Source organism: Pseudomonas sp. GW821-FHT05H12, assembly GCF_059419385.1.
Genome location: NZ_JBWKRS010000023.1, coordinates 47,605 through 104,285, shown reverse-complemented (window position 1 = coordinate 104,285; position 56,681 = coordinate 47,605). Strand labels below are relative to the sequence as shown.

The window sequence follows — 56,681 nt, the reverse complement described above, 5'->3', positions numbered from 1 at the left end:
GTATAGGAAATCGCCGGAGCGGGACTTTGTGCCTGGGTGCTGCTGGCAATCAGCAACAGCACGGCGCTGACGATAAGACGAAGTGACATGTATCCGGTCCCGATTCAATGCGTGCGCTTAAAATTTGCCGGTGATTCTACCGGGCCACACCCTCCAACAACATGAACGATATTCATGCAAATACTGTGCATGCTCTAAATCGGCACAGGTTTGCTATGATTCACGCCCTCCGAAATGCCTGACCAGAGTAGTCCCATGTCCGATCGTAGCGTTCGTCTGCAAGCCCTTCATCAAGCCCTCAAGGAACGTATCCTGATCCTCGACGGCGGTATGGGCACGATGATCCAGAGCTACAAGCTTGAGGAAAATGACTACCGTGGCAAACGCTTCGCCGACTGGCCGAGCGACGTCAAGGGTAACAACGACCTGCTGGTGATCACCCGTCCGGACGTGATCGGCGGCATCGAGAAAGCCTACCTGGATGCCGGCGCCGACATCCTCGAAACCAACACCTTCAACGCCACGCGCATTTCCATGGCCGACTACGGCATGGAAGAGCTGGCCTATGAGCTAAACGTAGAAGGCGCGCGCCTGGCGCGCAAGATCGCCGACGCGAAGACCGCAGAAAACCCGGCCAAGCCGCGTTTCGTTGCCGGCGTGCTCGGCCCGACCAGCCGCACCTGCTCGCTGTCGCCGGATGTGAACAACCCCGGCTACCGCAACGTGACCTTCGATGAACTGGTGGAGAACTACACCGAGGCCACCAAAGGCCTGATCGAAGGCGGCGCCGACCTGATCCTGATCGAGACCATTTTCGACACCCTCAACGCCAAGGCCGCGATCTTCGCCGTGCAGGGCGTGTTCGAAGAACTGGCTATCGAACTGCCGATCATGATCAGCGGCACCATCACCGACGCCTCCGGCCGCACCCTGTCGGGTCAGACCACCGAAGCGTTCTGGAACTCGGTGGCCCACGCCAAGCCGATTTCCGTCGGCCTGAACTGCGCCCTGGGTGCCAGCGAGCTGCGTCCGTACCTGGAAGAGTTGTCGAACAAGGCCAACACCCACGTCTCCGCGCACCCGAACGCCGGCCTGCCCAACGAGTTCGGCGAGTACGACGAACTGCCATCGCAAACCGCCAAGGTCATCGAAGAGTTTGCCCAGAGCGGCTTCCTCAACATCGTCGGCGGCTGCTGCGGCACCACGCCGGGCCATATCGAAGCCATCGCCAAGGCCGTGGCCGGCTATGCGCCACGTGTGATCCCGGACATTCCAAAGGCCTGCCGCCTGTCGGGCCTGGAGCCGTTCACCATTGATCGCAGCTCGTTGTTCGTCAACGTCGGCGAGCGTACCAACATCACCGGCTCGGCCAAGTTCGCCCGCCTGATCCGTGAAGACAACTACACCGAAGCCCTCGAAGTCGCACTGCAGCAGGTGGAAGCCGGCGCCCAGGTGATCGACATCAACATGGACGAAGGGATGCTCGATTCGAAGAAGGCCATGGTGACCTTCCTCAATCTGATCGCCGGCGAGCCGGACATCTCCCGCGTGCCGATCATGATCGACTCCTCCAAGTGGGACGTGATCGAAGCCGGCCTCAAGTGCATCCAGGGCAAGGGCATCGTCAACTCCATCAGCATGAAGGAAGGCGTGGAGCAGTTCATTCACCACGCCAAGCTGTGCAAGCGCTACGGCGCCGCCGTGGTGGTGATGGCGTTCGACGAAGCCGGCCAGGCCGACACCGAAGCGCGCAAGAAAGAGATCTGCAAACGCTCCTACGACATCCTGGTCAATGAAGTGGGCTTCCCACCGGAAGACATCATCTTCGACCCGAATATCTTCGCGGTCGCCACCGGTATCGAAGAGCACAACAACTACGCCGTCGACTTCATCAACGCGTGCGCCTACATCCGTGACGAACTGCCCTACGCACTGAGTTCCGGTGGCGTGTCCAACGTGTCGTTCTCGTTCCGTGGCAACAACCCGGTGCGTGAGGCGATCCACTCGGTGTTCCTGCTGTATGCGATCCGCAACGGCTTGACCATGGGTATCGTCAACGCCGGCCAACTGGAGATCTACGACCAGATCCCGGCCGAGCTGCGTGACGCCGTGGAAGACGTGGTGCTCAACCGCACGCCGGAAGGCACCGACGCCCTGCTCGCCATCGCCGACAAGTACAAGGGCGACGGCAGCGTCAAGGAAGCCGAGACCGAGGAATGGCGTGGCTGGGACGTGAACAAGCGCCTGGAGCACGCACTGGTCAAAGGCATCACCACCCACATCGTCGAAGACACCGAGGAATCGCGGCTGTCGTTCGCGCGCCCGATCGAAGTGATCGAAGGCCCGCTGATGTCCGGCATGAACATCGTCGGCGACCTGTTCGGCGCCGGCAAAATGTTCCTGCCCCAAGTGGTGAAGTCCGCCCGCGTAATGAAACAGGCCGTGGCCCACTTGATCCCGTTCATCGAGCTGGAAAAAGGCGACAAGCCAGAAGCCAAGGGCAAGATCCTGATGGCTACGGTCAAAGGCGACGTGCACGACATCGGCAAGAACATTGTCGGCGTGGTACTCGGTTGCAACGGCTATGACATCGTCGACCTGGGCGTGATGGTGCCGGCGGAGAAGATCCTGCAGGTGGCCAAGGAGCAGAAGTGCGACATTATCGGGCTGTCCGGCCTGATCACGCCGTCCCTGGACGAAATGGTGCACGTCGCCCGCGAGATGCAGCGCCAGGACTTCCACCTGCCGCTGATGATCGGGGGTGCCACCACCTCCAAGGCGCACACTGCGGTGAAGATCGAACCCAAGTACAGCAATGATGCGGTCGTCTACGTCACCGACGCCTCCCGCGCGGTGGGCGTGGCCACGCAGTTGCTGTCCAAGGAGCTGAAAGCCGGTTTTGTCGAACGCACCCGCGAGGAATACGTGGAAGTGCGCGAGCGCACCGCCAACCGCAGCGCCCGTACCGAACGCCTGAGCTACGCGGCGGCCGTCGCCAAGAAGCCACAGTTCGACTGGAACACCTACGCGCCGGTGGTACCGACCTTTACCGGTTCCAAGGTGCTGGACAATATCGACCTCAAGGTGCTGGCCGAATACATCGACTGGACGCCGTTCTTCATTTCCTGGGACCTGGCGGGCAAATTCCCACGCATCCTCGACGACGAAGTGGTCGGTGAAGCGGCCCGTGCGCTGTATGCCGACGCCCAGGAAATGCTCGCCAAGCTGATCGATGAAAAGCTCATCAGCGCCCGCGCAGTGTTCGGCTTCTGGCCAGCCAACCAGGTGCAGGACGACGACCTGGAAGTCTACGGCGAAGACGGCAAGCCCCTGGCGACCCTGCATCACCTGCGCCAGCAGATCATCAAGACCGACGGCAAGCCAAACTTCTCCCTGGCCGACTTCGTGGCCCCCAAGGACAGCGGCGTGACCGACTACGTGGGTGGGTTCATCACCACCGCCGGCATCGGCGCCGAAGAAGTGGCCAAGGCCTACCAGGATGCGGGCGACGACTACAACTCGATCATGGTCAAAGCCCTGGCCGACCGCCTGGCCGAGGCCTGCGCCGAGTGGCTGCACCAGCAAGTGCGTAAAGACTACTGGGGTTATGCCAAGGACGAAGCACTGGACAACGAAGCGCTGATCAAGGAGCAGTACAGCGGCATCCGCCCTGCCCCGGGCTACCCGGCGTGCCCGGACCACACTGAGAAAGGCACCTTGTTCCAGTTGCTCGATCCACAAGCACGGGAGATGGAAGCTGGCCGCAGCGGTGTGTTCCTCACCGAGCACTACGCCATGTTCCCGGCCGCCGCCGTCAGCGGTTGGTACTTCGCCCATCCGCAGGCGCAATACTTCGCCGTGGGCAAGATCGACAAGGACCAGGTCACCAGTTACACCGCGCGCAAAGGCCAGGACCTGGCCGTGACTGAGCGCTGGCTGGCGCCGAACCTGGGCTACGACAACTGATCTGACACAACACCAACCCTGTAGGAGCCGGCTTGCCGGCGATAGCGATCCGCCAGTTGAGAATGTATCGACTGACACATCGCCATCGCCGGCAAGCCGGCTCCTACAGGTCATGTGTGGGGTTGAGCTATGCTTTCCTTCAGGCTCCGTCTTGCGAGGGATGTATGGACGATCCAGTCAACAACAAGCCGCCTACCTTCTGGCAGATGCTCCACAGCGTCATGGCCGCCGCCTTTGGCGTGCAGAGCGGCAAGAATCGCGCCCGCGATTTCACCCACGGCAAGCCCAGCCACTTCGTGATCCTGGGCATCCTGTTCACGGTGGTGTTCGCGCTGACACTGTTTGGCATCGTCAAACTGGTGCTGCACCTGGCCGGGGTGTAAATCCAACCTGACTGTAGGAGCTGGCTTGCCAGCGATAGCATCACTGCGGTGTGGCTGACAACCGAGGTGAGGCTATCGCTGGCAAGCCAGCGCCTACAGGGGGCCGTCTCTATGGCTACTGGTGGCTGACCCAGAACACCGCGGTGCCCACCACCAGGATGATCAGGAACAGAATGGCCCAGGCATCAACGGTACTGTCGGGTTTACGGGCTTTTGTAGAATTGCTCATCGCATCGCCTCTTGTCGGTTTTGTAGGTGATTGCACTAAGACTCGACGACAGTAAAGTTGATGATTGCCCGCATGACAAATGTGGGTAATGCGATAACCGTTCTCAATAGGCTATTTGGTTATTTGCATATACTCAAACATCACTTTTGCGCATAAACGCAAACTGGTATCGTGCGCCGGCTCCGTTGGGAGTGCGCGGCCGTGCGCGCAGATTTGCCGAGAACAGGACCTATATGTACGTATACGACGAATACGATCAGCGCATCATCGAGGACCGCGTCAAGCAGTTCCGTGATCAGACCCGACGCTATCTGGCAGGTGAACTGAGCGAAGAAGAGTTCCGCCCTCTGCGCCTGCAAAATGGCCTTTATGTTCAGCGCTTTGCGCCGATGCTGCGAGTGGCCGTGCCCTATGGCCAGCTGACTTCGCGCCAGATGCGCATGATGGCCAAGATTGCCCGCGACTACGACAAAGGCTATGCCCACATCAGTACCCGCCAGAACGTACAGTTCAACTGGCCGGCGCTGGAAGATGTGCCGGACATCCTGGCTGAACTGGCCACCGTGCAGATGCACGCCATTCAGACCAGCGGTAACTGCCTGCGCAACGTGACCACCGACCAATTCGCCGGCGTTGCTGCCGACGAGCTGATCGACCCCCGCCCCTGGTGCGAAATCGTCCGTCAATGGACCACCTTCCACCCAGAATTCGCCTACCTGCCGCGCAAGTTCAAGATCGCCATCAATGGTTCGACCTCTGACCGTGCGGCCATCGAAGTCCACGATATCGGCCTGGAGCCGGTGTACAACGCAGCCGGTGAACTGGGCTTCCGCGTACTGGTCGGTGGCGGCCTCGGTCGTACCCCGGTGGTGGGCGCTTTCATCAACGAGTTCCTGCCGTGGCAGGACCTGTTGAGCTACCTCGACGCGATCCTGCGGGTCTACAACCGCTATGGCCGTCGTGACAACAAGTACAAGGCCCGGATCAAGATCCTGGTCAAGGCGCTGACCCCTGAGGTGTTTGCCCAGAAAGTCGACGCTGAAATGGAACACCTGCGCGGCGGCCAGACCACCCTGACCGAAGCCGAAGTACACCGTGTGGCCAAGCACTTCGTCGACCCTGAGTACAAGGCCCTGGCCAATCAGGACGCCGAGTTTGCAGCCCTCGATAAAGAGCACCCGGGTTTCGCCCGCTGGCGTGGCCGCAACACCCTGGCGCACAAGAAGCCGGGCTACGTGGCTGTGACCCTGTCGTTGAAGCCTACCGGTGTTGCCCCAGGCGATATCACCGACAAGCAGCTGGACGCCGTCGCCGACCTGGCCGACCGCTACAGCTTCGGCCAACTGCGCACCTCCCACGAGCAGAACATCATCCTCGCGGACGTTGAGCAGAGCCAACTGTTCACCCTGTGGGGCGAGCTGCGCGAAGGCGGTTTTGCCACGCCGAACATCGGCCTGCTGACCGACATCATCTGCTGCCCGGGCGGCGACTTCTGCTCCCTGGCCAACGCCAAGTCGATCCCGATTGCCGAGTCGATCCAGCGCCGTTTCGACGACCTGGACTACCTGTTCGACATCGGCGAGCTGGACCTGAACATCTCCGGTTGCATGAACGCCTGTGGTCACCACCACGTTGGCCACATCGGCATCCTGGGTGTGGACAAGAAAGGCGAAGAATTCTACCAAGTGTCCCTGGGTGGCAGCGCCAGCCGCGATGCGAGCCTGGGCAAGATCCTCGGCCCATCCTTCGCCCAGGAAGCCATGCCTGAGGTGATCGGCAAGCTGATCGACGTGTACATCGAACAGCGCACCGAAGATGAGCGTTTCATCGACACCTACCAGCGCATCGGCATCGACCTGTTCAAGGAGCGCGTCTATGCAGCGAATCATTAAGAACAACGAAGTCCTCGACGAAACCTGGCACCTGCTGCCCAAGGACGCGAGCTTCGACGGCATCTCCAACTGCGACGACCTGATCGTACCGTTGGCGTTGTGGCGCGAACACGGTCACGCCCTCAAGGCCCGCGACGGCGGCCTGGGTGTGTGGCTGGACGCCGATGAAGAAGCCGAAGAGATCGGCGCCGACGTGGAACACTTCCAGGTCATCGCCTTGAACTTCCCGGCCTTCACCGACGGGCGCAACTACTCCAACGCCCGCCTGCTGCGTGACCGCTACGGTTACAAGGGCGAGCTGCGGGCGATTGGCGACGTGCTGCGCGACCAGCTGTTCTACCTGCGCCGCTGCGGGTTCGATGCCTTCGCCTTGCGTGCCGACAAAGACCCGTACGAAGCGCTGGAAAGCCTCAAGGACTTCTCGGTGACGTACCAGGCCGCAACGGATGAACCGTTGCCGCTGTTCCGCCGCCGCTGAACCCTGGCGCACAAAAAAGCCCTGGCAATGCCGGGGCTTTTTTTATGCGTCGTTTTTGATGGCGGCCAGCACACGCTGCTGACCCATGGAACAGGGAGCGCCTTCGGGGTGCGCCCGTACGGTTTCGATCACGCCCAGCAATTGCGCCTTGTTGTGGGCCAATTGCGCTTGCATCTGTTCGATCTGCTGCACCTTGCGCTCCAGCGCGTCGATCAGTTCGTCGCGCTTGTGCTCGCCCGGGGCCGGCATCAAGGCCTTGAGCTCCTGCAAGGTGAACCCGGCCTTTTGCGCGCTCTGGATCAGTTGCAGGGTCTGTAACGCCTCGACAGCGTAGCGCCGGTAGCCATTGGCTTGGCGCCCCACCTGGCTGATCAGGCCTTCGGCTTCGTAAAAACGGATGCGCGATGCCGCCAAGCCACTCTGTTTTGCCAGCTCACCAATATTCATCGCCACGCCCTGCTTGACATTAAAGTTAACTTTAAGCTTAGCCTGAGGCCTCCCCCGCTCAGGAGTCAACCCATGTCACCCTTTGAAGCCTTGCAACTGCCCAACGGCCAAGTCCTCGCCAACCGCATCGCCAAGGCGGCGATGGAAGAGAACATGGCGGATGCCCGGCAGGCGCCCTCCCGCGAATTGAAGCAGCTGTACAAGGCCTGGGCCGACGGCGAACCGGGCTTGCTGCTGACCGGCAACGTGATGATCGACCGCCGCGCCATGACCGGCCCCGGCGGCGTCGCCCTGGAAGATGAACAGCACCTGGACAGCTTTCGCGAATGGGCCAACATCGCCCGCGCCAAGGGCGTGCACTTCTGGGTACAGCTCAACCACCCCGGCCGCCAGACCATGGCCAACCTGGGCCAGCAAGCCCTGGCGCCCTCGGCGGTCGCGCTGGACCTCGGTGGTTTTTCCAAGATGTTCGCCAAGCCCAAGGCCATGAGCGAAGACGATATCAACGACGTGATCCAGCGCTTCGCTACCAGCGCGCGCCTGGCCGAGAAAGCCGGCTTCACCGGCGTGCAGATCCATGCGGCCCACGGCTACCTGCTCAGCCAGTTCCTGTCGCCGTTGAGCAACCAGCGCACCGATCGCTGGGGCGGCAGCCTGGAGAACCGCGCACGCTTGCTGGTGGAGGTGATCACGGCCGTACGCGCCAGCGTCAGCCCCGGGTTTTGTGTAGCCGTGAAGCTCAACTCGGCAGACTTCCAGCGCGGTGGTTTCGACGCAGCGGATGCGCGGGCGGTGGTCGAGTTGCTCAACACCTTGCCGGTCGACCTGCTGGAGTTGTCCGGTGGCAGTTACGAAGCCCCCGCCATGCAGGGCGAAGCACGAGACGGCCGGACCCTGGCCCGTGAGGCGTACTTTCTGGAAATGGCCAGTGAGCTGGCCGCCATTGCCCATATGCCAGTGATGGTCACCGGCGGCATTCGCCGCTTGCCGGTGGTGCAGCAAGTGCTCGACAGTGGCATCGCCATGGCCGGCATCGCCACGGCACTGACCCTGGAACCCCAGTTGATCAAACACTGGCGTGAGGGGCGCGATCTCAACCCGCAATTGCAGCCGATCCGCTGGAAGCGCAAGCCACTGGCCTCCCTCGCCACCATGGCCGTGGTGCGCGAGCAACTGCGTCGCCTGAGCCGCGGGCGCCTGCCCAACCCGACCGTCGCGCCCCTGCTGGCCCTGGTCCGTGACCAGTGGTTTATCGCACGACGCACTCGCCAATACCGTGCGGCCATGACGCAATCTTCACAATAAGGGCGGAGCATTCGCCGTGATCGAACTGTCCTCTACTGATCAGCAGTTTTTAACCTCACTGACGATTGGAGTGCTTCATGGCGAAAATCAACTTGGCCCAGCAATTGGCAACCACCCTTGAACAGGCGGGCATCAAGCGCATCTGGGGCCTGACCGGCGACAGCCTGAACGGCCTGACCGACGCCCTGCGCACAATGGACAGCATCGAGTGGATGCACGTGCGCCACGAGGAAGTCGCGGCCTTCGCGGCCGGCGCCGAGGCGGCAGCCACCGGCGGATTGACGGTGTGCGCCGGCAGCTGCGGGCCGGGCAACCTGCACCTGATCAATGGCCTGTTCGACTGCCATCGTAACCACGTGCCGGTGCTGGCCATTGCGGCGCAGATCCCCTCCTCCGAGATCGGCCTGAACTACTTCCAGGAAACCCACCCCCAGGAACTGTTCAAAGAGTGCAGCCACTTTATCGAGCTGGTAACCAACCCCGCGCAGATGCCCCAGGTGCTGCACCGCGCCATGCGCTCGGCGATCCTCAACCGTGGCGTGGCCGTGGTGGTGATCCCCGGGGACATTTCGCTGCTGGAGGTCGAGGACACGCTCAAGCCCTGGCCTGCCCTGCACGCACCGCGCACCTTGCCGGCCGAACAGGACCTGCAACGCCTCACCGAGCTGCTCGACGGCAGCCAGAAAGTCACCCTGCTGTGCGGCAGCGGCTGTGCCGGCGCCCATGACCAGGTGGTGGCCTTGGCCGACGCTCTGGGCGCACCGGTGGTGCATGCCTTGCGCGGCAAGGAGCATGTGGAATGGGACAACCCGTTTGACGTGGGCATGACCGGCCTGATCGGCTTCAGTTCGGGTTACCACGCCATGCTCAACTGCGACACCTTGATCATGCTCGGCACCGACTTCCCCTACCGTCAGTTCTACCCCACCGACGCGAAGATCATTCAGGTCGACCGCAACCCACAGGCACTGGGGCGCCGTGCCACCCTGGACCTGGGCATCGCCGCCGATGTCGGAGAAACCATTGACGCGCTGTTGCCGCGCCTGACCCGCAAGACCGATCGCAGCTTCCTCGACACGTCCTTGAAGCACTACGAGAAAGCCCGCCAAGGCCTGGATGACCTGGCCCAGCCATCGAAAGCCAACCGCCCGATCCACCCGCAATACGTCGCGCGCTTGCTCAGCGAACTGGCCAGCGATGATGCGATTTTCACCGCTGACGTCGGCTCGCCCACCGTATGGGCCGCGCGCTATTTGAAGATGAACGGCAAGCGCCGCCTGATCGGCTCGTTCAACCATGGCTCCATGGCCAACGCCATGCCCCAGGCGATTGGCGCCCAAGCGGCGTTCCCCGGGCGGCAGGTGATTTCCCTGTCCGGTGACGGCGGGTTCGCTATGTTGATGGGGGATTTCATTTCGCTGGCACAGTTGAAACTGCCGGTCAAAGTCATCGTGTTCGATAACTCATCCCTGGGGTTTGTCGCCATGGAGATGAAAGCCGCCGGCTACCTGGACACCGGCACCGAGCTGAAAAACCCAGACTTTGCGGCCATGTCCAACGCCATGGGGATCCTGGGCATTCGCGTGGAGCAATCCGAAGACCTGGAACCGGCCCTGCGCCGCGCCCTGGCCCATAATGGCCCGGTGTTGGTGGATGTGGTGACGGCGACTCAGGAACTGGTGATGCCGCCGAGCATCAAGCTGGAACAGGCCAAGGGTTTCAGCCTGTACATGCTCAAGGCGGTGATGAGTGGCCGGGGCGATGAAGTGATCGAACTGGCGCGTACCAACTGGTTGCGCTGATCGTCAATAACGCCGGGCAGCGCCGTATTGGAGCACCACACGGGTGATCACTTCGACCAAGCGCGGGTCTGCGTCCGGCGCACTGAACAAGCGGAACTGGGCGTCGGGCAAAGCGGGCAAACCGTGTTCGGCACCCAGTACAGTCAGGCCCGGCCCAACCTGGCTACGCGCCATCGGAGCGATGGCAAACCCGGCTGACGCGGCGGCCTGCAGCGCAGCATAACTGCTGCACTGCAGGGCGGTGCGCTGGGCGATACCCGCCTGGGCCAGGCGTGAAAGCGCCGCCTCACGGTAGGGGCAAGGCTCGGGAAACAGCGCCAGCGGCAAAGGCGATGGCAGCGTCACCACGGGTTGCGCAGACCAGGCCCACACCAGAGGCTCCTGCCATAGCGCCAAACCCGGTTCGCCGGACTCGCACAACGACCCCACCACCACATCCAACTCGCCTTGCTTCATGCGCGTCAGCAACGTGCCGGGAATGCCGACTTGCACGCTGATGTGCATGCCGGGGTACGCGGCAGCGGCGTCCTGCAACTCACGCAACAAGCGTGCGTCGGCGAACTCTTCCGACACGCCGACCCTTAACTCACCTTCGAATGCTGAGCGCGTCAGGTCCGCCCAAGCATCCCGATTCAGCGCCAAGATGCCGCGCGCGTAGGCCATCAACCGCTCACCGTCCGGCGTCAAGTGTTGGGAGCGCGTTGTGCGTGTGAGCAAGGGTTTGCCGACTTGCTCCTCCAGCCGTCGCAAGTGCCCGCTGACGGCCGATTGGGTGAGGTGCAGGCGAGCGCCAGCGCGGCTGAAGCCACCTTCATCCACCACGGCGACAAAGGTTTTAAGCAATAACGTATCGAACATATTCCGCTCGGTGATCAATAGGCCCAATAAACTCAATTTATATTTCAATGAGCGGTATGTTGCAATGAGCGGGTCATCTTATTCCGAGGCTCACCATGACCACGCTCCTGCACGTCGAATGTTCACCGCGCAAACAGCGCTCTGCATCGTTGGAAATCGCTCGTCAATTTATCGCACGCTACCAGCACAACGCGCCGGATACGCAGGTGGTGACCCTGGACCTCTGGGCGCTGGAACTGCCCGAATTTGATGGGCCGGTGATGGATGCCAAATACGCCGGTATCAGAGGCACGCCCCTGAGTGAAGAGCAAGCCGTAGCCTGGGCGACGCTCAAGTCCCTGGCGGCCTACCTGCATCAGGCGGATGTGTGGGTGTTTTCGGTACCGCTGTGGAATTTCGCAGTGCCCTACAAGCTCAAGCACTTTATCGACGTGGTGTCGCAAAAGGATGTGCTGTTCGAATTCAGCCCCGAGCACGGTTTGCGTGGCTTGCTGCACAACAAGACGGCAGTGAACGTGTATGCGCGTGGCATGGATTTTTCTGCGCCGGACGCGCAGGCCATGGATTTCCAGAAACCTTATATGGAGGCTTGGCTCAGCTTTATCGGGGTGAGCGACGTGCACTCGCTGTACGTGGAAAAAACCATCCTGGGGCCGGAGGTCGATCAGGCGTCGCGCCAGCAGTCCACGGCGCTGGCACTGGCATTGGCCGATCAACTGACCTGATCGTTGTAGGAGCCGGCTTGCCGGCGATGGGCCCTAAAGCCTTGCGGTGATCACGAAACCGCCATCGCCGGCAAGCCGGCTCCTACGGGGTGAGGGGTGTCAGGCGGATTGTTTTTCTACCCATTTGCTGTAGGCGTCGATAAAGGCCTGCAGGAAGGGTTTGGTTTTTTCCGACAGCTTGCCGGCCTCATCGAACAGGCTGCCTGCACCGCCCAGGTAGGCTTCCGGTTGCTGCAGGCACGGCACGTCGAGGAATACCAGGGACTGGCGCAGATGGTGGTTGGCACCAAACCCGCCGATGGCGCCGGGCGACACACTGATGATCGCCCCCGGTTTGCCGCTCCAGGCACTTTTGCCGTAGGGGCGCGAACCGACGTCGATCGCATTCTTCAGTGGAGCAGGCACGGAACGGTTGTATTCCGGGGTCACGAACAACACCGCGTCGGATGAGCTCACCTGTTGGCGGAAAGTACTGTAGGCTGCCGGCGGCGTACCTTGGTCGATGTCCTCGTTGTAGAGCGGCAGATCGCCAATTTCCACAATGTTCAACTTCAGGTTGGCAGGGGCCAGTTTGGCCAAGGCCAGGGCGACCTTGCGGTTGATCGACTCTTTTCTCAAGCTGCCAACCAGGACGGCAATCGTGTAGACCTTGCTCATTGAGGTTTTCCCGACGTCTGACTAAAGGAGCTTTTAGTTATAGAGTCTTCACGGCGTGTTCACCAGCAGGTTTTGATATTCCTCCTGAACGTTACTGCGCGTACGCATGCGTAGGAAGCGTCTGAAATTTTCAACGAATAGTATTTTTTTACTATAGGTAAACTACCCCGCTCCATGACGGTCTACAGAACCGCAAATCGAGTGTTTATCTCCAGAGGTTCTAAACAGATGGCTGCAGTACTTGTCGGACAGTTCCATGCCAGAGACGCGGAAGGACGCGTGTATTCGGTGCATGAGTTCCAGGAATCCAACCCGGCGCAGGACAGCCAGGCTGGCTCGATGCCTACCACCACCTACAAATTGGCCATTGGCGACCGCGTAGAAAAACTGGAAGGGGATGAGTTCAAGCTGATTCAGTCGGGCACCATTATTGTCCGTGAATCGGAAACCACCCTCGCGTCATAAGATCTCGCCTCACTAGACCTGCTCAGTCCTGGCCATCCGCGCCATTGACTGGGCCGGCGATCACTGCCGGCTTATCTGCGTCACCTCCACCCCCTGCTCTCCCTCCACTTGCTTGAGCGTCACCAGCACCCGCCCCTTTTCGCCTTCGACGGCAAACATCGAGCGCGTATAGCCCGGCGTACTACCTGTGGCGCCATAGCCCGGGTGCGCAACCACTTCCCTGACCAGTGCAATATCCAGCACGGCGCCCACCTGCTCGGCGACCTGTTCCTGGGAACGGATAAACGCTTCGAGGGCGTGCTTTTGCGGGGTGCTGTCGTCGGGATTACTGAAGAGGTAAGCGGCCACGCAGCCGACGGTCACCAGGACCAGCAGTTGCTTGGCCGTTACCCCGAGAAAATTCGAGGGTAGAGGCATTCGAGACCAGACCTGTTTTTGTTGTAAGTGCCGGTAACCGGCTTTGGTCGTTGATGATCAGACGCGTCATTCTAATCAGGTCTATGGGTATTGCCAGATGATTCAGTTGTCGCCGTAGGTAATATCCTTATTGACCCCAACACCGCCCAGCGTCCGGTCTTTGCCGAACGAGAACAGGTCAAACGGCGCCTGGCCCTGGGTCGCAGGGTAATGGTACTGGTAGGCAATGCCCCACGGATCGGTCAGCCATTCTTCCTTGATATAGGGGCCCTTCCACTGCGTCAGGTCGACAGGCTGCTCAGTCAAGGCCTCCAGCCCTTCTTCATCGCTGGGATAGCGGCCCGTGTCTTGATGAAAACGTTCGAGTGCCTTGCCCAACTCGGCCACCTGCGTTTTTGCCGTGGCGATCTCGGCCAGGGTCACATCGCCAAACAGCCTTGGCCCCACCGCCAGGGTCAGTAGCCCAACGATGACCAACACCACCAGCACCGCCCAACGGGTAAACCCTCGTTGGCGGTGCAGGCTGTCAATTGCTGCGGTTTTGCCGGACATCGCGACGCTCCCTCATTGTTCGTCGGTTATTACACGCTTTACATGAACCGCAGGTTGCAACGGTAGACCAGGCCCACGCTGTTTTTTGTCCAGCCATTGAAACCCCATCGCACTGAACATAGACTCCGGCGATGCGTTTACGTCATATCGAAGTGATTCAGGCCATCTTGCAGACCGGACACCTCGGCACGGCCGCCGAATGGTTGCAACTCCCCGTGGGCGATGTGGACGCCACGCTCAAGGATGCCGAGCATCTGTTGGGCTTCATGCTGTTTGCCAGTGTGCGCGGGCGTTTGCAAGCAACGCGTGAGACCCTGGAGCTGCAAACCCAGATCGCCCACCTCTACGAAGCCCTGGAACCGGTACAGCGCCTGGCCAGCCGGCTGAAACACCATCACGCCCCGACCCTGCGCGCCCTGTGCACGCCGCCCCTGGCCAACCAGTTGCTGCCGCAGAGTATCGCCGTGCTGCGCCGACGCTTCCAGGACACCCCGTGCAACCTGTCCAGCCAACCGACCCGGGAGATCGTGCGCAGCCTGCTGCTGCACGAGGCTGACGTGGGCTTGAGCCTGCATGATCCAGAACACCCGCAGATCCAGAGCACCGTGCTCGCCCAGGGCAAACTGCAACTGCTGGCCCCCCATGGCTGGCTCAAACCCAAGCAGAAGTACATTGCGCTGCAGGACCTGGCTGGCCAGTCGATGATCGGCCTCGAAGGGCATGAACCCTTGAGCCGCCTGCTGGACGCCAAGCTGCAAGCCCTGCGCCCGCTGCCGGTGGTGCAGACGCGGGTGCAGACCTACCAGATGATGCGCAGCATGGTGGAGGCCGGGGAAGGCCTGGCGATTGTCGACCCGTTCACCGCCTACGGCGCCCGCGAAGCCGGGCTGGATGCGTGCCCGGTGTCGCCACCGATCCCGGTCAGCCTGTATGCGCTGACCCTCAAGGACGGCGCGGCATCGCCGGCCTTGAATGCACTGCTGGAGATCGTCACGCAGAAGGCCGAAAGCCTGCTGCCGGGTTAGACCTGTTCGACTTCGCTCTTGAACAACCGGTACCAGAAAATCGCCACTTCGCGGGTCTGCGGGTCGATGCCGCGATAGCGCAGGTGGTCGATCCCGCCCATCACGTAGCCGCAACGCTCATACAAACGGCAGGCGCCGAGGTTGTTGTTCTGGGTTTCCAGCATCATCCCCGGCAGGTTCTTCTTGCGGCTCCAGAACTGCGCCACATCCAGCAATGCCTTGGCCACGCCATGACGCCGCGCCGGCAAAGCCACCGCCAACTCGTCGACATGAGCAAAACCGTTCCAGTTAGTGCTGACCACGATATGCCCCACCGCCCGGTCATCCAGGTAGGCCATGAAGATCGCGCTGTCCGGCGCGTCACGGAAACTGGCGAACTCTTCGGGGTCGATGCCGTAGCACTTGCGGTACGGCACGATGCGCTCCACCGGCCACTGATCGACGCGCTTGCCCATCTGCGGCTCGCCGTAGGTGCTCACTTCAAAACTGAAGTCATTGCCCCACACGTAGGCGTCAAAGCCCTCGTCGGCGACCCTTACACTGAGCCCCGGGTACTTCGGGTTCATTACAGCCTGCATAACCATCCTTAACCCTTGATGCAATCGACGGTGTAACAACGACCACTGCCGTCATCTTCGTGTTGCAACCCATGAACATCCGCGACAAAACCGGGGAAACTGCTATCGAACGTCCGGGCAAACGCCAGGTAGTCGATGATCGAACGTGTCGATTCGGTAAAGCGCTCACCGGGCATGATCAACGGAATGCCCGGCGGATAAGGCACCAGCATCACGGCTGCGATGCGCCCTGGCAAGGCATCAATGGAAACCGCCTCCACTTCACCCCGCACCAACTGGTCGTAGGCGTCGGCGGGTTTCATCGCGATTTCCGGCAATACCGTGTACATGCGCTTGAGGTGCTTGGCCGTCGCATTGCTGCGATAACAGGCGTGCAGCTGGTCGCACAGGTCGCGCAGCCCCAGACCCTGATAGCGCGCCGGCCCTTGGGCGTACACCGAAGGCAAACAACCGGCCAAGCTGACGTTGGCGTCGTAGTTGCGCTTGAATTCCAGCAACTCGGTGAGCAAGGTACTCCACTTGCCTTTGGTAATGCCCATGGAAAACAGCACGAGGAAGGAATACAGGCCGGTCTTTTCCACCACCAGCCCACGCTCCCAGAGGAATTTACTGACCACGGCAGCGGGAATCCCACAGTCGCTCAACGCGCCCCCCGCATTAAGGCCCGGCATCACCAGCGTGACTTTGATCGGGTCGAGCAACACATAGTCTTCGGCCACATCACCGAACCCGTGCCAGTCATCCTGCGGCTGCAGCAACCAATCTGCCGTGGCGACGCGGTCGATCCCGGCCACCGAGGGCGGCTGCCAGATGGAAAACCACCAGTCTTCGGCGGCGATGTGCTGGCGCAGGTTGGCCAGGGCGCGACGAAAACTCAGGGCCTCGTCGAACATTTCCTGCAGCAACGAGCGCCCGGCCGGGCCTTCCATCATCGCAGAGGCCACGTCCAGCGAGGCGATGATGCTGTATTGCGGCGAGGTGGAGATGTGCATCATGAACGCTTCGTTGAAACGGTCGCGGTCCAGCTGGCGAGCGCCGCCATCCTGCACGTGGATCATCGACGCCTGGCTGAATGCCGCCAGCAACTTGTGGGTCGAGTGGGTGGTGAACACCAGTGGACTGTCCGGGGTGCGCGAGGTGCCCATGCCATAGCGCCCGGCAAAGAACTCATGGAACGCCGCGTAGGCGTACCAGGCTTCATCGAAATGCAGCACCTCGACACTGTTGCCCAATTGCTGCTTGATCAGCTCGGCGTTGTAGCACAGGCCGTCGTAGGTGGAGTTGGTCACCACGGCCATCTTCACTTTCGGCGGGCGTCCTCGGGTCAAGGGGCTGGCTTCGATCTTGGCGCGGATGGACTCAGGGCTGAATTCGCTCAGGGGAATCGGGCCGATGATCCCCAGCTCGTTGCGCTCCGGGCACAGGTACAGCGGGATCGCGCCGGTCATGATGATCGAATGCAGCACCGACTTGTGGCAGTTGCGGTCCACCAGCACCAGGTCATCGCGGCCGACCATGGAATGCCAGACGATCTTGTTGGCGGTGGACGTGCCGTTGATCACGAAGAACGTGTGGTCGGCGCCGAAGTTGCGCGCGGCGCGGGCTTCGGCTTCCGCCAGGGGCCCGGTGTGATCGAGCAGCGAACCCAGTTCAGGCACCGAAACCGACAAGTCCGAACGCAGGGTGTTTTCCCCGAAAAACTGATGAAACGCCTGCCCCACCGGGCTCTTGCGATAGGCCACCCCGCCACCGTGGCCGGGGGTGTGCCAGGAATAATTGGAGTCGGCCGTGTGCTGTACCAGGGCCTTGAAGAAAGGCGGCAACAGGCCATCCAGGTAGCCACGCGCCGCCCGGGCGACTTGCCGGGCCAGGAACGGCACGGTGTCTTCGAACAGGTAAAGAATGCCGCGCAGTTGGTTGAGTTCGCTCATGGCATCGGCCGGCGCGTTCTCCAGGGTGACTTGCTCGCCCAGGGCGAAGATCGGCAGGTTGGGCGCCCGCAGCCGGGCCAGACGGATCAGCTCGACCATGTTTTGCAACAAGTGGGTGTTTTCGCCGGCCCCTTCGGCGGCGATCAGCATGCACGCCAAACCGTGATGGGTAGAGGCCACTAGCCGGCCTTCGGCGTAATCCACCGCGGAGAAGATACTGAAGCCCTCTTGTTCCAGCTCCCGGGCGATGCCCCGAACCCGATCACCGGCCACCGTGTCGGCCTTGATGTCACGGTGCACGATAAGCACAGGGAACTTCAGGTCTTTGTACATAAGTGCGTTCAGTCCTGAGGGCTATGCACTCAAGGGTAGAAGCTTGGGGCGGATGACGCGAATGAAGATTTCGAAAGCAGTCTGTAGGAGCCGGCTTGCCGGCGATGGCGGCCGCGAGCCTTGCGCTAAAGGCAAGGGCCTCATCGCCGGCAAGCCGGGCTCCTACAGAATGGGGGCTATTGCTGGGTCAGGGTCGACCACAACGCCGGCGCACCCGCCGATTTGGCGATGGCTTCGAGGCGCGCCGCATGCTCAGCCATGTCCTGCTCGCTGGCGCGAATGATCACGCTCGGTTTGCGATCTGCCGGCAGGCGACGGATTTCCGAAGGGCGATTGCCCGAACCTTCGGCGGAACCGCTGCCGTCAGAGGCGTTGCCGGCCAGCGACAGGCTGGTCTGCCCGCCCGTCATGGTCAGGTAGACGTCTGCCAGGATCTCGGAGTCGAGCAAGGCGCCGTGGAGTTCACGGCCGGAGTTGTCGACGCCATAACGCTTGCACAAGGCATCGAGGCTGTTGCGCTGGCCCGGGTGACGTTCGCGGGCCATCATCAAGGTGTCGAGGATCGAGCAGTGCTGGGAGATGTCTGCGCGATCGGTCTGCCCCATCAGGGCAAATTCGTTGTTGATGAAGCCGACGTCAAACGCCGCGTTATGGATGATCAGCTGGGCGCCGTTGATGAACTCGAAAAATTCATCGGCGACTTCCGCGAAACGCGGCTTGCCCTTGAGGAACTCGTCGGTGATGCCGTGGACGCCGATCGCGCCTTCGTCACTGTCACGGTCCGGTTGCAGGTACACATGAAAGTGACGGCCGGTGAGGCGACGGCCCATCAGTTCGACACAGCCGATTTCGATGATCCGGTGGCCATCGGTCACCGGCATGCCGGTGGTTTCGGTATCGAGTACAACAGATCGGATGGCCATCAGGGTTCAGCTCTCAACGGGTGGTGTATTTCAAGGAGCGGGATATTAGCACGTCATGCCCCGGGCAGCCCAAGGCTGGCCTCGGGCCCTGGCGGCTCGACAGTTTCTTACACTCTTTAGCAAAGTTGCAGCAGTTCAGCCCAAGCGCCCTTGTTAGCCTGCGTTCCCCAGCCCGATGCGGACCTCGCAGAAACATGAACACCTCGAAAACACTGTGCGCGTTGCTGCTGATGAGCAGCGCCCTCACAGCGCACGCCACCAGCTTTGTGATGACGACCGACTTTCTGGTCAGCCTGTCCATGAGTGCCACACGAGGCACCAGCTCTTCGTTCAAGGATGACAAGATCGTTCAGGCTGCCCGGGATGACGCCCAAGCCTTTGTAGCCACTGACGGCCAGATCCACGGCGCACGCCTGGAGTCGGCGCTGGTGCATATCCGCGAATGCCTGCCGGGGCAAACCTTCAGTGACATGCAACTGGCCCAGGCCATCGCCGCGCTTTAAACCTCAGCTCTGCTTGTAGCCGCGCACATCGTCCACGCCACGGTTGGCCAACTGGTCAGCCCGTTCGTTGCCCGGGTGGCCGATGTGCCCGCGCACCCATTTCCAGGTGATGTTGTGGCGGTTGCACTGCTCATCGAGCAGTTGCCACAGATCGGCGTTTTTCACCGGTTCCTTGGCGGCGGTCTTCCAGCCACGCTTCTTCCAGTTGACCATCCACTCGTTGATGCCCTTCATCACGTATTGCGAGTCGGTCACCAGCAGCACGTCGCAGCGACGCTTGAGTTCTTCGAGGCCACGGATGGCGCCCATCAGTTCCATGCGGTTGTTGGTGGTGTTGGGTTCGCCGCCCCACAGTTCCTTCTCCACGCCCTTGCACACCAGCAACGCGCCCCAGCCACCAGGGCCTGGGTTGCCCTTGCAGGCGCCATCAGTGAAGAGTTCTACGGTATCGGTCATCGGTTGCATCCATCAAGACAGGCACGTCTGAAATCAAAAAAGGTATTAGGGTTCGCTTTGCTTGCGGTTGACCTTGGCCATCGGCATCGGCACCAGCTTGCCCATGGGCTGGCGCAGTACCTGGCGCACAGGGCGCAGCCCGACCACGATCTTGCGCGCGACCAACAGATAGAAGCCGCCACCCGACAGTTGCCAGGCACCCGCGCGGCGTTCCCAACCGGCCAGGCGGCCTTGCCACTTGGCCGAGGCAAGCGGCGGACGATAGCACCCGAAGCGGCGTTTCTCCAGCGCAAAGCCCAGCAGGTTCAGCCAGTCCCCTACGCGCGACGGCGAGATGCAGCGCGCCTGGCGCAAGCCGTCATGGGCGAACACATGACGCAGGCCCCAGCTGCTCCAGGGGTTGATGCCGATGATCAGCAGATGGCCACCCGGGCGCACGCTGCTGGCGGCCTCGCGCAGCAGGCCGTGGGGCGACAGGCAGAAATCCAGGCCATGCTGCAGCACCACCACATCGGCGGCATGCTCACTCAACGGCCAGGCTTGTTCCTCGCAGACGATTTCCACACCTGGCAGCGGCGCGCCCAGGCGCACATTGCGTTGCACCTGGGGCGCGGTGGGCGGGGTCTCGGCCGACGGGCCGTAATGCACCAGGTAGCCACCAAAGAAGCGGCCCAACTCGTCTTCGAGCATGCGCCGCTCTTCGTCCAGCAAAAATTGCCCGATGGGCCCGGACAGCCATTCACGGGCCGCGCCGATCAAGGCCAGCCATTCAGGATCGGCCTGGGCGAACGCTTTATCAGTCATTGCATTCTCCAACTCGCCTAGACGTTCTAAGATGCACCAATGTGTTCAGCTTGGCGAATCGAAGAATGATACAGATCAGTGCCCTACCCGCCTTCACCGATAACTACATCTGGTTGTTACAAGACCCCCAAAGCCAACGCTGCGCGGTGGTCGACCCGGGCGACGCTGCGCCCGTGCTGGCCTGGCTCGGGCAAAACCCGCAATGGACCCTCAGCGACATCCTGATTACTCATCATCACCACGACCATGTCGGCGGTGTCGAACAGCTCAAGCAGGTGACCGGCGCCAAGGTCTACGGCCCGGCGAACGAGAAGATCCCGGGGCGAGACGTGGCCTTGCAGGACAACGACCGCGTCAGCGTATTGGGTTGGGACTTCGACGTTTATAGCGTACCCGGCCACACCCTCGGCCATATCGCCTTTTATCACCATGGCGTGCTGTTTTGCGGTGACACCCTGTTTGCCGCCGGTTGCGGCCGCCTGTTCGAAGGCACGCCGGAACAGATGCACACCTCCCTGGAGCGCCTGGCCGCCCTGCCCGCCGACACCCTGGTTTATTGCACCCACGAATACACACAAAGCAACCTGAGGTTCGCCCAGGCGGTGGAACCGGACAACGCCGACATTGCCGAACGGGTAGAGAACGTCAATCAACTCCGGGCCCGCGGCGAGATGACGCTGCCGTCCAACCTGGCCCTGGAAAAACGTACTAACCCTTTCCTGCGTACCACTGAAACATCCGTTAAACAAAAAGCGGACGAACGGAATGGCCGCGACAACCGCTCTGGGGCCGAGGTGTTTGCTAGCTTGAGGGCTTGGAAAGATAAGTTCTAATGGATCGCAATCTGATACGTAATTTCTGAATGGTTGACCGGAACCAAAGCGCTTTCTAGAATCGCCCGACATTTTTGCCCGGAACTTACTTCCAGCCAATGTCGTCATCTATTCGTAAATCCATTTCTTCAGACGCATTGACCCGCCTGGCTCAAGCTGTGGCGGTGGCTGTGTCCGCGACTCTGGCGGGCTGCCAATCGACAAATTTCGCTGCACAATCCACCGTGCAACCCAAACCGAATCTTGCTGCCAAGATCAAGCAAAAACCTATTTGGCTATCAGAGAAGCCCAGCCCCGAAGTGCCCCAGGACGTCTGGGAACGCATGCGACGGGGCTTTCAATTGCAGGACGGCCTGGGCGTCAACCCGCGCATCGAGCAACAGCGCTTGTGGTTCGCCAGCAACCCCTCCTTCTTAGAGAACGCCGGAGAACGCGGCAGCCTCTACATTCATTACATCGTCGAACGCCTTGAAGAACGCAACATGCCGCTGGAACTGGCGCTGCTGCCCGTGATTGAAAGCGCCTACAACCCAATGGCCTATTCGCGCAGCGATGCGGTCGGCTTGTGGCAGTTCATTCCTTCCACCGGGCGTTACTTCAACCTGCGCCAGACCCGCGCCTACGACGGCCGCCGCGACATCACCGCCTCCACCACCGCCGCCCTGGACTACCTGACCCGTCTGCACGACATGTTCAACGGCGACTGGTTGTTGGCCCTGGCCGCCTACAACGCCGGTGAAGGGACGGTGAGCCGGGCCATCGAGCGCAACGAGAAGCTCGGCCTGCCGACCGACTACTGGAACCTGCCCCTGCCCCAGGAAACCAAGGACTACGTGCCCAAGTTCCTGGCGCTATCCCAGGTGGTGCTGGCCCCCGAGGCCTACGGCGTCAACCTGAGCCCGATCGCCAACCAGCCGTATTTCGAAGTGGTCGAAGTCAAGCAGAGCATGGACCTGTCCCGGGTCGCTGCGCTGGCCGAGATCGACGAAGACGAGCTGTTCCAGCTCAACCCCGCATTGAAGCAACGCACTACCCTGGACGGCCCCCAGCATTTGCTGGTGCCAAGCTCCAAGGCGCAGTTGCTGACCAGCACCCTGTCGACGATGAAGCCGGAAGAATTGCTGGCGATGCGTCCGAAGAAGCAGGTGTTCGACGAAGTCGAGACTGCACGTGTTGCCGGGCGCTCACGCAGCTACAAGGTGCGCAGCGGCGACAACCTGACGCTGATCGCCAAGGCCAACAAGGTCGACGTGCATGACCTGCAACGCTGGAACAAGCTCAACGGCCAGGCGCTCAAGGTCGGCCAGACCCTGGTGATGCAGGACACCCGCAAGCTGGTGGCCAAGGCCGACAGCAAGAAGCCGGTGCAATACAAGGTCAAGAAAGGTGACTCGCTGTACATCGTTGCCAAGCGTTTCAACGTCGAGATGCAACATCTCAAGCGCTGGAACCCGCGCACTGGCCAGGCGCTGAAGCCGGGGCAGATGCTGGTGGTGTCCGGCCCAAGATAAACCTGCAGCTGAGCGGGCTTGTGTGGGAGCTGGCTTGCCTGCGATGGCATCACCTCGGTGTATCAGTGATACCGAGCCGATGCTATCGCAGGCAAGCCAGCTCCCACATTTGTTCTTCACCCCCTTCAATACCGCGCCAGCCCTCAAACCGAGGCATTCCAACGGCCTTTTTCCAACCGGAACAAGCTGTTACTGTACCGATCATAAAGCCCAAGCCGCCTGGATCGGATCTCTGACTTGAAGCGTCCCCTCCTTCTACTAATAAGTCTGGCCTTGAGCTTTGCTGCGAACGCGACGATTACCGAGAGCCACGGTTACACGCAGTTCGGCAGGCTCAAGTACCCCGCCACATTCACCCACTTCGATTGGGTAAACCCTGCAGCGCCGAAAGGCGGGACGTTGCGGGTCATGGCATTTGGCACGTTCGACACACTCAACCCCTACACCTTCAAGGGCTCAAGCCCGGTTTCCACCCCCAATTTCCTGCAGTACGGCGTCAATGAGCTCAATGAGCCGTTGATGGTCGGCACGGGGCAGTACGCGCCATCCGGTGATGAGCCCACCTCCAGCTATGGGTTGATTGCACAGTCGGTGGAATACAGCGAGGACCGCAGCTGGGTGGTGTTCAACCTGCGCCCGGAAGCCCGCTTCCATGATGGCAAGCCAATCACCGCCTACGACGTGGCGTTTTCCTATCGCACCCTGCTCACCGAAGGCCACCCGCAGTACCGCACCAACCTGCAGGAAGTGGCCCGGGTCGATATCCTCAACCGCCACCGCATTCGTTTTGTGTTCAAGCGCGCCGGCAACCCGTTGCTGATCCTGCGCCTGGGCGAGTTGCCAGTACTGCCCCAGCACTACTGGAAAAACCGCGACTTCAAGGCCACCACCTTTGAACCACCGCTGGGCAGCGGCCCGTACCGCATCACCAAGGTGACGCCGGGCCGGCAACTGGTGTTCGAACGGGTCAAGGACTACTGGGGCAAGGACCTACCGGTCAACCGGGGCTTCTACAACTACGACAAGGTCGAGGTGGAGTTCTACCGCGACAGCGACGTGGCCTTCGAAGCCTTCAAGGCCGGCGAGTTCGACATTTATATTGAGCACCAGGCCAAGAACTGGGCCACCGGCTACAACTTCCCGGCGGTCAACCGGGGCGACGTGATCAAGGCGCAGATCGCCCACCAGATCCCGACCCAGAGCCAGGGCCTGTTCATGAACACGCGGCGGCCCACGTTCAGCCAGACCAAGGTGCGCGAAGCGCTGGGGCTGATGTTCGACTTCGAATGGACCAACCGCACCCTGTTCAGCAGCGCCTACAAACGCACACTGAGTTACTACCCCAACAGCGAATTCTCGGCGACCGGCGTGCCGGTGGGCCATGAGTGGCTGATGCTGTCGCCCTACCGCGACCAGTTGCCGGCCAGCCTGTTTACCCAACCCTTCAGCCTGCCGCAGACCGACGGCCGTGGCATCCCGCGCGAGACCATGCGCCGCGCCCTGGCCCTGCTCGGCGAAGCCGGCTGGAAGCTGTCGGGCCAGCGCCTGCTCAACAGCGACGGCCAGCCGCTGCGTTTCGAGATCCTGCTGGTGAACCCGAACCTGGAGCGTATCCTGCAGCCCTACGTCGAAAACCTGATCAGCATCGGCATCGACGCGCGCCTGCGCACCGTTGACCGCGCGCAATACAAACAGCGCCTGGATCAGTTCGACTTCGACATGATCCTGATCACCCTCAACCAGACCTTGAGCCCCGGCCTCGAACAGTGGCAGTACTTCCACTCCAGCCAGGCGGCCATCAAGGGCAGCAAGAACTACGCAGGCATCGCCAACCCGGTGGTCGATCACCTGCTGGAACAACTGCTGGCCGCGCAGACCCGCGAAGAGCAATTGGCCGCTGGCCGAGCCCTCGACCGGGTGCTGCTGTGGCAGCACTACAGTATTCCCAACTGGTATCTCAACTATCATCGCTTGGCGTACCGCAATCGGTTCGCCTTTGTCACCACGCCGCCCTACAGCCTGGGCCTGAGCGCGTGGTGGCTGAAAGCTTCGGAGAAAGCCCAATGATGTTTTTGCGTACTGCTCTGCTCTCCAGCCTGTTGCTGAGTGCCGTGGCCCATGCCGCACCGCAACATGCGCTGACGCTGTACAACGAACCGCCGAAATACCCCGCCGACTTCAAGCACTTCGACTACGTGAACCCCGATGCGCCCAAGGGCGGCACCTTCCGCGAATCGAGCATGGGCGGCTTCGACAGCCTCAACCCCTACATCAGCAAAGGCGTGCCCGCCGACAACGTGCCGCTGATCTACGACACCCTGGCCATGCAAAGCCTGGACGAGCCAATCACCGAGTACGGCCTGGTGGCCGGCAAGATCGAGAAGGCCCCGGACAACAGCTGGGTACGCTTCTACCTGCGCCCCGAAGCACGCTTCCATGATGGCCACCCGATCCGCGCCGAAGACGTGATTTTCACCTTCCAGACCCTGATGAAAGAAGGTTCGCCGATCTACCGCACCTACTACGCCGACATCGACGAAGTGGTGGCCGAAGACCCGTTGCGCGTGCTGTTCAAGTTCAAGCGCACCAATAACCGCGAATTGCCGCTGATCCTCGGGCAACTGCCGGTATTGCCCAAACACTGGTGGGCCACCCGGGATTTCTCCAAGGGCAACCTGGAAATCCCATTGGGCAGCGGGCCGTACAAGGTGGCCGAGGTCAAGCCCGGGCGCATGGTGCGCTACGAGCGGGTCAAGGATTACTGGGCCAAGGACCTGCCGATCACCCAGGGCTTCTACAACTTCGATAACCGCGTCACCGACTATTACCGCGACAGCACCGTGGCCCTGGAAGCCTTGAAGGCCGGGCAATTCGACTACTGGCTGGAGTTCAGCGCGAAGAACTGGGCCAATGCCTACAACATCCCGGCCGTGGCCCAGGGGCGCCTGATCAAGGAAGAAATCCCCAACGGCAACCCCACCGGCATGCAGGGTTTCGTGTTCAACACGCGCAAGCCGATGTTCCAGGACGTGCGTGTGCGCAAGGCCATCAGCCTGCTATTGGATTTCGAGTGGAGCAACAAGCAGCTGTTCAACGGCGCCTACACGCGCACGCGCAGTTACTTCGAAAACTCGGAAATGGCCGCCACCGGTCTGCCCGGCCCGGACGAGCTGAAGATCCTCGAACCGCTGCGCGGCAAGGTCCCCGACGAAGTCTTCACCCAGGCGTTCGAACCGTCCAAAACCGACGGCAGCGGCATGATCCGCACCCAGCAACGCGAGGCCTACCAACTGTTGCAGGAAGCCGGCTGGCGCATCGTCGACGACAAGATGGTCGACACCACCGGCAAGCCGGTGACCATCGAGTTCCTGCTGGCCCAGACCGAGTTCGAGCGCATCCTGCTGCCGTTCAAGCGCAACCTGGCCGACCTGGGCATCGACCTGGTGATCCGTCGGGTGGACGTCTCACAGTTCATCAACCGCATTCGCTCGCGGGATTTCGACATGCTGGTGGGCAGCTTCCCGCAATCCACTTCGCCGGGTAACGAGCAGCGCGAATTCTGGTCGTCTTCCAGTGCCGACAAACCTGGCAGCCGCAACTACATGGGCCTCAAGGACCCGGCCGTCGACCAGTTGGTCGAAGAGCTGATCGACGCCGACTCGCGCAAGAGCCTGGTCGCCCACGCCAAGGCGCTGGATCGCGTGCTGCAGTTCGGCTACTACGTGATCCCCAACTGGCACATCAAGACCTTTCGCGTTGCGTATTGGGACCACCTCGGGCACCCCAAAGTCTCGCCGCGTTATGACGTAGGCACCGCCACTTGGTGGGCCAAACCCGACGCCAAGCCGGCGGTCTCCCTGGACACGACCCAAAGCGCCGATCCGGCGAGTGGAGGCGATTAAATGCTGGCCTATATCATTCGCCGCCTGTTGCTGATCATCCCTACGCTGTTCGGGATCCTGCTGATCAACTTCATCATCATCCAGGCCGCCCCCGGTGGCCCGGTGGAACAGATGATCGCCAAGCTCGAAGGCTTCGAAGGCGCCACCAGCCGCATTGCCGGCGGCGGTGCTGAAGTGTCGGTGGCCGGTTCCAGCTACCGCGGTGCCCAGGGCCTGGACCCGGCCCTGATCAAAGAAATCGAGAAGATGTACGGTTTCGACAAATCGGCGCCGGAACGCCTGTGGATCATGGTCAAGAACTACGCCCGGCTGGATTTTGGCGACAGCTTCTTCCGCGACGCCAAGGTCATCGACCTGATCAAGGAAAAGATGCCGGTGTCCATTTCCCTCGGGCTCTGGAGCACCCTGATCATGTACCTGGTGTCGATCCCCCTGGGGATCGCCAAGGCCACGCGACACGGCAGCCACTTCGACGTGTGGACCAGTTCGGCGATCATCGTCGGCTATGCAATCCCGGCGTTCCTGTTCGCGATCCTGCTGATCGTGGTGTTTGCCGGGGGCAGTTATTTCGACTGGTTCCCGTTACGCGGGCTCACCTCCAACAACTTCGACGAACTGAGCTGGGGCGGCAAGATCCTCGATTACTTCTGGCACCTGGCGCTGCCCATCACAGCCCTGGTGATCGGCAACTTCGCGACCATGACGCTGCTGACCAAGAACAGCTTTCTCGACGAGATCAACAAGCAATACGTGATCACCGCCAAGGCCAAGGGCCTGACCAACCATCGCGTGCTCTACGGCCATGTGTTCCGTAACGCGATGCTGTTGGTGATCGCCGGTTTCCCCTCGGCCTTCATCGGTATCTTCTTCACCGGCTCGCTGCTGGTGGAGGTGATCTTCTCCCTCGACGGCCTCGGCCTGATGAGCTTTGAGGCGGCGATCAACCGCGACTACCCGATCGTGTTCGGCACACTGTTTATCTTCACCCTGCTGGGGCTGATCGTGAAACTGATCGGCGACCTCACCTACACCCTGGTCGATCCGCGTATCGACTTTGCCAGCCGGGAGCATTGAGATGAACCTGTCCCCCCTCAATCGCCGTCGGTTCGAGCGCTTCAAGGCCAACAAGCGTGGCTGGTGGTCGTTGTGGCTGTTCCTGATTCTGTTTGTGCTCAGCCTGGGCGCGGAGTTGATCGCCAACGACAAGCCCCTGGCGGTGCACTTCGATGGCGACTGGTACTTCCCGGCACTCAAGCGCTACCCGGAAACCACCTTTGGCGGCGAGTTCCCGCTGGAGGCCAACTACAAGAGCCCGTACATCCAGGAACTGCTAAAGGCCAAGGATGCCTGGACCCTGTGGGCGCCGATCCCGTTCAGCTACCAGAGCATCAACTACGACCTCAAGGTGCCGGCCCCTGCGCCGCCCTCGTCGGTGAACCTGCTGGGCACCGATGACCAGGGCCGCGATGTGCTGGCGCGGGTCATCTATGGCTTCCGGGTGTCGGTGCTGTTTGCCCTGACGCTCACCGTGCTCAGCTCCATCATCGGCGTGATCGCCGGCGCCTTGCAGGGTTTTTATGGCGGCTGGGTCGACCTGGCCGGGCAGCGTTTCCTGGAGATCTGGTCCGGCCTGCCGGTGCTGTACCTGCTGATCATCCTGGCCAGTTTCGTGCAACCCAACTTCTGGTGGCTGCTGGGGATCATGCTGTTGTTCTCGTGGATGAGCCTGGTGGACGTGGTGCGCGCCGAGTTCCTGCGCGGGCGCAACCTGGAATACGTGCGCGCAGCCCGGGCCTTAGGGATGCAGAATGGCGCGATCATGTTCCGCCACATCCTGCCCAACGCGATGGTCTCGACCATGACCTTCATGCCGTTCATTTTGACGGGCGCCATCGGTACCCTCACCGCCCTGGACTTCCTCGGCTTCGGCTTGCCGGCCGGTTCGCCGTCCTTGGGCGAGTTGGTGGCCCAGGGCAAATCCAACCTGCAAGCGCCGTGGCTGGGCATGAGCGCCTTTGCCGTGCTGGCGATCATGTTGAGTTTGCTGGTGTTTATCGGCGAGTCCGCTCGCGATGCCTTCGACCCGAGGAAATGAGATGAATCAGGATAATCTGATCGAAGTCCGCGACCTCAGCGTCGAGTTTGTCACCGGCGATCACCACCACCGCGTGGTGAACAACGTCAGCTTCGATATCAAGCGCGGCGAAACCCTGGCGCTGGTGGGCGAAAGCGGCTCGGGCAAATCGGTGACGGCCCACTCGATCCTGCGCCTGCTGCCCTACCCGCTGGCGCGCCATCCGTCGGGCAGCATCGAGTACTCCGGCCAGGACCTGCTGACCCTCAAAGAGAAAACCATCCGCCATATTCGCGGCAACCGCATCGCGATGATCTTCCAGGAACCGATGACCTCGTTGAACCCGCTGCACTCCATCGAGAAGCAGATCAACGAAGTGCTGGGCCTGCACAAAGGCCTGCAGGGCAAGGTCGCCACCCGGCGCACCCTGGAGCTGTTGGAGCTGGTGGGGATCCCCGAGCCGCACAAGCGCCTCAAGGCCCTGCCCCACGAATTGTCCGGCGGCCAGCGCCAGCGGGTGATGATTGCCATGGCATTGGCCAACGAGCCGGAGCTGCTGATTGCGGATGAGCCCACCACCGCCCTCGACGTGACCGTGCAGTTGAAGATTCTTGAACTGCTCAAAGAGTTGCAGGCGCGCCTGGGCATGGCGCTGCTGCTGATCAGCCATGACCTGAATCTGGTGCGGCGTATTGCCCACCGCGTGTGTGTGATGCAGAAGGGTTGCATCGTCGAGCAGGCCGATTGCGAGACGCTGTTCCAGTCGCCTCAGCATCCTTATACCCAGGAACTGCTGGCGGCCGAACCGAGCGGTGGCCCGGCGACCAATGAGGTCGGCCCGCCGCTGCTTGAAGTGGATGACTTGAAGGTCTGGTTCCCGATCAAGAAGGGCTTTCTGCGCAACACCGTCGATTACGTCAAAGCCGTGGACGGCATTAACTTCAGCCTGCCCCAGGGCCAGACCCTGGGCATCGTCGGCGAGAGCGGCTCGGGCAAATCCACCCTGGGCCTGGCGATTCTGCGGCTGATCGGCAGCAAGGGCGGCATTCGTTTTGAAGGCCAGCAATTGGACCAGCTCAACCAGCAACAAGTGCGCCCGCTGCGCCGGGAAATGCAGGTGGTGTTCCAGGACCCGTTCGGCAGTTTGAGCCCGCGCATGTGCGTCAGTGAGATCGTTGGCGAAGGCCTGCGCATCCACAAGATGGGCACCCCGGCCGAGCAGGAAGCAGCGATCATCGCCGCGCTCAAGGAAGTGGGCCTGGACCCGGACGCCCGCCACCGCTACCCCCACGAGTTCTCCGGTGGGCAGCGTCAACGCATCGCCATCGCCCGCGCCCTGGTGCTCAAGCCGCGCCTGATCCTGCTGGACGAGCCCACTTCGGCCCTGGACCGCACGGTGCAACGCCAGGTGGTGGAATTGCTGCGCAGCTTGCAGGCCAAGTACAACCTGACCTACCTGTTCATCAGCCATGATCTGGCGGTGGTGAAGGCGCTGAGTCATCAGCTGATGGTGGTCAAACATGGGCAGGTAGTGGAACAAGGCGATGCCAAGGCGATCTTCGCCGCACCGCAGCATGCCTATACCCGGCAATTGCTTGAGGCGGCGTTCCTGGTGCCCAGTCCATGACCGCCGCAACGGCCCCGCTCTTCTGGCGTGACCCTGCACTGCCCTTTATCGAAGCACGGGCCATCGCCGACGGGCGCGACGTGACCTACAGCCGCCACGCCCACGAGCACTTTTCCATCGGCGCGGTCACCCACGGGCGCAGTTATTACCACTACGGCGCACAGACATTCCAGATCAGCGCCGGCACGGTGGTGTTGATGAACCCGGGGGATGTGCACGCCTGCAACCCCATCGAGAACGAGCCCTGGTCCTACCGGATGCTCTACATCGATACGCCCTGGCTCACGGACCTGCAACACCAGCTGGGTTTCAGCACCGAGGAAGGTTACAGGCCGTTCAACACGCCCTATATCCAGGATGAGGCGCTGTACAGTTGCCTGCTGGAACTGTACCGGGTACTGGTGGACGAGCACGCCGAACACCTGCACAAACAGAGTGCGCTGGTCAGTTATTTCAGCGACGTGCAACAGCGCCTGAACCCGTCGGGCAAGCCGTTGCGTGAGGTCAATGGCAAGCTGGAGCGCGCGGCCGAATACATCCGTGAACACTGTACCCAGGCGCTGAAGCTGGAAGACATTTGCCTGGCCGCCGAGCTGTCGCCCTCCTACCTGATCCGTGCCTTCAGGCAGTACTACGGGCTGACGCCCCATGCGTTCCTGGTGAACCAGCGCATCCAGTTTGCCCGCGCCCAATTGCGCCAGGGCGAGTTGATCGCCGATGTGGCGCTGGCTGCAGGTTTTGCCGACCAGGCGCATTTCCAACGGGCCTTCAAACAGCATTTTGCGGCCACGCCCGGGCAATACCGTGACGTGCTCAAGCCATCAGTAAGTAACCCACACTGGCCACCAGCAACGCGGCCATTGAGCGGTTGAACAGGCGCATGCCCTGGGGGTTGCTCAAGTAGCGACGCAAAAAGGTCCCTGCATAGGCCCAGCACGCCACCGACAGGTAACAGATCACCAGGTAGAGCGCCGCAAACAGCCACACCTGCCGCGCATCGCCATCGGCCACAAACAAGCCCATCCCTGCCACGCAGGCCAGCCACGCCTTGGGGTTGAGCCATTGCATGATCGCGCCATACAGCATTGATGGCGCTGTGGCCGTGCCGTCGGCGTCCAGCCGGCCATCGTCTGCCGCCAGCTTCCACGCCATGTACAGCAAAAAGGCCACCCCGCCCCACTGGATCAATTGCGTCAGGATCGGCCAACGCACCAGCACTTCGTGCAACCCCAGGCCGATCAGCACCAGCAGCAACGTGAAGCCACTGGCGGCACCGAACACGTGCTTCTGGCTGGCGACGAAGCCGAAGCGCGCCCCCGAACTCAGCGCGACCACATTCACCGGGCCCGGCGTGATAGACGTGGCCAGGGCGAAGGCGGCCATGGAAAGAAGAGAGCTCATTGCGGTTCCTTTTAGTCGACGAGTCACGAGGGCACACGTTAAAGCGCCGTCTTCGCGGGGTATTGAAGAAAATAACCCTCTCTGAATTATTTTGTATACGACTGTAGACTTATACTGATTTCAGCCCTAGAGTCAGCCTCACTTCGTTCACACAGGCGGGAGAAAGGTTATGGCTGAGACAGTTCTGGTCACCGGTGGCACGGGCTACATCGCCGGCTGGTGCCTGGCAGGCCTGTTGCAACAGGGTTATCAGGTGCGCGCCAGTTTGCGCAGCCCTGACAAGGAGGCTGGGGTGCGCGCCGCGTTGAGTGGCTTGGGTATCGATCATCACCGGCTGACGTTCTTCACCGTCGACCTGACCCGCGACGAAGGCTGGGACGCCGCGATGATCGGCTGTGACTATGTGCTGCACGTGGCCTCGCCCCTGGGCCTGGACGCGCCGCAACACCTGGACGACATGGTCGCCCCCGCACGGGACGGCACCTTGCGCATCCTGCGTGCCGCCACCGGTGCTGGCGTGCGCCGGGTGGTGATGACCAGCGCCGCCACCGTCGCCACCCCGCCGCTGCAAAGCCCCGACAGCCTGAGCGACGAGACGGTGTGGTTCGACCCCACTGAAACCAACGTCACCCCCTACCGCCACGCCAAGCGCCAGGCCGAGCGGGCGGCCTGGGACTTCATGGCCAGGCACGAGGGGCCGACGACCTTGACCACCGTGTTGCCCGGTGCGGTCTTCGGGCCGATCATGAGGCGCGATACCCTGGGCTCGGTGCAAGTCATCGCGCGTCTGTTGCAAGGCCGCGCCAAGGGCAACCCGCGCCTGGGCTTCGAAGTGGTGGATGTGCGTGACCTGGCCGACCTGCATATCCGCGCCATGACCGCCCCCGCCGCTGCAGGCCAACGGTTCCTCGGCGTCGGCAGGTTCATGTGGATGGCCGAGATTTCCCAGGTGCTGCGCGACCGCCTGGGTGACGCCGCACGTAAGGTGCCCACGCGCACTATCCCCGACTGGCTGCTGCGCCTGTTGGCGCGCTTCGATCCGCTGCTGCGCGGCCTCACCCCCAACCTTGGCCGCGCCCACCGCCACAGCGCGGAAAAGGCACGCCTGCTGCTGGGCTGGCAAGCGCGCCCGGCGGAGGACACATTGATCGATTGTGCCACTGGCCTGATCGACCACAAGGCGCTTTAGACGCTTTTATTCCATTGATATAGCTGAATTTTTTTCTTTCAGCTGACGATTTTCGATAGGCAAAAATGCGTTTTTGCCGACTAGGGGCGGTGCTAGAGTTCAGCGCCTACTCACTGCAAAAAGGAACCGCCATGTCACGCCGTCTACTGGCAGCTGCCTGCCTGTTGCTGTCTTTTTCCGCGGCCCAGGCCGCTGAACGCTGGGAAACCCTGCCGCCGACACCCGCCCCCGTGGCCGGCGCAAAAACCGGCTATGCCGCGGTCAACGGCATCAAGGTCTACTACACCCGCACCGGCCACGGTTCGCCGGTGGTGTTGCTGCACGGCGGCCTGTCCAACTCGGATTACTGGGGCAACCAGGTCAAAGCCCTGTCGGCCAAGCACGAAGTGATCAGCATCGACAGCCGTGGCCACGGGCGCAGCTCACGCAATGAACAGCCGTACGGCTACGACCTGATGGCCGACGATGTGGTGGCCGTGCTGGACAACCTGAAGATCCCGCGTGCCGACATCGTCGGCTGGAGCGACGGCGCAATCATCGGCATCGACCTGGCCCTGCGTCATCCGGACCGCATCAGCAAGGTCTTTGCGTTTGCCGCCAACACCCAGACCGCTGGTGTAAAAGACGCCGTCGAGAAAAACCCGACCTTTGCCGCCTTTATCGAACGCGCCGGCAAGGAGTACGCCAAGCTGTCGCCAACGCCGAAAGAGTACGATGCGTTCGTCGAGCAGATCAGCCACATGTGGGCCAGCCAACCGAACTGGACCGACGCACAACTGGCAAGCATCAAGACGCCGATCCTGATTGCCGATGGCGACCATGACGAAGCGATCAAGCGCGAACACACCGAGTACATGGCCGCGACCATCCCCGGTGCCGGCCTGCTGATTCTGCCCAACACCAGCCACTTTGCCTTCCTGCAGGACCCGGCGTTGTTCAATGCCGCGGTGCTGGGCTTCCTCGACAGCAAATAGACCCTGTACCCTGTGGGCGCGCACGACCTGCGCGCCCACAGCCCCCAGCCACGTCAGGACGCCAATGCCCAACCCCACTCCACGACGGCGCAATGCCGCCGCCACCCGCGACGCCATCCTGTTATCAGCGCGCAAGGCCTTTGCCCAGTCAGGCTACGACGGTGCCGGCGTGCGTGAAATCGCGGCCGGTGCGGGCGTGACGGCGATGCTGGTCAACCGTTACTTCGGCTCCAAGGAGCAGCTGTTTGCCGAGGTGATCGCCGAGACCATGGCCAGCCCGATCATCCTCACCGAAAACAACCTCAGCGCGCAGAACCTCGGCCGCACGATCGCCACGGCACTGGTCAGCATCACCGAGGCCGGCAGCACACCGCTGGAAGGCTTCCTGATCATGCTGCATTCGGCGTCGAGCAAACGCGCCGCCGTGATCGGTCGCGAACAAGTGGAAAAAGGCCATCAGGCAACCATGGCGGCCGCGCTCAAGGGCGCGCACCACGAAGAGCGTGCGGCATTGGTGATGGCGCTGGTCTCGGGCTTTCAGGTAATGCGCCAGATGCTCGAACTGTCGGCGCTGGCCAAGGCCGACCCGCAGGTGTTGATCGATCTGTTGACGCCGCTGTTCCAGCAACTGGTGGACGGCTGAGCGCGCTTATTTCACAAACAGCTCACGGTCCCGGGCCTTGACGTGGCCGGGGCTGTAATACGCGTCGAACCAGGTCTTTTGCCCTGCGGCGGGCGGCTTGGCCAGGCGCAACGTTTGCAGCGCGCCGGGCTTGCTCGCATTGACCCGGAAGTGGAAGTGATCGAACAGGCGCAGCGCCTCGATCGCATACACCACGGCGATCTTGCGGTCTTCGATGCGGATCAGGTGATCGCCGTTGTTCTTCTCACCGCCGCCCGCCAGGTTGGACGAGCCGGTGTACACCGTGGGGTTGGCTCCATTGAAGTCGGTGACCACAAACTTGTTGTGCACCATGTTCCCCGCATTGCCCGACCATTCAGCCTTGAACGGCGCCGGCACGTTGCTGGCCAGGTAGCCGAACGGCAGCAAGCCCACCGAGCCATCCGGCTTGCGCACCGCCAGCTTGCCGGTGCGCTGGGCCACGCCGTAGGAGAACAACGAGCGCTGCATCAGCGTGTCCAGGGCGTCACGTACCTTGCCGTTGATCAGGCTCAGAAACACGATGGAGTACAACACCGAACTGGTGGCCTGCTCGATGCTGGTGGCGATGGGGTCCAGGGACAGCGCGCTGTCGGCGTGAGGCGCGAAGCACAATGAGACTTTGGAACCCGGCTGATCGCGCACCACCCACCATTGTTGCGAGAGCGGGTGCTTGCGAAAGGTGGTGGGCGCCGACCAATAGGCATCGAACACTTCGGCAAACTTGCCGGCCACCGTGGCGTCGTCAAACAGCAGCACGTTATTGGCCTGGATATACAAGCCGCGCAGGGCGAAATTGGTCGAGCCGCCCAACACCCGGATTGCCTTGCCAGCGCGCCGCACGATCAGCACTTTGTTGTGTTGCTGGCTGGAGAAATGCAGGCGCTGGATCTGCGCCCCCGCCGCCGTCAGGCGTGCAGCGCTGAGGCTTTCGCAACTGTCGTCGGCGCCCTGGTCACCATGGTCGTCGATGATCGCCCGCAGCCGTGGGCCGAGGCCTTCGAGGCGGCGCAGGATGTCGGGTTCCTTGCTCTCGTAGATCAGCGCGTCGAGGGTCAGCTCGGGGTCATTGGCCACTTGATCCAGCACGTTGAGGATCAACTGCCGCGCTTCGAAACCCAGCCAGGCGTAGTTGCGTTCGAAGGGCGCCATGTCCAGGTCCAGGTAGGCGCGGGGCGCTGAGCCTGGGGGCGGCAGGATGCGGGTTTCATTGTTGAAACGATCGCCGTAGGCCTGGGATGAGGCAAAGCCGCGCGTGAAGCCGATGTTCACGAAGTCGCTGATGGTTTGCGCTTCCAGGGACACCTGGTTTTCCAGGCTGACGCCCTTGGACAACGTACCGTCTGCGCCCATGTAGCACGCAGTGACGCGGTAGCGGAACAGACCGGGCAGGATCTCGCTGGGCACGTGGATCCAGCGGAATTTCTGGAACGGCGCCTCGGTGGACGGAAAGCTGCGCGGCTGCTCCGGGGTGGGCGGGTAGTCGAAGTGCAGGCGGTTGTGCAGCACGCCCCAGTGATCGGCGCCGGGGTAGCGCACTTCGATGCTGAACCCGACAAAATCCGGCGTCGCCAGGTCCGGCGCCAAATCGAAAGCCAACAGCGCCGCCCCCTCACCACGGTACAGCTTGAAGGTCAGTCCCTGGAACGTGGTCTTGCTCTCGAAGTCGGCGCTCAAGCGATGTCCTTTGTGCGAAGAGGCGGTGTGTAGAGTCTAGCGCGTGCGCCTGATCAAGCCACTGGGGCCTGAGTGACAATGTCTTCGAGGCCCAGCACGCGACCGTCCTCGGACATCACCTCCACCTTGCGCAATGGCTTGAGTGAACGCGCGTCCAGTACTCGCCGCCCTACCGTCTCCGGCTGGGTGTGGGTTTCGCCCCATTGCGCCAGGGTCACCAGCACCGGCATCAGTGCGCGGCCTTTGTCGGTCAGTTGGTATTCACTGCGTGCGCCCACTTCGCTGGTTTGCAGCAGGCCTTGTTCGACCATGCCCTTGAGGCGCGTGGCGAGGATGTTTTTCGCCACGCCCAGGCGTTTCTGGAAATCACCGAAGCGCGTCACGCCAGCAAACGCATCGCGGATGATCAGCAGCGTCCACCAATCCCCCACCACATCCAATGCGCGGGCGACCGGGCAACCGTCACCTTCCAGGCATTTGCGTTTCATCGTGAGGCCTCCAGGCTGTTAGAAATATTAGGTTGCATTATAGGACCGATGCGCTCAGGATAAAAACAGTTTCATCATTAAACCTAAATCAGCGTACGGAGCTCATCATGGATATTCGTGGAAAAGTGGTATTGGTCACCGGTGCCAATCGCGGCCTGGGCAAAGCGTTTGTGACAGCCTTGCTGCAAGCGGGTGCCGCCAAGGTGTATGCCGGTGCACGGGATGCGGCCAGCGTGAATATTCCCGGCAGCACGCCTGTCGCCCTCGACATCACCGACGAAGCCAGCGTGCAGCGCGCCGCCGAGCAATGCAGCGATGTCAGTGTGCTGATCAACAATGCCGGTGCCCTCAAACGCGGCGCCCTGCTGGATGCCGACAGTGTCAAAAACCTGCAGCATCACTTTGATGTGAACACCCTCGGCACCCTGCGCGTGACTCGTGCCTTTGCGCCGGTCCTGGCCAAACACGGCGGCGGTGCGCTGATCAACATCATCTCGGTATTGAGTTGGCTGAGCAGCCCGGGCGCCGGAGCCTACAGCGCTTCAAAATCCGCCCAATGGGGTCTCACCAACGGCCTGCGTGGTGAATTGCGCGAGCAACAAACCCTGGTGATCGGCGTGCACCCCGCCTACATCGACACCGACATGACCGCCGGCATCGAAGCGCCGAAGAGCACGCCGCAGGAAGTGGTTGCACTGACCCTGCAAGGGCTCAGCGAGGGCCGCGAAGAAGTGGTGATCAGTGACATGGGCCACGCAGTGAAGGCGTCGCTGTCCACCGAACGCCCAATCTACCTCAGCCGCTGATCAGCGAAAAATGCGCGCCCACCCCGGCGCGCACGCCCTCACCCACTGCCAAGGCCACAGAGCCTCCGGCGAGCGCCACATCGCCACAGGCAAACACGCCGTCCACCGAGGTCTGGCGTGTTTCGTTGGTGAACAGATACGGGCCCGTGGGGCCATCAACCAACTCGCACCCCAATTGCTCCGCCAGCGGACTGATGCGGGTACGCGACATCGTAAAAATGCCATCGAGCTTGAACACCCGCCCATCGACCAGTTCCAGATCAGCACGCTCGCCGCTGATGCGTTTTACCCCCGCACTTTCCACGCTGACGCCACGCCGGGCCAATTGCGCCTGCTGCTCGGCATCCGGCGTGAACACGCCGTTGGTGAACAAGGTGGTGCTGCCCCAATCCGGCAACATCAACGCGTGGTGCATCGCCAGGGGTGAAGTGGCCAAGACGCCGATTTGGCCCTGGTCCAGCTCATAACCGTGACAGTACGGGCAATGAAACACTCGCGTGCCCCAGCGTTCCTGCAAGCCTTCGATCGACGGCAAGTCATCGACCACACCGCTGGCCAGGATCAGGCGCTTGGCGCTGAACGTGCCGTTGCATTGAGTACGCAGGCTGAAACCCTCAGGCTGACGCAGCGCTTCAAGCGCCGTGTCCTGTACCCAGGTTACCGTCGGGTATTCCATCAATTGGCTGCGCCCTTCGGCCGCGATGACCGCAGGTGGCTGGCCATCCTGGCCCAGAAAACCGTGGGAGGTGGCCGCAAACCGGTTGCGCCGAAGCCCGGCATCAATCACCAACACCTGGCGTCGCGCCCGTGCCAGTTGCAACCCTGCGGACAAGCCGGCATAGCTGCCGCCTACGATAATGACGTCGAACATCATGGCTGTGCTCTCGCTGTGCATGCGCCCTGGTTGTCCGGGCACTTTCACGACACACCATAAGTTACGTAAAAATACGCCGTCAAGAGTCTCGCAACTTTTTAGGTTACGAACGATACTTTGCGTCGAATCGACCTGAGGTTTTTTGATGAGAAACGACACCCGGCTGTCCCGCATGCTCCACGTGCTGATCCACATGGGCCGCCACGAAGAGCGCGCTACGTCGGACACCATTGCACAAATGCTGGGCACCAACCCGGTGGTGGTGCGGCGCACGCTGGGGTTGCTCAAGGAAAAAGGCTATGTGCGCTCGGAAAAAGGCCACCAGGGCGGCTGGACCCTGGGCAAACCCTTGAGTGAAATCACCCTGCTGGACATCCACAACGCGCTGGGCACGCCGTCGATCTTTGCCATCGGCCTGTCCACTGACCACCCGCAATGTCTGGTGGAGCAAGCGGTGAACGCGGCACTGACGGACGCGTTCGAACAGGCCCAGGCCTTGCTGCTCAAGCGCCTGGGCGATGTCACCCTGGCGCAGTTGGCCGAAGATTTTGACGAGCGCTACCGCGTGGCCATGCTGCCCTAGCGCTGCGAAGGGATGCGGATATCGCCGTCACGGCATTGGCTTTTCACGCTACGCGGGCAGCCGGCGAAGGCCAGGTCTTTGGTCAGGCACACACGCACTTCCGACAGCACCTTGCCTTTGCAGATCACTGCCAGCCCACGGTTGCCCATGCGCGGGTTGCTTTGCCGAAACAACGCTTCGATCTCGCTGGCCTGCAATGAAGGCGGCGTGTTGAACGGCTGCAGCTGCTGCGGAATGACAACCGCGCCCAGCGCTGCATCGGTTTTTTCCAGGTACGCCAGCGGCTCCAGTCCGCTGCAGGTGCCATGCTTGGCCCATTCGTGCCTGAGCAGCGAACGGGTCGGGAACAGCGTTGCACCCTTGTCGATCTCTTCGCGGTTCAATTGCGATTGCGGCGCACACGAAGCCGGCCACCCTCCCCGTGCGTATTGCGGCCACAAGCCGTGCAACACAAAACCGTAGCCTTTGCCGGAACACTGTTCATTGTCCGGGTGCGTCAGGCAAAACGTCGGCGACCATGACAACGACAACACATAAAAATCAAACGCCCCAGGCGTCCCCTGCTCCCGTGGCGCTGCCATCACACTCGTGGCAATCGCCAGCCACATCAACATCCAGTACTTCATCGGTCTATTCCTTGAGAAAGTCATTCACCCTTCCACCCTAGCCCGACTATTCGGGTTGATGGGGGTTACGGAGTAGCACCCGGTCCAGAATCTTGTCGGTTTTCAACGCTTCGATCGCCAGCGACGGGTGTTCGGCCTCGCCACGAATGTGCGCATTCATACCCAGCACGTGATGCCATTGGATATGCGTGTGGCACGGCACCTCCAGCACTTCGTTGGACTCGCCCTCAAGCCGCAACGGCTGGTCGTCGAACACCGAAAACTGAATGCGCCCGCGGCTGCCGATCAGCTCCACGAGGTCTTCGCGCCGGTCCGCCACAAAGTTCCAGCAGCCCATGCCGAGTGCGCCGCTGGCAAAGCGCCAACTGGCGGTGACGGCGTCCTCGGCGGCATAGCGGCCCTCCTGGCGCGACGTAAAACCGGACACTTCGACGATATCCCCGGCCAGGTACTGGAACAGGTCAAAGCCATGGCTGGCGAGGTCGGCAAAGTATCCGCCACCGGCGATGGCCGGGTCGGTGCGCCAGTTGGCGGCGTTGGCATCCTCGACGGCAGCGGGCTTGCACAGCGTCCAGGTGACGTGGCGCAACTCACCGATGCGCCCGTCACGCAGCCAGTCGCGCACGTGCTGGAAGCGTGGCAGCGAGCGGCGGTAATACGACACAAACAGATGCAGCCCGGCCTTCTCGAAGGTGCGCTGCATCAGCGCGCTCTGCTCGGCATTCAACGACATGGGCTTTTCGACACAGCAATGCTTGCCGGCTGCCGCCACCATCAGGGCGTATTCAAGGTGGCTGTCAGGCGGCGTGGCGATGTACACCGCGTCCACTTCGGGGTCATCGATCAAGGCCTGAGCGTCGGTGTAGAAGCGCGCAATGCCATGGCGCATCGCATAATCGCGCACGGCCTCTTCGCGGCGCCCCATCACGGCCACCAGCGCGGAACCTGGCGCTTTGTAGAAAGCCGGCCCGCTCTTCAATTCAGTGACACTGCCACAGCCGATCATGCCCCAACGTACGGTGTTCATCCGTTGTCCTCGTGCGAATTCATCAGTCGGGCAGTATCCACAACCCCGAGGCTCTATGCCACACCATCAAATGCTTCCTACGTCGCCTGTAACTCAGCGCTCTGCCCGCTGGCCAGCAACCCCCGCTTCACACTGCCATTTGCTAACTGCCGTTCGACAAAGGATTTGACGAACGCGGCAGCGGCTGCATGCGCCACCGGTACGGCCATGGCCTGGCGGATGGTCATGAAGTCATCGTCCACCAGACGCCCTGGTTCACCCACGCGAGTTTGCAGAAAATCCCGCACCCCCGCCGCAGCGTCCAGGCCCTGTTCGACAAACCAGTCCACAGCCGCTGCCGAAGTGGGCGCGCGCACCAGTTGCGCATGCTGCAGCGTGCGGCTCAGGTACAGGTCATAGGCCGCGCCCTGCCCCACGGCGATGCGTCGGCCCGGGGCATCCAGTTGTGCAACCTGCGTAAAGGCTGAATCAGCCGGCACCAGGTAGGTGCCCTTGATCGCCACGTAAGGCGCACTGAAGGCGATTTCCCGCTCACGTACCGGCTCAATGGCCAGGAAGGCCACGCGCCACACGTCCTGCGCCAGCGCGGCAAATACCTTGCCCGCCGCCTCGAACTCAATCAACGCCAGGTCGACACCCAGCGTGTCGGCCAACGCCCTGGCCAGCGCCACCGAAACCCCTTGGGGCTCGCCGTTGGCGCCGCGTTGTGCCAGCACCGGGTTGCCAAAATTGATCGCGGCGCGCAGCACGCCCTCAGGGGCCAGTTGTTGCATGACACAGGGATCAACCATCGAGTGCTCCTTTTCGGGTCCGTTGCACGGTCTTGCGAATCACAAACGGCAACACGCCGCCGTGCTCAAGGTACCCAAGCTCCTGCAACGAGTCGAGCCGCAAGGCCAATGCACAGCGGGACACACTGCCGTCGGCGCGATCAATCAGCAGGGTGATCGGGTTCTCGCCCACCTGGAGGGTCTCCAGCCCGAGGAACGTCAACCGCTCACTGCCGTCGAGCTGCAAGTCCTGCACCGAAGCGCCCTCGGTAAACACCAGCGGCAACACGCCCATGCCAATCAGGTTGCTGCGATGAATACGCTCGATGCTGCGGGCCACCACGGCCTTGATCCCCAGCAAGCTCAATACCTTGGCCGCCCAATCGCGGCTGGAACCGGCGCCGTAGTTGATCCCGGCAAACAACACCGTCGGCGTGCCCGCGTAGCTGTGCGCTGCCAGGTACAACGGCAAGTATTCACTGTGATCGGCATTCCAGGCCCACACGCCCTGGCGCGGTGCTTGGGTGCGGTCCAGCAGGTTGTTCAGGCCCGGGTTGGTGAAGGCGCCGCGCACCATCACTTCGTGGTTGCTGCGCCGGGTCGAATACTGGTTGAAGTCCGCCTCGGCCTCGCCACGCTCGCGCAACCAGGCACCGGCCAGGCTGTGGGCCGGGATGGTGCCGGCCGGCGAGATATGGTCGGTGGTCACGTTATCGCCAAGCACCACCAGCGCCCGCGCATTGCTCAGCGCCAGGCGGTTGACCGGTCGGGGTTGCACACCCGCCAGGTACTGCGGGCGGCGCAGGTAGGTGGAATCGGGGTTCCAGGCAAATTGCACGCTGCCATCGGCCTCCAGCGCCTGCCAATGGTGGGTGCCGCGCCAGAGCAGGTCCTGGCGCTGCTGGAACACCTGCGGGCGCACTACCCGCGTCACCAGCGCAGCCACGTCGGCATCGCTGGGCATCAGGTCGTGCAGGTACACCGGCAGGCCCCGGGCATCCAGCGCCAATGGCTGGGAGGACAGGTCGATGTCGATGCTGCCCGCAATTGCATACGCCACGCACAGTGCCGGCGAGGCCAGGTAACCGGCGGGCACCCGGGGGTTGACCCGGCCTTCGAAATTGCGATTGCCCGACAGCACCACCACGCCCTTGAGCCCCTGCCCGGCAAACGCCTCGACATGCGCCTCCAGGCTGCCGGAGTTGCCGATGCAGGTCATGCAGCCAAACCCCGCCAGGTCAAACCCCAGGGCGGAGAAGTCCTCCAGCAACCCGGCCTCGTCGAGGTAGTCCGCCACCACCTGCGACCCCGGCGACAGCGATGTCTTGACCCATGGCCTGCGCCCCACGCCACGCTCACGGGCGTTGCGCGCCAACAGCCCGGCCTGGATCATCTGCGCCGGGTTGGCGGTGTTGGTGCAACTGGTAATAGCCGACATCACCACCGCGCCATGGGTCAGCGGCGCCTCAAACGACGGCTCGAAAAACTGCTGCCCTGGCTCGCCCTGCACATGCCGGTGGAAGGACGCGCCGGCGTCCGCCAGTGACTGGCGTTGATGCGGTTGATGAGGCCCGGCGACGCTGGGCTCGACCTGCGCCAGGTCCAGTTCGATCAACTCATCGAACTGCGGCTCGGGTTCACCCGCCTGTCGCCACAGGGATTGCGCCGCCATATAGGCCGAGACCTTGGCCAGCAGCGGCGCCGGTCGGGCGCTCAATTCCAGGTAGGCCAGCGTCTCGTCATCGAACGGGAAAAACACCACGGTAGCGCCATACTCCGGCGCCATGTTCGCCACCGTACCGCGCGCCGCCCACGTCAGGTTCGACAGGCCCGGCCCGCTGAACTCGACAAACTTGCCCACCATGCTGCGTTGGCGCAGCAGTTCGGTGACAGTCAGTGCCAGGTCGGTGGCGGTCACACCGGGGCGCAGGGCATTGCTGACGCGAATCCCCACCACCTGGGGAAACGGGATCGGCACCGGCTCACCGAGCATGGCCGCCTGCCCTTCCAGGCCCCCCACGCCCCAGCCCAGCACGCCGATGGCGTTGATCATCGGCGTATGGCTGTCGGTGGCGACCATGCAGTCGGGGTGCAGCAGCACACCACCGTCGGCGGCTGGGCTTTCCCACACCACCTGGGCGATGGACTCCATGTTCATCTGGTGGATGATCCCGGTGCCCGGCGGGATCACCTTGAAGTTGTCCAGGCTGGCCTGGGCCCACTTGATAAACCGGTAGCGCTCGCTGTTGCGGCGAAAGTCGATGTCCAGGTTGGCGTGCACCGCACCGGCTTCGGCGTAGTGCTCGACGATCACCGAATGGTCGATGGTCAGCACCGCCGGAATCGCCGGGTTCACTGCCCTGGGGTCGCCGCCCAGTTCCGCCACCACGTCGCGCATCCCGGCAAAATCCGCCAGAGCCGGCAGACACGTGGTGTCATGGAACATCAGGCGATTGGGCTGGAACGGCACCTCGCAGTCCGGTCCCACCCCCGTCGCCCGCGCCAGCACCTGCGGCAGGGATGCTGGCGCACACCGGGCGATGTTCTCCAGCAAGATGCGCAGGGAGTACGGCAGCCGGTGCAACTGCGCCGGGGTCAACAGTTGATGCAGGTCGATGTAGGCGTAGCGCTGCTGGCCGACGGTCAGGTGGTTGAGAAAGTCGCTCATAGCGCTGCAAACACCCGCTCGATACGGGCCAGGCCCCAGTCCAGTTCCTCACGGGTAATGGACAGAGGCGGCGCAATACGCAGCACGTTTTCGTGGGTTTCCTTGGTCAGCAGGCCTTCGGCGAGCAACGCTTCGCAGATTGGCCGCGCATCGCGGTCCAGCTCCACGCCCACCCACAAACCGCGCCCGCGAATCTCGCGGATCGACGGGGCGTTCATCGCCTTCAGGCGCTCCACCAGGTACTGGCCCAGCGTCGCGCTGTTATCGATCAAACCTTCCTCTTCCAGCACGCTCAAGGCTTCCAGGCCAACGGCGGCGGCCAGCGGGTTGCCGCCAAACGTGGAACCGTGGCTGCCGGCATTGAACAGGTCCATCACCGAATGGTCCGCCACAAACGCCGACACCGGCATGATCCCGCCGCCCAGGGCCTTGCCCAGGATCAGCGCATCCGGGCGAATACCCTCGTGCTGGAAGGCAAACCACTTGCCGGTACGGCCCAGGCCCGACTGGATTTCATCAAGGATCAGCAAGGTGTTGGTCTCGTCGCACAACTGTCGCAGCGCACGCAGGAAGCCGGCGGGTGGCACCCGGATGCCGGCCTCGCCCTGGATCGGCTCGATCAGCACTGCGCAGGTGTCGGCAGTGATCGCTTGGCGAAAGCTCTCGATATCGCCAAAGCGCGCTTCGGTGAAGCCATTGCAGAACGGGCCGAAATCGGCCTTGTAATCCGGCTCGGAAGAGAAGCCGACAATCGTGGACGTGCGGCCATGGAAGTTGTTGTCGGCCACCACGATTTTGGCCTGGTTTGCGGCAATGCCCTTGACCCGGTAGCCCCAGCGGCGCGCGGCCTTGATTGCGGTTTCCACCGCTTCGGCGCCGCTGTTCATCGGCAGCACCGAATCAAACCCGGTAATGCGGCACAGGGCCTGGAGGAAGTTGCCCAGCGGCTCACTGTAGAACGCCCGGGACACCACGCTGATCTTGTCGATCTGCGCCACCGCGGCGGCGCGGATACGCGGGTGCACATGGCCGTGGCTGACAGCCGAATAGGCCGACATCATGTCCAGGTAGCGCTTGCCGTCATCGCCAATGGCCCACACGCCCTCGCCCTTGACGATGACCACCGGCAGTGGCGAATAGTTATGGGCGCAGAAACGGTTTTCGAGAGTGATTGCCGGGTTGGAGTGCATGGGGGGTGTCCTGCCAGAAGAAGGTTTATCAAACAATGAAGATCAACTGTGGGAGCTGGCTTGCCTGCGATAGCGGTACATCAGACAGACCGCTATCGCAGGCAAGCCAGCTCCCACAGTGAATTGCATTTCATGGCCGCAAGGTCACGCGCTGAGCAGCTTGCCGCTGCGAATCGGCGTGGCGCCGGAGACCCGGCCCAGCGGGTCTCCCGGTTTCACGAAGCGCACATCACGGCGCATGTACAGCACACCGGTGGTCTGGCTGTTGACCGTCACGGTCTTGCCGCTGTGGGGGTCGACGATGTCGAACAACGCCTGCCCCGCCTCGATGCGGCTGCCGACCGCGGCGCGGTGTACCAGCACGCCCGCGCTCGGCGCGTAGAACTGCTCGCTGCCCGCCAGTGGCGTGGCCGGGTTGCGCAGGGCCGGCAAGGGGCGCGGCGTGCCTTCGATGGCGCCGAGGTGGGTCAGGTAATCAATAATGGCGGCGGCGTCATGCTCCGCCAGCTCATAGGACACATCGCGCTGCCCGCGATGCTCCACCGTCACCGCAATGCTGCTGTCGGGGATCGGGAAACGCTCGCCCAGTTGTTCGCGCAGGTTCACCCACAACAGGTACAACGCTTCATCGAAGGAATTGGCCTGGGAGTCGGTGGCCAGCAACGTAGCTTCGGCGCCGATGTAACGGGCCAGGGGTTCGATGGTCGGCCACACCGACTCACCGGTGTAGAGGTGCATCGCCGCTTCGCGGGAGCAATGCAGGTCCAGCACGATGTCGGCGTCATGGGCCAGCAGCATCAGCGTCTGTTGCAGCGACTGGTATTCGTCCACCGGTTGAGCGGCGCGCAGGCATTCGCCCCAGGCGCTGCGGATCAGCTCGCGGTTGGCGTGGATATCCTGGCCCAACTGGTGTTCGACCTTGCCGACAATCGCCTGGTACGGCACCGGGAAACCCCGGTTGTAATTACGCCCGCTGCCCAGTTCGAAACGCCCGCTCGGGGCGCCCATGATGTACTGGCCCAGGCCCGCCGGGTTGGCCACTGCCACCAGCACAACGTGCGCATTCAAGCGCCCGGCACTTTCCAGCGCCACCAGGTGCCGACGCAACTGCGCGGCCACCAGCATCGCCGGGGTTTCATCGGCATGCAGCGCGGCCTGAATATAGATTTTTCGACCTGCACCCGCCGCGCCGTAATGCTCACTTTCCACGTACCTGTGGGTGCCCGGTGTCGCTTGCAGCAAAGGGTGTTGATTAAGTTTCATAAACCGGAAATCTCGATATTCGAGTGATGGACGCTGAAGAAATATTAACGAGCCGGTGTGATCACCTGTAAGGGCGGCCCGGGCTATCTTGATCTGCAAATCCGATCAGTGTGGGAGCTGGCTTGCCTGCGATAACGGTACGCCAGGCAACATTACTGTTGGCCGTGATGCCGCCATCGCGGGCAAGCCCGCTCCCACAGGGGTCAACTACCAGAGCGCCAGGGTGTAGCCCAGCAGCACGCGGTTCTCGTTGACGTCGTTGTAGAAATTGCCCTTGGCCAGGGCGTTGCGCCAGCGCATCGACACGCCTTTGAATGGACCGTTCTGCACCACGTAGCTGATGTCCAGGTCACGTTCCCATTCACGGCCTTCGCCGTTGAAACCGACCACCTCGGCCGAATCACCCTTGGCGTATTTGATGCCCATCACCAGGCCTGGCAGGCCCAGGTCGGCAAAGTTGTAGTCGTAGCGCGCGTGCCAGGCCTGTTCCTTGGTCTGGGTGAAGTTGGTGAACTGGTATTCGGTAAACAGGTACGTGATCGAGCCGTCCAGGTAGGTAAACGGCGTGGTGCCGTACTGGCGCTGGAAACCGCCGCCGATGCTGTGGCCGCCGTACTGGTAGGTCAGGCGCGTACTCAGTGCGCGGTTGTCGACATTACCCGCCAGGCCCGCGCCGTCCTTGTCCGCCTTGAAGTAGCGCACGTCGGTTTTCAGGGTGCCGGGGCCCAGGCCGAAGTTGTTTTTGAAGCCGCCGTATTGCTGGTGGTAGATGCTGTCCAGCGCCGCATAGTGGTAGCTGAGCAAGGTGTTGGGGGTCAGCGAATAATCACCCCCGGCGAAGCGGAACTGATCGCTCAGGGCCGTGCTTTTGTAGACTTTGCTGACAGTGGTCAGCTTCATGTCTTCGTAGTTGGTGGAGTCGCGGTCCTTGGCCTGGTCCAGCTGGCCAAGGCTGAGCTTGAGGTTGCTGATGTCATTGGACACCAGTTGGGTGCCGCTGAACGACTGCGGGAACAACCGGCTGGTGTTGGGTTGCAGGGTCGGAAGGTCCGGCACCAGGTAGCCCACACGCAGCTCGCTCTTGGCGAAGCGCGCCTTGGCGGTTACGCCCAGCTTGGAATAGCTGTCGGAAGCGCGCTTGTCGCTGTCACGCTGCAACAGGCCGGTGCCGGACAGCCCCGGGCTGGAGTCGAGCTTCAGGCCCAGCATGCCGATTGCATCCAGGCCGAAACCCACGGTGCCGTCGGTAAACCCGGACTTGATGCCGAGCAGAAAGCCTTGGGCCCACTCCGCACGCATCGACTGGGAAGCGGCTTCCCGGTAGTCACGGTTGAAGTAATAGTTCTTCAATTCCAGCGTACCGCTGCTGTCCTTGACGAAGTCCGCATGGGCGGCGAACGGGATCATCCCGCTGCTCACGACGCCTACACCGGTGATGAATTGAGTCAGGGATTTTTTCATTTTTTTAGCTCCTGGCAGTGGGGGGTTGGGGGTGTTTTTATTGTTCTTCAGGCATGGCTTCGCCGTTCGCGCAAATCGCTGATTTGCGCGGCGGGTGAAGTCAGTCCTGGGTTACAGCGCTAGCGGTACGGGGCCCTGGCGGATGCGGTAGCCACCGTTTTCAAGCTTCTCCAAGGGGCTGGCGGCGGCCAGTAACTTGCGGGTGTACGGGTGTTGCGGCCGGTCGAAGATCTCGTCGCGCGCGCCCATTTCCACCACCCTGCCCTCGCTCATCACCGCCACCCGGTGCGCGATGCGCTCCACCGCCGCCAGGTCGTGGGAAATAAACAGGCAGGCAAAGCCATACTGGGCCTGCAAACGCTCGAACAGCTCGAGAATCTGCTTCTGGATGGTCATGTCCAGCGCCGAGATCGGCTCATCGGCAATCACCAGTCGCGGGTGACGCACCAGGGCGCGCCCAATGGCAACACGCTGGCGCTGGCCACCGGAAAGCTGGTGCGGGAAGCGGTCGACAAACTGCTCGGCCAGGCCGATGTCCAGCAGCGTCTTCGTCACCCGCTCGCGCTTCTGCTCGGCGCTCATGCCGGGCACATGGCGCAAGGGTTCGGCGAGGATGTCGCCGATCTTCATGCGCGGGTCGAGGGACGAGTACGGGTCCTGGAAAATCATCTGGCATTGCAGGCGATGTTCGCGGTTGCCGGACTTCAGAATGTCCACGCCCTCGAACTCGATGGCGCCGGCACAGGCTTTGTTCAGGCCGACAATCGCACGGCCGAGGGTGGTCTTGCCCGAACCGCTGCCGCCCACCAGCGCCAGGGTTTCCCCCGGTGCAATGGTCAGGTTGGCCGAGTGCACCACCCGCTTGAACGCGGTGCGCCCCCAAAGGCTGCGCGGGCCGGGATGCTCGATGCACACGTCCTTGACCGTCAGCAACGGGCCGTCAGCCTGCGGCAAGTCTGCCAGCACCCCGCGACGCGGCAAGGCCTCCAGCAGTTGCCGGGTGTAGTCGGCCTTGGGCGCCAGCAGGATCTGTTCGATGGTGCCCTGCTCCACCGCACGGCCTTCGCGCATCACCACCACCTTATGGGCGTAGCGCGCCACCAGCGACAGGTCATGGCTGATGAACAGGATCGCCGTGCCCTGCTCGCGGGTCAGGTCGAGCATCAGCTTCAACACGTCCAGCTGCGCCAGACAATCCAGGGCGGTGGTGGGCTCGTCTGCGATCAGCAGCGCCGGGCGCAGCAGCATCACCGAAGCGAGCATGATGCGTTGGCGCATGCCGCCGGAGAACTCATGGGGGAATGCGGCCAGGCAACGCTCGGCATCCTTGATGCCAATGTGGCCGAGCATCTCCAGGCTGCGTTCGCGGATCTGCGCCTCGGTCAGCTTGGTGTGCAGGCGCAGCCCCTCAGCCATTTGTTCGCCGATGCTCATGGACGGGTTGAGCGACACCATCGGTTCCTGGAACACCATGCCGATCTTCGCCCCGCGCAGCTCGCGCAGTTGCTCGGGCTTGAGGCTGTTGAGGTCATGGCCCTGGAACCGCACCTGCCCCCCACAATGTTCCAGCGGTGGCGGCAGCAGGCCGATGGCGGCACGGGCGGCCATGGTCTTGCCGCTGCCAGACTCACCCACCAACGCGACGATCTCGCCGGGGGCGATGGTGAAGCTCAAGTCATTGACCGCCAGCGGGCCGTGGGCGCCGACGCGGATTTTCAGGTGATCGACTGCCAAAAGTACGTCAGGCATGCTCATTTACTCATCCGTGGATCAAGGCGGTCACGCAAGGCATCGCCACACAGGTTGAACGCCAGCAACGCCATCGCGATGCAGACACCGGGAAACAGCCCCAGCCAACTGGCCGTGGCGATGTACGGCCGGCTGGCCGCGAGCATGTTGCCCCAAGTGGCTGCCGGTGGCGGCACGCCGAGGCCGAGGAAACTCAAGGCACTTTCGGCGAGGATCGCCCAGCCAAACATGCTGGTGGCCAGCACACACACCGGGGCCACGCAGTTCGGCGCGATGTGGCGCAGCATGGTGTACAGCTCGGAGTTGCCGATCACCCGGGAGGCCTCGACGAACTCTTTCTCACGCAGCGACAGCACGGTGCCGCGCACCACCCGCACCACCGACGGCGTGTAGGCCAGGCTCAGGGCAAACACGATGCCGTACAGACTCGGGCCGATGATCGCCATCAGGCCCAGGGCCAACAGGATCCCCGGGAACGCCAGCAGTGCGTCGTTGATCATCATCAGGCCACGGTCGACCCAGCCGCGCAGGAAGCCGGCCAGCAAACCGAGGAACGTCCCGGCGATAATCGCCATGCTCACGGTCAACACACTGACCCACAGGCTGGTGTGCGCGCCGATCATCAACCGGCTCAATACATCGCGGCCGTATTCATCGGTACCCAGCCAGTGCGCGGCGGTAGGCGCCTGCAACCGCGCCAGCAGGTTCAGCGCCAGCGGGTCATGGGGCGTCCACACCAGGCCGAGCGCGGCCATGATCAACAGCAAGCCCAACAGGAACGCACCGATCAGTGCATTCAACGGCGGCACGCGCCAGGCCCTGGGGGCACGCACCGGTGCCGGCAACAGCACCTCGGGTGCAACAGGAAGCGGCTTATTCATAACTTAACCCTGGGGTCGAAGAGCGGGTACAGCAGGTCCACCAACAGGTTGACCAGCACATAAACAAAGGTCACCAGCAACAGGCAGCCTTGCAGCACCGGGTAGTCCCGGGCGTAGATGGCGTCGACCATCAGGCGGCCGATGCCTGGCAGCGTGAACACGGTTTCCAGCACCGCGATACCGCTGAGCAGGTTGCCCAGGATCAGGCCGATCAGGGTCAGCGTCGGTGCAAACGAGTTGCGCAGCGCATGGCGCCACAACACCGCACGCTCCGACAGGCCCTTGGCGCGGGCATGGGTGATGTATTCCAGGCGCAGCACTTCAATCGCACTGGCCCGGGCCATGCGGGTAATCGCGCCCAGCTCCACCAGCGTCAGGGTGACAATTGGCAGCACGATAAAACTAAAGGCTTGCCACGGCGCCTGGCCGAACGAGACGTACCCCACCACCGGCAACCAGCCCAGCTTGATGCCGAACGCATAAAGCAACAGCAGGCCCAACCAGAAGCTGGGAATCGACAGCAACAGGGTGGCCGTCGAGACCACGCCAAAGTCCAGCGCGCTGTCCTGTTTCCAGGCGGCGAGCAAGCCCGCCGGCACGGCAATCAGCGCGGCCAGCAACACCGAGACCAACACGATCCCGGCGCTCACCTGGAAACGGTCAAGAATCAGCGGCAGCACCGCTTCGTTGGTGGTGATCGAATGCCCCAGGTCGCCGCTGAGCACTGCCTTGAACCAGATCAGAAACTGCATCGGCAACGGCTGGTCCAGGCCCAGGGACGCACGCGCCACCTCCAGGCTGTGGGCGTCGGCCATGTCGCCGAGCATCAGCAACGCCGGGTCACCTGGCACCAGGCGGATGATCGCGAAGACCATCAACGAGATCAGCAGCAAGGTCGGAATCGACATGGCCAGGCGTTGAGAGATAAAACGAAACATCCTTAATTGCTCCCGGAGGCAGGGACGCTGACGGTCCACAGGCGCGGCTTGGACACCGGCCAGGTGCGCAAGCCCTTGACGTAGTCACGACTGGCGGCAATCGCGTTGCCGTTGTACATCGGGATCATCGGCACGTCCTTGATCATCTGCTGGTGCAGTTGGTCGAACAACGCCTGGCGCTTGCTGATGTCGCCTTCGCGCTGGGCTTCACGCAGCCAGTGACGGGCGTCGGGGTTGTCCCAGACCTTGCGCGCTTCCTTGTCCTTGTCGCCGGTCATCGAGTCGAAACTCAGGGCCGGGTCGAGGCGCTCGGAATACGGGAAGGCCATCATCTGGTAGTTGCCGCTCTGGTAGCGCTCCAACTGAGTGCCCCACTCCAGGGTTTCCAGCTCCAGGTTGATGCCGCTGGCCTTGGCCATGGCTTGCACGAACACGCCCATGTCGAAGATCGCGGCGTAGCGTTTGTTGACAATCAGCTTGATCGGCTCGCCCTTGTAGCCGGCTTCACGCAGCAGTTGCGCAGTCTTGGCCGGGTCGAACGCAAAGCCCTGGTCCTCGACGGCGGTGTGGTAATGGCTGCCGCTGGCGACCATCGAGTTGTTGGCCTTGGAACGCCCGCCGGTGAGGGCTTCGACGATTTGCGCCGAGTCCAGCGCATGGGCGATGGCCTGGCGCAGGCGCACATCTTTAAGCAGCGGGTCGCGGGTCTGGAACAGCAAGGCGTTGACCGACATGGTACCGCTGGAGGTCACCCGCACATTGGGGTTGGCCGCCAGTTCGGTGGCGTCCAGCGGGGTGACGTCGATCAGCAGGTCAACGTTCTTCGACAGCAGCGCCGCCTTGGCCGCCGCCGGGTCCGGGATCACCAGCAGGCGCACGCGGTCGAGGGTGGTGCTCTTGTTGCCGGTGTAGCCGTCGGGGGCTTTTTCATCGCGGGCGCTGTAGTCGGTGCTACGCAGCAGTTCGACATATTGACCGGGCTTCCAGTCGCCCAAGCGGAACGGGCCGGTGCCGATCGGGGCTTTCCAGCTGCCGTCGGCCGCCACGGAGTCCGGGTGCAGGATGCCACTGCCGCCACACTCAGGCAGCGCGGTGCTGGTGAGGAACAGGCCGTTGGGCTTGTCGAGGGTGAACACCACTGTCAGCGGGTCCGGGGCGCTCATGTCGACGATCTTTGCGCCGCCATGCCCATCGAATTCAGGCGCACAGCGCCATTGGGTCTTGGGGTCGAGGAAGCGCTTCCAGGTCCACAGCACCTCGGCGGAGGTCAGCGGCTTGCCATTCTGGAACTTTACCCCGTCGCGCAGGTGGAAGGTGTAGCGCAGGCCGTCGTCGGACACCTGCACGTCCTTCGCCAGCAGCGGGCCAACGGTGGCGTCTTCGCGGAAGGCCACCAGCCCTTCGGTGATGTGCATGATCACCGCATCGGAGTTGGTGTCGCGGTTCACACCCGGGTCGGTGCTGCGGATGTCAGCGTTGAGCGCCACCTTCAACACACTTTCAGCATGGGCAGTGCCCACCAGTGCCGCAGACAAGGCGCCTGCCAGGATAAAAGTCTTGTTCATGGATAACTGCACCTTAAAGATTCCTTACGCATGGGGTTCGGACGCTGGCAGGACCCAATAAGAGGCACGGCCGAACTCCTGGATAATTGTTGTTGTTTTGGTCGCCTTCACGGTTGGCGAATGTTCCTGGACCGATCTTATTCTTCGTGCGGCAAGCTTGAGAAGAACGCTCCAAGTGATCAGGCTCGGCTTTTCCGATCACCTGCCGAGCCGCACGTGACCTGCCTGCAGCCTACCGAAAAATCAGGGGTTGGAGCCGTTTGCATGCGTTCAAAAATAATGAACCTGATCGGCCAAACCGATCTGTGCGCACCTATAGTCATCAGATAAGCTGGCGGGCATTCAATGGTTTAAATGCTGAAACCTGAGGCAGTCCTTCATGACTCTCACCCATCTTCGTGCGTTCTGTGCCGTGGTTGAAAAAGGCAGTTTCCGCTCTGCCGCACGCCAGCTGGATGTGGCCCAAAGCACCCTGACCCAATCGATCCAGACCCTGGAAAAGGAACTGGGCGTGGTGCTGCTGCAACGCTCCAACCAAGGCATCAACCTGACCCCGGCTGGCGAAGTGTTCCTGGTGCGTGCCCGCTCCATCACCCTGGACTGCGAACGCGCCCTGCTCGACCTGCAACCCTGGAAAGGCGAGCCTGAAGGCCATATCGACCTGGGTGTCACCTCTGAGCCCCTGGCCGAGTTGCTGGTGCCGGTGCTGAGCAACTTCACCCAGCGCTTCCCGCGTATCCAGGTGCACGTGGCCAGCGGCACCACCAAGGGCCTGGTAGAAAAGGTCCGCGACGGCCGGCTGGATTTCGTGTTGTGCCCGCTGGCGCCGAATGTCACCGACATCGACCTGTCCATCGACCGCCTCTACCCGTCGAGCGCTGGCATCATTGCGCGCAAGGGCCACCCACTGGCTCAGGCCAGGTCGGTGCGGGAACTGGTCGACTGCCAATGGATCAGCGTGCGCTCCACCGGCGTCATCGGCGGCGCGGAAAACCGCCTGGTGGAGCTGTTCCGCACCCAGGGCCTGGCACCGCCGAAAATCGCTATCACCACCGACTCCCTGCTGGAAACCCTGCACATCGTCTCCGAAACCGACTACCTCACCATCGAGCCGCGCATGCTGCCGGGGATGAAACTGTTTTCCAGCGCCTTGACCCCCATCGCCATCGAAGAGCCGCTGGCGTCGCGCGATGTGTGCCTGATCAGTCGCCGCTCCTCGCCCCTCACCGGGGTCAGCCAGGAGCTCACCAGCATGCTGATTTCCTATTCCCGGCTGGTGCACCGCAACCGTTGACCCACCCTACCCACGAGCCCCTACATGCCCCCGATTTCCTATGATGGTTTGCCCCGCGCCAGCGCCAGCAGCGTGGGCGTGGACCCCGACCGCCTGATCGCCTTTCTTGACGAGGTCAAGGCCGCCGGCCTCGATCTGCACGGCTTCATGCTGCATCGCCATGGCCACGTCGTCGCTGAAGGCTGGACCTGGCCGGTCGACCCCAATGAGCCTCGCGTGCTGCACTCCATGGCCAAGAGCTTCACGGGCTGCGCCATCGGCCTGGCGATCGATGAGGGTTTGCTCAGGCTCGATGACCGGCTGGTGACCTTCTTCCCCGACGACGTACCGGCCGACGCCGACCCGCGCCTGGCCGATATGACCGTCGAACACCTGCTGACCATGCGCACCGGCCATGCCAGCAACACCTCCGGCTCCGTGTGGCGCGGCATCGACACCAGCTGGATCGCCGAATTTTTCAAGATTCCCCTGGCCTATGCGCCCGGCACCGAATACGTCTACACCAGCGCCGCCAGCTACATGCTCTCGGCGCTGATCAACCGCGTCACCGGGCAAACCCTGCACGCCTACCTCAAGCCGCGCCTGCTCGAGCCGCTGGCCATTCACAACGAAACCTGGGACATCGGCCCCGACGGCGTGAACCCAGGCGGCAATGGCCTTACTGCGCCGGTGTCGGCGGCGCTCAAGCTGGCGGTACTGCACGGGCAGAATGGCGTATGGGAAGGCCGACAAATCCTGCCGGCAGCCTGGGTCGAAGCCGCCACCCGGCCCCAGGGCGGGTCGGACAGCCGCTACGGCTACCACTGGATGATGAAACCGGGCGGCGCCTTCAGCGCACTGGGTGTGTTTGTGCAGATGGCGGCGGTGTACCGCGAACATGGCGCGACGCTGGTTGTGGTCGGTGGCATGAAGAACTCGGCCGAGATCATTCCGTTTATCGAGCGGTATTTTCCGGCGGCGTTTGGCGGCGGTGGGACGCGCGAGGCGGATGCGCGACTGGAGGCGCGGTTGGCGAGCATGGCTGAGCGGCCGTTATTGGTTTCAGCCTGCTCGGCACCCGCAGACTCGACGCGCGTGTTTGCGATGGCCGAGAACGGGTTGGGCGTGAAGCAGTTGTCGTTCGACTTCCGGGCGGGTGTGCTGACGTTCGAATTGACCGACAACCAAGCGACTCACCGCCTGAGCGTGGGCATCGACGACTGGCTGCCAGGCAACACCAGCATGCCCGGCCGCGCCTTGCACCATGGCTATGAATTCCACAATGCGCAGATCGTCGCCGGCGCTCGCTGGCTGGATGCCCAGACCCTGGAAATGACCTGGATCTACCCGCAGACGGCGTTCAGGGACCGGGTGGTGTGCGTGTTTGAAGGTGCTGGCCTGAGCTTCGCCCGCACTGTGAACGTGAACAGCGCGGGACGGGAGCAGGAAGTGTTGGTGGGTCGGGCAGTGGACTGTGTGAGGCCACGTTGAAGGTAGGTAGACCGAGGTGATGCCATCGCAGGCAAGCCAGCTCCCACATTTTGAGCTGTGCCCGGTCGAGAAATTGGGTACACAGCTAACCCTCTGTGGGAGCGGCGGTGCGACGATTCGACTTGCTCGCGAAGGTGGTGTGTCAGTCGACTCAGATGCCAGCTGGCCCTCCGCTTTCGCAGGCAAGCCAGCTCCCACATTTTGAGCTGTGTCCGGTCGAGGAATTGGGTACACAGCTAACCCTCTGTGGGAGCGGCGGTGCGACGATTCGACTTGCCCGCGAAGGCGGTGTGTCAGTCGATTCAAATGCCAGCTGGCCCTCCGCTTTCGCAGGCAAGCCAGCTCCCACATTTTGAGCTGTGTCCGGTCGAGAAATTGGGTACACAGCTAACCCTCTGTGGGAGCGGCGGTGCGACGATTCGACTTGCCCGCGAAGGCGGTGTGTCAGTC

51 protein-coding genes (1 of these 51 running past the window's edge) are annotated in these 56,681 nt (G+C 62.3%); 25 read left to right on the top strand and 26 right to left on the bottom strand.

Annotated elements, in window-relative coordinates:
- Positions 1-89, bottom strand: the 5' portion of a protein-coding gene (locus AC07SU_RS20100) for a fatty acid cis/trans isomerase (RefSeq protein ID WP_494998017.1). The gene continues 2,203 nt to the left of window position 1, outside the view; the window shows 89 of its 2,292 coding nt (coding positions 1-89); it begins with the start codon at positions 87-89; its stop codon lies off the left edge, out of view.
- Positions 90-255: 166 nt separating this feature from the next.
- Between AC07SU_RS20100 and metH the strand changes: the two genes are divergently transcribed.
- From metH to AC07SU_RS20080, 4 genes are all read left to right on the top strand, one after another.
- On the top strand, positions 256-3,966 hold the full coding sequence (metH, locus tag AC07SU_RS20095; protein ID WP_494998016.1) for a methionine synthase: 3,711 nt from the start codon (positions 256-258) through the stop codon (positions 3,964-3,966).
- A gap of 164 nt (positions 3,967-4,130) precedes the next feature.
- Entirely contained in the window at positions 4,131-4,349 is a 219-nt protein-coding gene (locus tag AC07SU_RS20090) for a DUF2970 domain-containing protein (RefSeq protein WP_176997793.1), read from the top strand.
- Positions 4,350-4,811: 462 nt separating this feature from the next.
- Positions 4,812-6,470 carry a nitrite/sulfite reductase gene (locus AC07SU_RS20085; RefSeq protein WP_178923056.1) on the top strand — a complete coding sequence of 553 codons (1,659 nt, stop codon included), beginning with the start codon at positions 4,812-4,814 and terminating at the stop codon, positions 6,468-6,470.
- Positions 6,454-6,948, top strand: coding sequence for a DUF934 domain-containing protein (locus AC07SU_RS20080; RefSeq protein WP_003235539.1), 495 nt, complete (start codon positions 6,454-6,456; stop codon positions 6,946-6,948). The genes AC07SU_RS20085 and AC07SU_RS20080 overlap by 17 nt, the downstream gene beginning before the upstream one ends.
- Before the next feature lie 42 nt (positions 6,949-6,990).
- On the opposite strand, the gene AC07SU_RS20075 is transcribed toward AC07SU_RS20080, so the two are convergent.
- Complete coding sequence (locus AC07SU_RS20075; protein ID WP_494998015.1) at positions 6,991-7,395, bottom strand: MerR family transcriptional regulator; 405 nt, start codon at positions 7,393-7,395, stop codon at positions 6,991-6,993.
- 72 nt (positions 7,396-7,467) lie between these two features.
- Between AC07SU_RS20075 and AC07SU_RS20070 the strand changes: the two genes are divergently transcribed.
- Positions 7,468-8,700 carry an NADH:flavin oxidoreductase/NADH oxidase family protein gene (locus AC07SU_RS20070; RefSeq protein WP_494998014.1) on the top strand — a complete coding sequence of 411 codons (1,233 nt, stop codon included), beginning with the start codon at positions 7,468-7,470 and terminating at the stop codon, positions 8,698-8,700.
- Between the two features lie 77 nt (positions 8,701-8,777).
- Complete coding sequence (gene poxB / locus AC07SU_RS20065; RefSeq protein ID WP_494998013.1) at positions 8,778-10,502, top strand: ubiquinone-dependent pyruvate dehydrogenase; 1,725 nt, start codon at positions 8,778-8,780, stop codon at positions 10,500-10,502.
- A gap of 3 nt (positions 10,503-10,505) precedes the next feature.
- Here the strand turns inward: poxB and AC07SU_RS20060 are convergent, their stop codons facing one another.
- Entirely contained in the window at positions 10,506-11,360 is an 855-nt protein-coding gene (locus AC07SU_RS20060) for a LysR family transcriptional regulator (RefSeq protein WP_494998012.1), read from the bottom strand.
- Between the two features lie 95 nt (positions 11,361-11,455).
- On the opposite strand from AC07SU_RS20060, the gene AC07SU_RS20055 reads away from it, so the two are divergent.
- Entirely contained in the window at positions 11,456-12,085 is a 630-nt protein-coding gene (locus tag AC07SU_RS20055; protein ID WP_494998011.1) for an FMN-dependent NADH-azoreductase, read from the top strand.
- Positions 12,086-12,184: 99 nt separating this feature from the next.
- Here the strand turns inward: AC07SU_RS20055 and AC07SU_RS20050 are convergent, their stop codons facing one another.
- Entirely contained in the window at positions 12,185-12,742 is a 558-nt protein-coding gene (locus tag AC07SU_RS20050; RefSeq protein WP_494998010.1) for an NADPH-dependent FMN reductase, read from the bottom strand.
- Between the two features lie 228 nt (positions 12,743-12,970).
- Between AC07SU_RS20050 and AC07SU_RS20045 the strand changes: the two genes are divergently transcribed.
- Positions 12,971-13,207, top strand: a complete 237-nt coding sequence (locus tag AC07SU_RS20045; RefSeq protein ID WP_176997799.1) for a hypothetical protein — start codon at positions 12,971-12,973, stop codon at positions 13,205-13,207.
- Positions 13,208-13,267: 60 nt separating this feature from the next.
- Here AC07SU_RS20045 and AC07SU_RS20040 read toward each other — a convergent pair whose 3' ends face one another.
- Both AC07SU_RS20040 and gspG read right to left on the bottom strand, forming a co-directional pair.
- Positions 13,268-13,624 (bottom strand): hypothetical protein, encoded by a 357-nt coding sequence (locus AC07SU_RS20040; RefSeq protein WP_494998009.1) that lies wholly within the window; start codon positions 13,622-13,624, stop codon positions 13,268-13,270.
- 102 nt (positions 13,625-13,726) lie between these two features.
- Positions 13,727-14,176, bottom strand: a complete 450-nt coding sequence (gene gspG / locus AC07SU_RS20035) for a type II secretion system major pseudopilin GspG (RefSeq protein WP_494998008.1) — start codon at positions 14,174-14,176, stop codon at positions 13,727-13,729.
- A 131-nt stretch (positions 14,177-14,307) separates the two neighbouring features.
- Between gspG and AC07SU_RS20030 the strand changes: the two genes are divergently transcribed.
- Positions 14,308-15,201 (top strand): LysR substrate-binding domain-containing protein, encoded by an 894-nt coding sequence (locus tag AC07SU_RS20030; RefSeq protein ID WP_494998007.1) that lies wholly within the window; start codon positions 14,308-14,310, stop codon positions 15,199-15,201.
- On the opposite strand, the gene AC07SU_RS20025 is transcribed toward AC07SU_RS20030, so the two are convergent.
- The 3 genes from AC07SU_RS20025 to dnaQ all read right to left on the bottom strand — a co-directional run bounded on the left by AC07SU_RS20025 (position 15,198) and on the right by dnaQ (position 18,960).
- Positions 15,198-15,779 (bottom strand): GNAT family N-acetyltransferase, encoded by a 582-nt coding sequence (locus AC07SU_RS20025; protein WP_176997803.1) that lies wholly within the window; start codon positions 15,777-15,779, stop codon positions 15,198-15,200. The two genes, AC07SU_RS20030 and AC07SU_RS20025, sit on opposite strands and share 4 nt — an antisense overlap.
- Positions 15,780-15,787: 8 nt before the next feature.
- The gene (locus tag AC07SU_RS20020) at positions 15,788-18,043 is read right to left on the bottom strand and encodes an Orn/Lys/Arg family decarboxylase (RefSeq protein WP_494998006.1); all 2,256 of its coding nucleotides are present in this window, start codon (positions 18,041-18,043) and stop codon (positions 15,788-15,790) included.
- 176 nt (positions 18,044-18,219) lie between these two features.
- On the bottom strand, positions 18,220-18,960 hold the full coding sequence (dnaQ, locus tag AC07SU_RS20015) for a DNA polymerase III subunit epsilon (protein ID WP_176997838.1): 741 nt from the start codon (positions 18,958-18,960) through the stop codon (positions 18,220-18,222).
- A 200-nt stretch (positions 18,961-19,160) separates the two neighbouring features.
- Here dnaQ and AC07SU_RS20010 point away from each other — a divergent pair, with 200 nt between their 5' ends.
- The gene (locus tag AC07SU_RS20010) at positions 19,161-19,469 is read left to right on the top strand and encodes a DUF2388 domain-containing protein (protein WP_176997805.1); all 309 of its coding nucleotides are present in this window, start codon (positions 19,161-19,163) and stop codon (positions 19,467-19,469) included.
- 3 nt (positions 19,470-19,472) lie between these two features.
- Here AC07SU_RS20010 and rnhA read toward each other — a convergent pair whose 3' ends face one another.
- Together rnhA and AC07SU_RS20000 are read right to left on the bottom strand one after the other, a co-directional pair.
- A complete protein-coding gene (gene rnhA, locus AC07SU_RS20005) occupies positions 19,473-19,925 on the bottom strand; it encodes a ribonuclease HI (protein ID WP_016972779.1) in 453 nt (150 codons plus the stop codon).
- Positions 19,926-19,970: 45 nt separating this feature from the next.
- A complete protein-coding gene (locus AC07SU_RS20000) occupies positions 19,971-20,729 on the bottom strand; it encodes a class I SAM-dependent methyltransferase (protein WP_178923694.1) in 759 nt (252 codons plus the stop codon).
- Positions 20,730-20,794: 65 nt separating this feature from the next.
- On the opposite strand from AC07SU_RS20000, the gene gloB reads away from it, so the two are divergent.
- The 8 genes from gloB to AC07SU_RS19960 all read left to right on the top strand — a co-directional run bounded on the left by gloB (position 20,795) and on the right by AC07SU_RS19960 (position 31,548).
- Positions 20,795-21,562 carry a hydroxyacylglutathione hydrolase gene (gene gloB / locus AC07SU_RS19995; RefSeq protein ID WP_176997807.1) on the top strand — a complete coding sequence of 256 codons (768 nt, stop codon included), beginning with the start codon at positions 20,795-20,797 and terminating at the stop codon, positions 21,560-21,562.
- Positions 21,563-21,660: 98 nt separating this feature from the next.
- A complete protein-coding gene (locus tag AC07SU_RS19990; protein WP_178923698.1) occupies positions 21,661-23,073 on the top strand; it encodes a transglycosylase SLT domain-containing protein in 1,413 nt (470 codons plus the stop codon).
- Between the two features lie 237 nt (positions 23,074-23,310).
- The gene (locus AC07SU_RS19985; RefSeq protein WP_176997809.1) at positions 23,311-25,140 is read left to right on the top strand and encodes an extracellular solute-binding protein; all 1,830 of its coding nucleotides are present in this window, start codon (positions 23,311-23,313) and stop codon (positions 25,138-25,140) included.
- The gene (locus AC07SU_RS19980) at positions 25,137-26,975 is read left to right on the top strand and encodes an extracellular solute-binding protein (RefSeq protein ID WP_494998005.1); all 1,839 of its coding nucleotides are present in this window, start codon (positions 25,137-25,139) and stop codon (positions 26,973-26,975) included. The genes AC07SU_RS19985 and AC07SU_RS19980 overlap by 4 nt, the downstream gene beginning before the upstream one ends.
- Positions 26,976-28,049 (top strand): microcin C ABC transporter permease YejB, encoded by a 1,074-nt coding sequence (locus tag AC07SU_RS19975; RefSeq protein WP_176997811.1) that lies wholly within the window; start codon positions 26,976-26,978, stop codon positions 28,047-28,049.
- Between the two features lies 1 nt (position 28,050).
- Positions 28,051-29,070 (top strand): ABC transporter permease, encoded by a 1,020-nt coding sequence (locus AC07SU_RS19970; RefSeq protein ID WP_017738565.1) that lies wholly within the window; start codon positions 28,051-28,053, stop codon positions 29,068-29,070.
- 1 nt (position 29,071) lies between these two features.
- Positions 29,072-30,676 carry an ABC transporter ATP-binding protein gene (locus AC07SU_RS19965; protein ID WP_494998004.1) on the top strand — a complete coding sequence of 535 codons (1,605 nt, stop codon included), beginning with the start codon at positions 29,072-29,074 and terminating at the stop codon, positions 30,674-30,676.
- On the top strand, positions 30,673-31,548 hold the full coding sequence (locus tag AC07SU_RS19960; protein WP_494998003.1) for an AraC family ligand binding domain-containing protein: 876 nt from the start codon (positions 30,673-30,675) through the stop codon (positions 31,546-31,548). Before AC07SU_RS19965 ends, AC07SU_RS19960 begins: the two co-directional genes overlap by 4 nt.
- Here the strand turns inward: AC07SU_RS19960 and AC07SU_RS19955 are convergent.
- Entirely contained in the window at positions 31,490-32,077 is a 588-nt protein-coding gene (locus tag AC07SU_RS19955) for a LysE family translocator (RefSeq protein WP_176997814.1), read from the bottom strand. The genes AC07SU_RS19960 and AC07SU_RS19955 overlap by 59 nt on opposite strands.
- 169 nt (positions 32,078-32,246) lie before the next feature.
- On the opposite strand from AC07SU_RS19955, the gene AC07SU_RS19950 reads away from it, so the two are divergent.
- The 3 genes from AC07SU_RS19950 (at position 32,247) to AC07SU_RS19940 (ending at position 34,883) form a co-directional block, all read left to right on the top strand.
- On the top strand, positions 32,247-33,266 hold the full coding sequence (locus AC07SU_RS19950; protein ID WP_494998002.1) for an NAD-dependent epimerase/dehydratase family protein: 1,020 nt from the start codon (positions 32,247-32,249) through the stop codon (positions 33,264-33,266).
- 131 nt (positions 33,267-33,397) lie between these two features.
- Positions 33,398-34,240, top strand: coding sequence for an alpha/beta fold hydrolase (locus tag AC07SU_RS19945; protein ID WP_494998001.1), 843 nt, complete (start codon positions 33,398-33,400; stop codon positions 34,238-34,240).
- 64 nt (positions 34,241-34,304) lie between these two features.
- Positions 34,305-34,883, top strand: a complete 579-nt coding sequence (locus AC07SU_RS19940; protein WP_494998000.1) for a TetR/AcrR family transcriptional regulator — start codon at positions 34,305-34,307, stop codon at positions 34,881-34,883.
- 6 nt (positions 34,884-34,889) lie between these two features.
- On the opposite strand, the gene AC07SU_RS19935 is transcribed toward AC07SU_RS19940, so the two are convergent.
- Together AC07SU_RS19935 and AC07SU_RS19930 are read right to left on the bottom strand one after the other, a co-directional pair.
- A complete protein-coding gene (locus tag AC07SU_RS19935) occupies positions 34,890-36,578 on the bottom strand; it encodes a phospholipase D-like domain-containing protein (RefSeq protein WP_494997999.1) in 1,689 nt (562 codons plus the stop codon).
- 53 nt (positions 36,579-36,631) lie between these two features.
- Positions 36,632-37,066, bottom strand: coding sequence for a winged helix-turn-helix transcriptional regulator (locus AC07SU_RS19930; protein ID WP_494997998.1), 435 nt, complete (start codon positions 37,064-37,066; stop codon positions 36,632-36,634).
- A 107-nt stretch (positions 37,067-37,173) separates the two neighbouring features.
- Here AC07SU_RS19930 and AC07SU_RS19925 point away from each other — a divergent pair, with 107 nt between their 5' ends.
- Complete coding sequence (locus AC07SU_RS19925; protein ID WP_494997997.1) at positions 37,174-37,872, top strand: SDR family oxidoreductase; 699 nt, start codon at positions 37,174-37,176, stop codon at positions 37,870-37,872.
- Here the strand turns inward: AC07SU_RS19925 and AC07SU_RS19920 are convergent.
- Positions 37,862-38,746, bottom strand: coding sequence for an NAD(P)/FAD-dependent oxidoreductase (locus AC07SU_RS19920; protein ID WP_494997996.1), 885 nt, complete (start codon positions 38,744-38,746; stop codon positions 37,862-37,864). The two genes, AC07SU_RS19925 and AC07SU_RS19920, sit on opposite strands and share 11 nt — an antisense overlap.
- A 145-nt stretch (positions 38,747-38,891) precedes the next feature.
- Here AC07SU_RS19920 and AC07SU_RS19915 point away from each other — a divergent pair, with 145 nt between their 5' ends.
- A complete protein-coding gene (locus AC07SU_RS19915) occupies positions 38,892-39,329 on the top strand; it encodes an Rrf2 family transcriptional regulator (protein WP_176997820.1) in 438 nt (145 codons plus the stop codon).
- On the opposite strand, the gene AC07SU_RS19910 is transcribed toward AC07SU_RS19915, so the two are convergent.
- The 11 genes from AC07SU_RS19910 to AC07SU_RS19860 form a co-directional block, all read right to left on the bottom strand.
- On the bottom strand, positions 39,326-39,955 hold the full coding sequence (locus tag AC07SU_RS19910) for a ribonuclease T2 family protein (RefSeq protein WP_176997821.1): 630 nt from the start codon (positions 39,953-39,955) through the stop codon (positions 39,326-39,328). The two genes, AC07SU_RS19915 and AC07SU_RS19910, sit on opposite strands and share 4 nt — an antisense overlap.
- Before the next feature lie 46 nt (positions 39,956-40,001).
- Positions 40,002-40,982 (bottom strand): Gfo/Idh/MocA family protein, encoded by a 981-nt coding sequence (locus AC07SU_RS19905; protein WP_494997995.1) that lies wholly within the window; start codon positions 40,980-40,982, stop codon positions 40,002-40,004.
- 77 nt (positions 40,983-41,059) lie between these two features.
- On the bottom strand, positions 41,060-41,773 hold the full coding sequence (locus tag AC07SU_RS19900) for a transporter substrate-binding domain-containing protein (protein ID WP_494997994.1): 714 nt from the start codon (positions 41,771-41,773) through the stop codon (positions 41,060-41,062).
- Complete coding sequence (gene acnA, locus AC07SU_RS19895; protein WP_494997993.1) at positions 41,766-44,420, bottom strand: aconitate hydratase AcnA; 2,655 nt, start codon at positions 44,418-44,420, stop codon at positions 41,766-41,768. The genes AC07SU_RS19900 and acnA overlap by 8 nt, the downstream gene beginning before the upstream one ends.
- Entirely contained in the window at positions 44,417-45,610 is a 1,194-nt protein-coding gene (gene rocD, locus AC07SU_RS19890) for an ornithine--oxo-acid transaminase (protein WP_494997992.1), read from the bottom strand. The genes acnA and rocD overlap by 4 nt, the downstream gene beginning before the upstream one ends.
- A 144-nt stretch (positions 45,611-45,754) precedes the next feature.
- The gene (locus tag AC07SU_RS19885) at positions 45,755-46,873 is read right to left on the bottom strand and encodes a succinylglutamate desuccinylase/aspartoacylase family protein (protein ID WP_494997991.1); all 1,119 of its coding nucleotides are present in this window, start codon (positions 46,871-46,873) and stop codon (positions 45,755-45,757) included.
- A 207-nt stretch (positions 46,874-47,080) separates the two neighbouring features.
- The gene (locus AC07SU_RS19880; RefSeq protein WP_494997990.1) at positions 47,081-48,334 is read right to left on the bottom strand and encodes an OprD family porin; all 1,254 of its coding nucleotides are present in this window, start codon (positions 48,332-48,334) and stop codon (positions 47,081-47,083) included.
- A gap of 111 nt (positions 48,335-48,445) precedes the next feature.
- Positions 48,446-50,089 (bottom strand): ABC transporter ATP-binding protein, encoded by a 1,644-nt coding sequence (locus AC07SU_RS19875; protein ID WP_494997989.1) that lies wholly within the window; start codon positions 50,087-50,089, stop codon positions 48,446-48,448.
- Complete coding sequence (locus AC07SU_RS19870) at positions 50,086-50,964, bottom strand: ABC transporter permease (protein WP_178923743.1); 879 nt, start codon at positions 50,962-50,964, stop codon at positions 50,086-50,088. Before AC07SU_RS19870 ends, AC07SU_RS19875 begins: the two co-directional genes overlap by 4 nt.
- Entirely contained in the window at positions 50,961-51,902 is a 942-nt protein-coding gene (locus AC07SU_RS19865) for an ABC transporter permease (protein ID WP_494997988.1), read from the bottom strand. The genes AC07SU_RS19870 and AC07SU_RS19865 overlap by 4 nt, the downstream gene beginning before the upstream one ends.
- A gap of 2 nt (positions 51,903-51,904) precedes the next feature.
- Positions 51,905-53,467 carry an ABC transporter substrate-binding protein gene (locus AC07SU_RS19860; RefSeq protein WP_494997987.1) on the bottom strand — a complete coding sequence of 521 codons (1,563 nt, stop codon included), beginning with the start codon at positions 53,465-53,467 and terminating at the stop codon, positions 51,905-51,907.
- A gap of 379 nt (positions 53,468-53,846) precedes the next feature.
- On the opposite strand from AC07SU_RS19860, the gene AC07SU_RS19855 reads away from it, so the two are divergent.
- Positions 53,847-54,761, top strand: a complete 915-nt coding sequence (locus AC07SU_RS19855) for a LysR substrate-binding domain-containing protein (RefSeq protein WP_494997986.1) — start codon at positions 53,847-53,849, stop codon at positions 54,759-54,761.
- A 24-nt stretch (positions 54,762-54,785) separates the two neighbouring features.
- Complete coding sequence (locus tag AC07SU_RS19850) at positions 54,786-56,231, top strand: serine hydrolase domain-containing protein (RefSeq protein ID WP_494997985.1); 1,446 nt, start codon at positions 54,786-54,788, stop codon at positions 56,229-56,231.
- Positions 56,232-56,681: the final 450 nt, after the last annotated feature.

Excerpts from the sequence above, each read along its gene's own strand:
- AC07SU_RS20030 (WP_494998007.1), top strand. The coding sequence starts at position 14,308 with ATGCGTTTACGTCATATCGAAGTGATTCAGGCCATCTTGCAGACCGGA.
- AC07SU_RS20055 (WP_494998011.1), top strand. The coding sequence starts at position 11,456 with ATGACCACGCTCCTGCACGTCGAATGTTCACCGCGCAAACAGCGCTCT.
- gspG (WP_494998008.1), bottom strand. The coding sequence starts at position 14,176 with ATGTCCGGCAAAACCGCAGCAATTGACAGCCTGCACCGCCAACGAGGG.
- AC07SU_RS19860 (WP_494997987.1), bottom strand. The coding sequence starts at position 53,467 with ATGAACAAGACTTTTATCCTGGCAGGCGCCTTGTCTGCGGCACTGGTG.
- AC07SU_RS20070 (WP_494998014.1), top strand. The coding sequence starts at position 7,468 with ATGTCACCCTTTGAAGCCTTGCAACTGCCCAACGGCCAAGTCCTCGCC.
- AC07SU_RS19980 (WP_494998005.1), top strand. The coding sequence starts at position 25,137 with ATGATGTTTTTGCGTACTGCTCTGCTCTCCAGCCTGTTGCTGAGTGCC.
- AC07SU_RS20080 (WP_003235539.1), top strand. The coding sequence starts at position 6,454 with ATGCAGCGAATCATTAAGAACAACGAAGTCCTCGACGAAACCTGGCAC.
- AC07SU_RS19965 (WP_494998004.1), top strand. The coding sequence starts at position 29,072 with ATGAATCAGGATAATCTGATCGAAGTCCGCGACCTCAGCGTCGAGTTT.
- AC07SU_RS20000 (WP_178923694.1), bottom strand. The coding sequence starts at position 20,729 with ATGACTGATAAAGCGTTCGCCCAGGCCGATCCTGAATGGCTGGCCTTG.
- AC07SU_RS19850 (WP_494997985.1), top strand. The coding sequence starts at position 54,786 with ATGCCCCCGATTTCCTATGATGGTTTGCCCCGCGCCAGCGCCAGCAGC.
- AC07SU_RS20040 (WP_494998009.1), bottom strand. The coding sequence starts at position 13,624 with ATGCCTCTACCCTCGAATTTTCTCGGGGTAACGGCCAAGCAACTGCTG.
- AC07SU_RS19905 (WP_494997995.1), bottom strand. The coding sequence starts at position 40,982 with ATGAACACCGTACGTTGGGGCATGATCGGCTGTGGCAGTGTCACTGAA.
- AC07SU_RS20060 (WP_494998012.1), bottom strand. The coding sequence starts at position 11,360 with ATGTTCGATACGTTATTGCTTAAAACCTTTGTCGCCGTGGTGGATGAA.
- AC07SU_RS19920 (WP_494997996.1), bottom strand. The coding sequence starts at position 38,746 with ATGATGTTCGACGTCATTATCGTAGGCGGCAGCTATGCCGGCTTGTCC.
- AC07SU_RS19885 (WP_494997991.1), bottom strand. The coding sequence starts at position 46,873 with ATGAAACTTAATCAACACCCTTTGCTGCAAGCGACACCGGGCACCCAC.
- gloB (WP_176997807.1), top strand. The coding sequence starts at position 20,795 with ATGATACAGATCAGTGCCCTACCCGCCTTCACCGATAACTACATCTGG.
- AC07SU_RS20085 (WP_178923056.1), top strand. The coding sequence starts at position 4,812 with ATGTACGTATACGACGAATACGATCAGCGCATCATCGAGGACCGCGTC.
- AC07SU_RS19960 (WP_494998003.1), top strand. The coding sequence starts at position 30,673 with ATGACCGCCGCAACGGCCCCGCTCTTCTGGCGTGACCCTGCACTGCCC.
- metH (WP_494998016.1), top strand. The coding sequence starts at position 256 with ATGTCCGATCGTAGCGTTCGTCTGCAAGCCCTTCATCAAGCCCTCAAG.
- AC07SU_RS19915 (WP_176997820.1), top strand. The coding sequence starts at position 38,892 with ATGAGAAACGACACCCGGCTGTCCCGCATGCTCCACGTGCTGATCCAC.
- AC07SU_RS19865 (WP_494997988.1), bottom strand. The coding sequence starts at position 51,902 with ATGTTTCGTTTTATCTCTCAACGCCTGGCCATGTCGATTCCGACCTTG.
- AC07SU_RS19855 (WP_494997986.1), top strand. The coding sequence starts at position 53,847 with ATGACTCTCACCCATCTTCGTGCGTTCTGTGCCGTGGTTGAAAAAGGC.
- AC07SU_RS20020 (WP_494998006.1), bottom strand. The coding sequence starts at position 18,043 with ATGTACAAAGACCTGAAGTTCCCTGTGCTTATCGTGCACCGTGACATC.
- AC07SU_RS19870 (WP_178923743.1), bottom strand. The coding sequence starts at position 50,964 with ATGAATAAGCCGCTTCCTGTTGCACCCGAGGTGCTGTTGCCGGCACCG.
- AC07SU_RS19975 (WP_176997811.1), top strand. The coding sequence starts at position 26,976 with ATGCTGGCCTATATCATTCGCCGCCTGTTGCTGATCATCCCTACGCTG.
- AC07SU_RS19955 (WP_176997814.1), bottom strand. The coding sequence starts at position 32,077 with ATGAGCTCTCTTCTTTCCATGGCCGCCTTCGCCCTGGCCACGTCTATC.
- AC07SU_RS19990 (WP_178923698.1), top strand. The coding sequence starts at position 21,661 with ATGTCGTCATCTATTCGTAAATCCATTTCTTCAGACGCATTGACCCGC.
- AC07SU_RS20050 (WP_494998010.1), bottom strand. The coding sequence starts at position 12,742 with ATGAGCAAGGTCTACACGATTGCCGTCCTGGTTGGCAGCTTGAGAAAA.
- AC07SU_RS19880 (WP_494997990.1), bottom strand. The coding sequence starts at position 48,334 with ATGAAAAAATCCCTGACTCAATTCATCACCGGTGTAGGCGTCGTGAGC.
- AC07SU_RS20075 (WP_494998015.1), bottom strand. The coding sequence starts at position 7,395 with ATGAATATTGGTGAGCTGGCAAAACAGAGTGGCTTGGCGGCATCGCGC.
- AC07SU_RS20045 (WP_176997799.1), top strand. The coding sequence starts at position 12,971 with ATGGCTGCAGTACTTGTCGGACAGTTCCATGCCAGAGACGCGGAAGGA.
- rnhA (WP_016972779.1), bottom strand. The coding sequence starts at position 19,925 with ATGACCGATACCGTAGAACTCTTCACTGATGGCGCCTGCAAGGGCAAC.
- AC07SU_RS19925 (WP_494997997.1), top strand. The coding sequence starts at position 37,174 with ATGGATATTCGTGGAAAAGTGGTATTGGTCACCGGTGCCAATCGCGGC.
- AC07SU_RS19875 (WP_494997989.1), bottom strand. The coding sequence starts at position 50,089 with ATGAGCATGCCTGACGTACTTTTGGCAGTCGATCACCTGAAAATCCGC.
- AC07SU_RS19970 (WP_017738565.1), top strand. The coding sequence starts at position 28,051 with ATGAACCTGTCCCCCCTCAATCGCCGTCGGTTCGAGCGCTTCAAGGCC.
- AC07SU_RS20010 (WP_176997805.1), top strand. The coding sequence starts at position 19,161 with ATGAACACCTCGAAAACACTGTGCGCGTTGCTGCTGATGAGCAGCGCC.
- AC07SU_RS19945 (WP_494998001.1), top strand. The coding sequence starts at position 33,398 with ATGTCACGCCGTCTACTGGCAGCTGCCTGCCTGTTGCTGTCTTTTTCC.
- AC07SU_RS20025 (WP_176997803.1), bottom strand. The coding sequence starts at position 15,779 with ATGCAGGCTGTAATGAACCCGAAGTACCCGGGGCTCAGTGTAAGGGTC.
- poxB (WP_494998013.1), top strand. The coding sequence starts at position 8,778 with ATGGCGAAAATCAACTTGGCCCAGCAATTGGCAACCACCCTTGAACAG.
- rocD (WP_494997992.1), bottom strand. The coding sequence starts at position 45,610 with ATGCACTCCAACCCGGCAATCACTCTCGAAAACCGTTTCTGCGCCCAT.
- AC07SU_RS20090 (WP_176997793.1), top strand. The coding sequence starts at position 4,131 with ATGGACGATCCAGTCAACAACAAGCCGCCTACCTTCTGGCAGATGCTC.
- AC07SU_RS19910 (WP_176997821.1), bottom strand. The coding sequence starts at position 39,955 with ATGAAGTACTGGATGTTGATGTGGCTGGCGATTGCCACGAGTGTGATG.
- AC07SU_RS19930 (WP_494997998.1), bottom strand. The coding sequence starts at position 37,066 with ATGAAACGCAAATGCCTGGAAGGTGACGGTTGCCCGGTCGCCCGCGCA.
- AC07SU_RS19950 (WP_494998002.1), top strand. The coding sequence starts at position 32,247 with ATGGCTGAGACAGTTCTGGTCACCGGTGGCACGGGCTACATCGCCGGC.
- AC07SU_RS19900 (WP_494997994.1), bottom strand. The coding sequence starts at position 41,773 with ATGGTTGATCCCTGTGTCATGCAACAACTGGCCCCTGAGGGCGTGCTG.
- acnA (WP_494997993.1), bottom strand. The coding sequence starts at position 44,420 with ATGAGCGACTTTCTCAACCACCTGACCGTCGGCCAGCAGCGCTACGCC.
- AC07SU_RS19940 (WP_494998000.1), top strand. The coding sequence starts at position 34,305 with ATGCCCAACCCCACTCCACGACGGCGCAATGCCGCCGCCACCCGCGAC.